The organism is Streptomyces sp. NPDC097129, from assembly GCF_055668065.1.
Map to the genome: position 1 here is coordinate 54,864 of NZ_JBVOQE010000016.1, position 47,832 is coordinate 102,695.

At 68.2% G+C, this 47,832-nt stretch carries 49 protein-coding genes and 6 pseudogenes (1 of these 55 cut by a window edge); 25 read left to right on the forward strand and 30 right to left on the reverse strand.

What is annotated here, in order from left to right; translation table 11 throughout:
* Nucleotides 1-276: the 3' portion of a DUF6228 family protein gene (locus AC0B9F_RS33890; RefSeq protein ID WP_472009060.1), read on the forward strand. It extends 159 nt beyond the left edge of the window; the window shows 276 of its 435 coding nt (coding positions 160-435); its start codon lies off the left edge, out of view; the stop codon is at nt 274-276.
* Between the two features lie 60 nt (nt 277-336).
* Here AC0B9F_RS33890 and AC0B9F_RS33895 read toward each other — a convergent pair.
* Nucleotides 337-621, reverse strand: a pseudogene (locus AC0B9F_RS33895) (ATP-binding protein); the annotation flags it as partial.
* A 277-nt stretch (nt 622-898) separates the two neighbouring features.
* Between AC0B9F_RS33895 and AC0B9F_RS33900 the strand changes: the two are divergent.
* Entirely contained in the window at nt 899-1,510 is a 612-nt protein-coding gene (locus tag AC0B9F_RS33900; RefSeq protein ID WP_472009062.1) for a hypothetical protein, read from the forward strand.
* Between the two features lie 240 nt (nt 1,511-1,750).
* Here AC0B9F_RS33900 and AC0B9F_RS33905 read toward each other — a convergent pair whose 3' ends face one another.
* The 6 genes and pseudogenes from AC0B9F_RS33905 to AC0B9F_RS33930 all read right to left on the reverse strand — a co-directional run bounded on the left by AC0B9F_RS33905 (nt 1,751) and on the right by AC0B9F_RS33930 (nt 6,680).
* A complete protein-coding gene (locus AC0B9F_RS33905; RefSeq protein ID WP_472009063.1) occupies nt 1,751-2,371 on the reverse strand; it encodes an ATP-dependent DNA ligase in 621 nt (206 codons plus the stop codon).
* Nucleotides 2,372-2,414: 43 nt separating this feature from the next.
* Nucleotides 2,415-2,666, reverse strand: a pseudogene (locus AC0B9F_RS33910) (ATP-dependent DNA ligase); the annotation flags it as partial.
* A gap of 77 nt (nt 2,667-2,743) precedes the next feature.
* Nucleotides 2,744-4,402 carry a tetratricopeptide repeat protein gene (locus AC0B9F_RS33915; RefSeq protein WP_472009064.1) on the reverse strand — a complete coding sequence of 553 codons (1,659 nt, stop codon included), beginning with the start codon at nt 4,400-4,402 and terminating at the stop codon, nt 2,744-2,746.
* 104 nt (nt 4,403-4,506) lie between these two features.
* Nucleotides 4,507-4,980 carry a hypothetical protein gene (locus tag AC0B9F_RS33920; RefSeq protein WP_472009065.1) on the reverse strand — a complete coding sequence of 158 codons (474 nt, stop codon included), beginning with the start codon at nt 4,978-4,980 and terminating at the stop codon, nt 4,507-4,509.
* A 298-nt stretch (nt 4,981-5,278) separates the two neighbouring features.
* Complete coding sequence (locus AC0B9F_RS33925; protein ID WP_472009066.1) at nt 5,279-5,401, reverse strand: hypothetical protein; 123 nt, start codon at nt 5,399-5,401, stop codon at nt 5,279-5,281.
* Nucleotides 5,402-5,633: 232 nt separating this feature from the next.
* The gene (locus AC0B9F_RS33930) at nt 5,634-6,680 is read right to left on the reverse strand and encodes a hypothetical protein (protein WP_472009067.1); all 1,047 of its coding nucleotides are present in this window, start codon (nt 6,678-6,680) and stop codon (nt 5,634-5,636) included.
* Nucleotides 6,681-7,100: 420 nt separating this feature from the next.
* On the opposite strand from AC0B9F_RS33930, the gene AC0B9F_RS33935 reads away from it, so the two are divergent.
* A complete protein-coding gene (locus AC0B9F_RS33935) occupies nt 7,101-7,760 on the forward strand; it encodes a hypothetical protein (protein ID WP_472009069.1) in 660 nt (219 codons plus the stop codon).
* A gap of 69 nt (nt 7,761-7,829) precedes the next feature.
* Here AC0B9F_RS33935 and AC0B9F_RS33940 read toward each other — a convergent pair whose 3' ends face one another.
* A complete protein-coding gene (locus AC0B9F_RS33940; RefSeq protein WP_472009071.1) occupies nt 7,830-8,024 on the reverse strand; it encodes a hypothetical protein in 195 nt (64 codons plus the stop codon).
* A gap of 4 nt (nt 8,025-8,028) precedes the next feature.
* Nucleotides 8,029-8,493, reverse strand: coding sequence for a hypothetical protein (locus tag AC0B9F_RS33945; RefSeq protein WP_472009073.1), 465 nt, complete (start codon nt 8,491-8,493; stop codon nt 8,029-8,031).
* Nucleotides 8,494-8,590: 97 nt separating this feature from the next.
* On the opposite strand from AC0B9F_RS33945, the pseudogene AC0B9F_RS33950 reads away from it, so the two are divergent.
* A pseudogene (locus tag AC0B9F_RS33950) lies at nt 8,591-9,109 on the forward strand (DUF6233 domain-containing protein).
* Between the two features lie 55 nt (nt 9,110-9,164).
* Here the strand turns inward: AC0B9F_RS33950 and AC0B9F_RS33955 are convergent.
* Nucleotides 9,165-9,461 carry a hypothetical protein gene (locus AC0B9F_RS33955; protein WP_472009075.1) on the reverse strand — a complete coding sequence of 99 codons (297 nt, stop codon included), beginning with the start codon at nt 9,459-9,461 and terminating at the stop codon, nt 9,165-9,167.
* Between the two features lie 104 nt (nt 9,462-9,565).
* Complete coding sequence (locus AC0B9F_RS33960; RefSeq protein WP_472009077.1) at nt 9,566-11,059, reverse strand: replication-relaxation family protein; 1,494 nt, start codon at nt 11,057-11,059, stop codon at nt 9,566-9,568.
* A 296-nt stretch (nt 11,060-11,355) separates the two neighbouring features.
* On the opposite strand from AC0B9F_RS33960, the gene AC0B9F_RS33965 reads away from it, so the two are divergent.
* On the forward strand, nt 11,356-12,273 hold the full coding sequence (locus tag AC0B9F_RS33965) for a hypothetical protein (RefSeq protein WP_472009079.1): 918 nt from the start codon (nt 11,356-11,358) through the stop codon (nt 12,271-12,273).
* Complete coding sequence (locus AC0B9F_RS33970; protein ID WP_472009080.1) at nt 12,185-13,699, forward strand: FAD-binding oxidoreductase; 1,515 nt, start codon at nt 12,185-12,187, stop codon at nt 13,697-13,699. Before AC0B9F_RS33965 ends, AC0B9F_RS33970 begins: the two co-directional genes overlap by 89 nt.
* Before the next feature lie 98 nt (nt 13,700-13,797).
* Here the strand turns inward: AC0B9F_RS33970 and AC0B9F_RS33975 are convergent, their stop codons facing one another.
* The 4 genes and pseudogenes from AC0B9F_RS33975 to AC0B9F_RS33990 all read right to left on the reverse strand — a co-directional run.
* Nucleotides 13,798-14,052 (reverse strand): hypothetical protein, encoded by a 255-nt coding sequence (locus tag AC0B9F_RS33975; protein WP_472009082.1) that lies wholly within the window; start codon nt 14,050-14,052, stop codon nt 13,798-13,800.
* Between the two features lie 31 nt (nt 14,053-14,083).
* Nucleotides 14,084-14,371: pseudogene (locus AC0B9F_RS33980) on the reverse strand (transposase); the annotation flags it as partial.
* Nucleotides 14,372-14,461: 90 nt separating this feature from the next.
* The gene (locus AC0B9F_RS33985; protein ID WP_472009083.1) at nt 14,462-14,671 is read right to left on the reverse strand and encodes a hypothetical protein; all 210 of its coding nucleotides are present in this window, start codon (nt 14,669-14,671) and stop codon (nt 14,462-14,464) included.
* Nucleotides 14,672-15,339: 668 nt separating this feature from the next.
* Nucleotides 15,340-15,567, reverse strand: a pseudogene (locus tag AC0B9F_RS33990) (transposase); the annotation flags it as partial.
* A 749-nt stretch (nt 15,568-16,316) separates the two neighbouring features.
* On the opposite strand from AC0B9F_RS33990, the gene AC0B9F_RS33995 reads away from it, so the two are divergent.
* The 4 genes from AC0B9F_RS33995 (at nt 16,317) to AC0B9F_RS34010 (ending at nt 17,525) form a co-directional block, all read left to right on the forward strand.
* Complete coding sequence (locus tag AC0B9F_RS33995) at nt 16,317-16,586, forward strand: hypothetical protein (RefSeq protein ID WP_472009084.1); 270 nt, start codon at nt 16,317-16,319, stop codon at nt 16,584-16,586.
* 69 nt (nt 16,587-16,655) lie between these two features.
* Nucleotides 16,656-16,946, forward strand: coding sequence for a hypothetical protein (locus tag AC0B9F_RS34000; protein ID WP_472009086.1), 291 nt, complete (start codon nt 16,656-16,658; stop codon nt 16,944-16,946).
* 73 nt (nt 16,947-17,019) lie between these two features.
* On the forward strand, nt 17,020-17,253 hold the full coding sequence (locus AC0B9F_RS34005) for a hypothetical protein (RefSeq protein WP_472009087.1): 234 nt from the start codon (nt 17,020-17,022) through the stop codon (nt 17,251-17,253).
* A complete protein-coding gene (locus AC0B9F_RS34010; protein WP_472009089.1) occupies nt 17,253-17,525 on the forward strand; it encodes a hypothetical protein in 273 nt (90 codons plus the stop codon). Before AC0B9F_RS34005 ends, AC0B9F_RS34010 begins: the two co-directional genes overlap by 1 nt.
* A 158-nt stretch (nt 17,526-17,683) precedes the next feature.
* Here the strand turns inward: AC0B9F_RS34010 and AC0B9F_RS34015 are convergent, their stop codons facing one another.
* The 10 genes from AC0B9F_RS34015 to AC0B9F_RS34060 form a co-directional block, all read right to left on the reverse strand.
* Nucleotides 17,684-18,106 (reverse strand): hypothetical protein, encoded by a 423-nt coding sequence (locus AC0B9F_RS34015; RefSeq protein WP_472009090.1) that lies wholly within the window; start codon nt 18,104-18,106, stop codon nt 17,684-17,686.
* 84 nt (nt 18,107-18,190) lie between these two features.
* A complete protein-coding gene (locus AC0B9F_RS34020) occupies nt 18,191-18,940 on the reverse strand; it encodes a transposase (protein WP_472009092.1) in 750 nt (249 codons plus the stop codon).
* 114 nt (nt 18,941-19,054) lie between these two features.
* The gene (locus AC0B9F_RS34025; RefSeq protein ID WP_472009093.1) at nt 19,055-19,669 is read right to left on the reverse strand and encodes a hypothetical protein; all 615 of its coding nucleotides are present in this window, start codon (nt 19,667-19,669) and stop codon (nt 19,055-19,057) included.
* Nucleotides 19,670-19,821: 152 nt separating this feature from the next.
* Complete coding sequence (locus tag AC0B9F_RS34030; protein WP_472009094.1) at nt 19,822-20,214, reverse strand: hypothetical protein; 393 nt, start codon at nt 20,212-20,214, stop codon at nt 19,822-19,824.
* 93 nt (nt 20,215-20,307) lie between these two features.
* The gene (locus AC0B9F_RS34035) at nt 20,308-20,784 is read right to left on the reverse strand and encodes an ATP-binding protein (RefSeq protein ID WP_472009095.1); all 477 of its coding nucleotides are present in this window, start codon (nt 20,782-20,784) and stop codon (nt 20,308-20,310) included.
* A gap of 346 nt (nt 20,785-21,130) precedes the next feature.
* Entirely contained in the window at nt 21,131-22,138 is a 1,008-nt protein-coding gene (locus tag AC0B9F_RS34040; protein WP_472009097.1) for a LysR family transcriptional regulator, read from the reverse strand.
* Nucleotides 22,139-22,260: 122 nt separating this feature from the next.
* Nucleotides 22,261-22,935, reverse strand: coding sequence for a type 1 glutamine amidotransferase domain-containing protein (locus tag AC0B9F_RS34045; RefSeq protein WP_472009099.1), 675 nt, complete (start codon nt 22,933-22,935; stop codon nt 22,261-22,263).
* A gap of 23 nt (nt 22,936-22,958) precedes the next feature.
* Nucleotides 22,959-23,690, reverse strand: coding sequence for an HAD family hydrolase (locus AC0B9F_RS34050; RefSeq protein WP_472009100.1), 732 nt, complete (start codon nt 23,688-23,690; stop codon nt 22,959-22,961).
* Nucleotides 23,691-23,826: 136 nt separating this feature from the next.
* Nucleotides 23,827-24,384: a type 1 glutamine amidotransferase domain-containing protein gene (locus AC0B9F_RS34055; protein ID WP_472009102.1), complete on the reverse strand. Its 558-nt coding sequence runs from the start codon at nt 24,382-24,384 to the stop codon at nt 23,827-23,829.
* 53 nt (nt 24,385-24,437) lie between these two features.
* Complete coding sequence (locus AC0B9F_RS34060) at nt 24,438-25,220, reverse strand: cupin domain-containing protein (protein WP_472009104.1); 783 nt, start codon at nt 25,218-25,220, stop codon at nt 24,438-24,440.
* A gap of 240 nt (nt 25,221-25,460) precedes the next feature.
* Here AC0B9F_RS34060 and AC0B9F_RS34065 point away from each other — a divergent pair, with 240 nt between their 5' ends.
* The 7 genes from AC0B9F_RS34065 (at nt 25,461) to AC0B9F_RS34095 (ending at nt 32,086) form a co-directional block, all read left to right on the forward strand.
* A complete protein-coding gene (locus AC0B9F_RS34065; RefSeq protein WP_472009105.1) occupies nt 25,461-26,267 on the forward strand; it encodes a DJ-1/PfpI family protein in 807 nt (268 codons plus the stop codon).
* 20 nt (nt 26,268-26,287) lie between these two features.
* Nucleotides 26,288-27,433 (forward strand): ferritin-like domain-containing protein, encoded by a 1,146-nt coding sequence (locus AC0B9F_RS34070; protein ID WP_472009107.1) that lies wholly within the window; start codon nt 26,288-26,290, stop codon nt 27,431-27,433.
* Nucleotides 27,434-27,543: 110 nt separating this feature from the next.
* Nucleotides 27,544-28,746 (forward strand): MFS transporter, encoded by a 1,203-nt coding sequence (locus AC0B9F_RS34075; RefSeq protein WP_472009109.1) that lies wholly within the window; start codon nt 27,544-27,546, stop codon nt 28,744-28,746.
* A complete protein-coding gene (locus AC0B9F_RS34080; protein ID WP_472009111.1) occupies nt 28,743-29,213 on the forward strand; it encodes a VOC family protein in 471 nt (156 codons plus the stop codon). Before AC0B9F_RS34075 ends, AC0B9F_RS34080 begins: the two co-directional genes overlap by 4 nt.
* Nucleotides 29,195-29,893 carry an SDR family oxidoreductase gene (locus tag AC0B9F_RS34085; protein WP_472009112.1) on the forward strand — a complete coding sequence of 233 codons (699 nt, stop codon included), beginning with the start codon at nt 29,195-29,197 and terminating at the stop codon, nt 29,891-29,893. Before AC0B9F_RS34080 ends, AC0B9F_RS34085 begins: the two co-directional genes overlap by 19 nt.
* 186 nt (nt 29,894-30,079) lie before the next feature.
* Nucleotides 30,080-31,264: an IS701 family transposase gene (locus tag AC0B9F_RS34090; RefSeq protein WP_472009160.1), complete on the forward strand. Its 1,185-nt coding sequence runs from the start codon at nt 30,080-30,082 to the stop codon at nt 31,262-31,264.
* Between the two features lie 519 nt (nt 31,265-31,783).
* On the forward strand, nt 31,784-32,086 hold the full coding sequence (locus tag AC0B9F_RS34095) for a hypothetical protein (RefSeq protein ID WP_472009114.1): 303 nt from the start codon (nt 31,784-31,786) through the stop codon (nt 32,084-32,086).
* Nucleotides 32,087-32,141: 55 nt separating this feature from the next.
* Here AC0B9F_RS34095 and AC0B9F_RS34100 read toward each other — a convergent pair whose 3' ends face one another.
* Nucleotides 32,142-33,989, reverse strand: a complete 1,848-nt coding sequence (locus AC0B9F_RS34100; RefSeq protein WP_472009116.1) for a hypothetical protein — start codon at nt 33,987-33,989, stop codon at nt 32,142-32,144.
* Nucleotides 33,990-34,731: 742 nt separating this feature from the next.
* Here AC0B9F_RS34100 and AC0B9F_RS34105 point away from each other — a divergent pair.
* Nucleotides 34,732-35,067, forward strand: a complete 336-nt coding sequence (locus AC0B9F_RS34105) for an ankyrin repeat domain-containing protein (RefSeq protein ID WP_472009162.1) — start codon at nt 34,732-34,734, stop codon at nt 35,065-35,067.
* Here AC0B9F_RS34105 and AC0B9F_RS34110 read toward each other — a convergent pair.
* The 3 genes and pseudogenes from AC0B9F_RS34110 to AC0B9F_RS34120 form a co-directional block, all read right to left on the reverse strand.
* Nucleotides 35,039-35,281: pseudogene (locus tag AC0B9F_RS34110) on the reverse strand (transposase); the annotation flags it as partial. The gene AC0B9F_RS34105 and the pseudogene AC0B9F_RS34110 sit on opposite strands and share 29 nt — an antisense overlap.
* 342 nt (nt 35,282-35,623) lie before the next feature.
* On the reverse strand, nt 35,624-36,013 hold the full coding sequence (locus tag AC0B9F_RS34115) for a hypothetical protein (RefSeq protein WP_472009118.1): 390 nt from the start codon (nt 36,011-36,013) through the stop codon (nt 35,624-35,626).
* 71 nt (nt 36,014-36,084) lie between these two features.
* Complete coding sequence (locus AC0B9F_RS34120) at nt 36,085-39,459, reverse strand: ALF repeat-containing protein (protein WP_472009120.1); 3,375 nt, start codon at nt 39,457-39,459, stop codon at nt 36,085-36,087.
* 315 nt (nt 39,460-39,774) lie between these two features.
* Here AC0B9F_RS34120 and AC0B9F_RS34125 point away from each other — a divergent pair, with 315 nt between their 5' ends.
* The 7 genes from AC0B9F_RS34125 to AC0B9F_RS34155 all read left to right on the forward strand — a co-directional run bounded on the left by AC0B9F_RS34125 (nt 39,775) and on the right by AC0B9F_RS34155 (nt 46,402).
* Nucleotides 39,775-40,284, forward strand: a complete 510-nt coding sequence (locus tag AC0B9F_RS34125; protein ID WP_472009122.1) for a discoidin/SUN/FTP domain-containing protein — start codon at nt 39,775-39,777, stop codon at nt 40,282-40,284.
* 58 nt (nt 40,285-40,342) lie between these two features.
* Nucleotides 40,343-42,001 (forward strand): S1 family peptidase, encoded by a 1,659-nt coding sequence (locus AC0B9F_RS34130; protein ID WP_472009124.1) that lies wholly within the window; start codon nt 40,343-40,345, stop codon nt 41,999-42,001.
* Nucleotides 42,002-42,303: 302 nt separating this feature from the next.
* Nucleotides 42,304-43,548, forward strand: a complete 1,245-nt coding sequence (locus AC0B9F_RS34135) for an acyltransferase family protein (RefSeq protein WP_472009125.1) — start codon at nt 42,304-42,306, stop codon at nt 43,546-43,548.
* Nucleotides 43,549-43,654: 106 nt separating this feature from the next.
* Nucleotides 43,655-44,557, forward strand: a complete 903-nt coding sequence (locus AC0B9F_RS34140; RefSeq protein WP_472009127.1) for an RHS repeat-associated core domain-containing protein — start codon at nt 43,655-43,657, stop codon at nt 44,555-44,557.
* Nucleotides 44,554-44,892, forward strand: a complete 339-nt coding sequence (locus AC0B9F_RS34145; protein WP_472009128.1) for a hypothetical protein — start codon at nt 44,554-44,556, stop codon at nt 44,890-44,892. Before AC0B9F_RS34140 ends, AC0B9F_RS34145 begins: the two co-directional genes overlap by 4 nt.
* A 582-nt stretch (nt 44,893-45,474) precedes the next feature.
* Nucleotides 45,475-45,933, forward strand: coding sequence for a DoxX family protein (locus tag AC0B9F_RS34150; protein ID WP_472009130.1), 459 nt, complete (start codon nt 45,475-45,477; stop codon nt 45,931-45,933).
* Nucleotides 45,934-46,246: 313 nt separating this feature from the next.
* The gene (locus tag AC0B9F_RS34155; RefSeq protein ID WP_472009132.1) at nt 46,247-46,402 is read left to right on the forward strand and encodes a DUF6131 family protein; all 156 of its coding nucleotides are present in this window, start codon (nt 46,247-46,249) and stop codon (nt 46,400-46,402) included.
* An 825-nt stretch (nt 46,403-47,227) separates the two neighbouring features.
* Here AC0B9F_RS34155 and AC0B9F_RS34160 read toward each other — a convergent pair.
* On the reverse strand, nt 47,228-47,832 hold a 605-nt coding region (locus AC0B9F_RS34160), incomplete at its 5' end, for a tectonin domain-containing protein (protein WP_472009134.1).

Below are 47,832 nucleotides of genomic sequence, written 5' to 3' on the forward strand. Positions count from 1 at the left end.
GAGAACGTGACCGTCACCGTCTGGGACGACATGAGCGAGTTCTTCGACGGCCTCGCGCGCGATTTCCGTGGTTGGGAGGAGGAGCGGGTTTGGATCAACAACCACCTGGTCGTGACGGCGACCTTCGGCTCGGGTGGTCATGTGTATCTGAGCTGGACGCTTCGGTCCGGCTTCTTTCCCGGTGACTGGAAGTGCACGGTGACGACCGTGATCGAAGCCGGTGAAGGCATGACGGCTGCAGCCGCGGACCTGCGGGAATTCCTGGGCCAGGGGTAGGTCTCCCACGATCGCTCCCTCACAGGCACTCCCGCGTCAGGTTCAGCCGACTGCTTGCTGTCAGGCACGGGCTCGGGTGGTGGCGAGACGGTAGGAGTCGGTGCCGGTTTCGATGATGTTGCCGCCGAAGGTGAGGCGGTCAACGATAGCCGCGCAGAGGCGGGGGTCGGTGAAGGTCTTGGTCCAGCCGCTGAAGGACTCGTTGGAGGCGATGGCGACGCTGTTCTTCTCCTCGCGTACGGTCAGGACCTGGAGGAGGAGTTCGGCGCCGCGACGGTCGAGTTCCATGTAGCCGAGTTCGTCGATGCAGAGTAAGTGGACGCGGCCGTAGCGGGCGATGGTCTCCCCGGCGTGAGGTCCCACTGCGGCACCGCACCCGCGAACAGGGCCACGGCCGACGCGAGATCCGCCGGCTCAAGGTCCGCTGCCGTGAGTGATGCGGAAATGCTGGCCTCCCGTCTGCTGTGGGGCTTAACCTGCGGCCATGTGGGGGCAGGGATCTTCATGGAACAAGAACAAGGCGTCTTTCGCAGTGCAACGTTGTCGGCTCGACCGGCATGTGCGTCGTTCGCGGCGAAAGTTGCCGCCCTCCCCGGTGGAGCCATGGTTTGCCCGTCGCCGCATGCGGCTGGGGCTGGGGATCGTGGGTGCGGCGTGGGCGACGGTCGTCCTCGCGGATGCGGGGCTGATCCGAACCCATGTGTTGAAGGAGACGGACACCGGGATCGCCACCGGGGCCGGATTCGTCGCCGGAGTGCTGGCATACGTGATCTGGTTCGGGGACGCGGGCACGCCGCACGTCTGCACCGTTGAGGGGAGACGGCTCGTGTCTGCCCGCACGCTCACCGGCATCCGCACGATTGAGCTGGACGCTCTGGCCAGTGTCCGCCGGTTCGCTGCAATGGGCCGATACGGCGGCACAATCGATGAGTTGCGCCTGCGGGACCGGCACGGGCTGCGCTTGACGATCGGCCGTGACACGCGGGCGGAGGACTCCATACGCCGCGTCGTCGTGAGGGCGGATGCCCAACCGTCCGGCGCACCGGTCAAGGTGACCAGGCATGCCCGTAGCCGCCTGGGCTTGGAGCCGCGCTCCCCCGTTCCCCGCTTCGTGCACTTGTTCTTCGGCGTGTGGGTCATGCTTGTGGCGCTCCTGCTGCCCGCACTGGGCAGCTACACCGTCGCCTGTTTCTTGGCCGGAACCAGCGCGTGGGTTTCGACATCACGTCATTGACCGCAACCGACACCGAATACCACCCGCCTCGACCCGGGCACTAGCCCACGAGCTCCATCTCAGCACGTGAGTGCGCCCCACGACGGGGCAGGGCGGACGCTACTCCTGGTCTGCCGACAGGCCAGTTCGGCTACTGCGCGCGCTGCCAGGGGCTCACGGTGCGCTACGGGTCTCCACGCTCAGGTCATCTGCCCGGCCTGCCGCGCCGCTGGGCAGGACGCAGGCGCGCAGCCTGGATGATCACCAGGCGGCCGGTAGCGCGCCTTCACCGAACGCGGGCACGTCCCCGGCGGTCACGTCCAGGCGCAGCCGGGCGTACCGGACGGGGTGCCGCCACGCGCCGCGTTCCTGGGCGGTGTCGACCGCGATCTCAGCGACCAGATCCGGCTCGACCAGGGTCACGTCGAGCGGCGTTCTCGACCCCCATGACGACGTGAAGCGGACGCCCCGCCATGGGTGTCCCGGCGCGGCCGGCACCAGCTGCTCGGCGAGCCCGCGCGCCGCGTCCGGGCGTAGCGATGTGCTGCGCCCGACCGGATGGAGTTGGCCGGTGTCGTCGTATCGGCCCAGGATGAGGGTCTGGGGGCGTTCCGGGCGACCTGTGATGGCGCCGATGACCGCTTCGGTGGTGTCGCGGCGGCGGACCTTGCAGAGGGCGCGGGCGCCGCGCAGATAGTGCTGCTCGGTGCCCCGGATGATGAGGCCTTCCACGCCGGGGACCTGGGTGAAGGACGTGAGCCATTCCTGAGCCGTGACCGGGTCGTCCGTCTCGGGGCACAGCACCCAGGGGGCGCGTAGATCGTGGCCGGTGAAGAGCTGTTCCAGGCGGGCGCGGCGCTCGGCGTACCTGGAGGACGTCAAAGACGATCAGATGGGCGGGCAGTTCCTCCGCGAGCCGTGGGGCGCTGCGGTGGCCGGCGGCCGCACGCCGCTGCAACGCCTCGAACGACATCCGGTCCCCCGCCCACACGACCAGCTCACCATCGAGGACCAGGCCGGCGGGGAGATCCGCGGCCGCGCGCACCAGCTCGGGGAAACGGCCCTGGATCAGGCTGCCCCGGCGGGACTGGAGCTGGACGGGTGCGGTGAAGAGCAGGGCGCGGTAGCCGTCGTTCTCCAGACTTTGATGTGTCTCATGAGACAGGGCGCTGGGTATCGCTGACTCGCCTTACAGAAGATCCACATTCGTTCACAGCGAAGGCCACCTACGTAACACGGCTCCGGACCTGCGATCTACAGCCCGAATCGCCGCCACCTTTCCGCGCGTTCGGCGTCTCCGGCACGCTCATATGCCCGCGCCAGCCGTCTCAGGGCGTCTCTACCTCCGATCTCGGTGGCCCGTTGGGCGAGTCTTTCTGCACCGTCGACATCCCCAACCTGCTCGCGCCGCCGTGCCAGCCGCACCAGAGCGTTGATATTTCCCGCGTCAGCGGCCCGTTGGGCGAGTCGTTCTGCACCGTCGAGGTCACCGGCCTCTCCGCGCAGCCAGGCCAGCTCCACCAGGGGTCCGGTGTCTCCACTGTCGGCGGCCAGTCGGGCGAGAGCTTCCGCGCCATCGAGGTCTCCAGTCCGCTGTCGCAAATGCGCCAGCTGCGCCAGGGCGCCCGTGTCTCCAGCGTCGATCAGCCGCTGGAGCAGTTGTTCCGCGCCATCGAGGTCCCCGACCCGCGCCCGCCGCCACGCAAGCTCTGCCATGGCTCTCACGCCGCCGGCGTCGGCAGCTCGCTGGTACAAGTCTGCCGCGATGCTGTAAAGGCCCCGGTGATCGGCCGCTTCTGCCAGGGCTTCCACGTCTGCTGTGCCAGCTGCGTGGTCCCGTGCTGCAGTCCAGAAGGAGGCCGGCGGGGAGGCAAAGCGGCGGACGGTGCGTGCGTGGTGGTCGAGGTAGTCGCTCAGACGGTAGATGTCTGGGAGGGCACCCATGCCATCAGGGTTGGCGATCGGCTCCAGGGCTGCGACGACGCCCATGACCCTTTCACACGCATAGTCGAAAGCGTGGGCGAACCAGGTGTCAGGGTCCGCGGCGGCACGTTGTTGTTCGGTCAGGTAGCCAGGGGCGGCGGCCTTGAGGAGTGCAGCTGGCAGGGGTGAGCTGTGGCCGAAGCGGCGGGCGTCCATAGCGGCGGTGATGACAGCGTGGCCGTAGGGGCTGTGGCTGGTGGCCTGGTTGTAATGATCAACCAATTGCGGGCCCGCCGCAAGGGTCTGAGTGATCCTTCCGCCGGCGCTGGTGCTCACGGCCGTGGCCAGCGATCGGTCGTGACGGACGAGCAAACTTTGCAGGGCGGTGCTGTTGAAAGATGCCGGAACGTCGACCAGTTTCACCTGCTTAAGTAGGGCTCGGGCGTTCGGGTACGTGTCGTTGCCATGCTTTGGGGTGGTGGTCAGCGTGCGGTGATATTCGGGCCACAGCGTGCCCAGGATGACAAACGGCCCGGGGTGCTCCAGTCGATTGCGCAATGCGGCGGCGGCCTCCTCTGCGTCGGTCCCAATGAGGAAGGTCTGGGCTTCGTCGAGCCACAGGACGGTGCGTGAGGTGAGGCCGTCGTCGGCATCGAGCAGAGCTATGAGCCTTCTGGAACTCTTCGGGAAGATCAGCTGCCAGTCGGTCAGGCAGGTGCGGATGGCTTCGAAGCATGCACGGGTCTTGCCCGTGCATGACTCGCCGCGTACAAGTACTAGCGTTGTCTGGTCGGCGGAAGCTGCCTTCAGCAGTTGGTCGCGCAGTTGCCGGTCGTGGTCGCGTTCGATGTAGTCCGGGAGGATGAAGGCGCGCTCGCCAGCCGGTCGGGGCGTGCCATTGATGGCGGGGTGGACGCCGAGCTGTTGCGCCCTCCACGAGGCGACAGGCCGTGGACGATCGATCCGGGCAACGCCCTGATATCCGGACATGTTCTGATGGAGCTGCCCGATGCTGTAGGCGACGACCCCGCCACGTGTCGCCTGGGCGAAGGCGGATGAGGCCGGGCTCGAAGCGGTGGTGGCACCGGGCCCGCTCAGCCCTGAGGCGAGCCCGGCTGCGGAGGGTTTCCCAAAGTCACGCTGCCCATGTTCCAGGCGGCCGCGGAGGCATTGTCAGCACGGATGTCTACGTTCCCGCCGACGGCTTGCCCGCTCTGGCTGGCCGATACCCCGCCTTGGGGAATGCACTGGCTAAGCAGAGCACTCAGTTGCTGAGCGGCTTGAGCCTGCTCGGTGTCGTCGAGGCTTTCCAAGACCGTCTCGATACGGACCTGCCACGCCGCCTCCTGACGGATGCGCACCCGCTCCAGCTCCGCTGGCATAGCCGTGTTCAGCTCGCCTGCGGTCTCGTCGAGGCGCTCGAGCTCGGCGTTCTCGCGCTGCAGGTTTCCTCGGCCGAGCCAACGGCCTAGCTGCTGGCGGAGCCCCGCCCATGCGTCAGTGCTTGCGGCCTGCACCACCGTGGTGCCCCCCACCGCGGCCAACGCGGTCATCGCCTCCGGCAGCATCCTTGCCCCCTTTCTTCTCAGGCCCGTCCTGTGGCACGCGCCGTACTAGGGCTTGCCCACATCACTTCACCAGACACGTGCGCCGCTGTTTGCGGTTCCGGCGCGGATTGTCCTCAGCCGGCGCGCGGAGCGGGTCACGGCGCAACGGCCCCCAGGCCAAGGCAACTGTCCATGTCGAGAGCGCACCTGCCACCCGGCATGCGCCACCATCTTCGCAGGATGCACCTGGTATGGGGGGTGTGTGATGCAGGAGAGGGTGTGTCTGGAGACACCGGGGTATCAACTCGCTGAGACAACTTCAAGTGTCTGGAGCACCGTCGAACTTCGGCTGGAACACCAGCCGGCCGGGCAGCGCGCCGGGCGCAGGCACCGTGTCACGGGCCTGCGCCAGCATCGGCTCCACCGGCGGCCGCAGCACCATACGTCCGGTCTACGGCCCGGCCGCAGCCGCCGCGACCGGGCACGGCCGTCACACGCCCGCCGACGACGACTACGTAGGCGAGTAACCACCGAGCCGCAGCCGGCCACCGCGTGACGGCGGGGGGCCGCGGCCTGACGGCGGGGGGCCGCGGCGTCGTTGGACGGTGCGACCCCCGAGCCGGGCCCGGGGGACGTCGTCATGGCCCCCGGAGCCCGTGGTGGTGCTGTAGCGGCTACTGCATCAGCGCGGCGAGGGCTTGCTCAGCCATCTGGATGCCCTGCGTGGCCGCCATGGTGATGGCGCCCGCGAGGAGCTTGTCCTTGAGCTGGGTGGCGAACTGGCGCAGGTGGCCCGGCTCGGGGTTGGCGGAGGTCGCCTCGTCATGGAGGTCCTGGGCGACACGCTCCAGTTCCACGCGGTCCTCGTCGGACAGGCCCAGGATGGGACTGACCTGGCCGACGTACCCGGCGAGCTGGACGAACAGCGTCGGGTCGACGCCGTCGGTGTTGTTCTGCGTGAAGTTCTGCTGCTCGCCGATGATGACACCCTTAGCGTTCGGCACATAGGTGTTGTACGTGGTGCCGGGGCGGGGCTGGTTGACGTGGTCCTGCACGCTTCCTCCTGCCAGAGCGCAGTGGGTGCCCTGGGGTGTGATGGCGACCGTGGCCGGGTCGGTGTCGATGTGTTCGATGAGGTTGTGCTCTGCGAGGTAGGCGAGCGCCTGGTGCAGATCGGCCCCGCTGATCTCGGTTCCGGCGAAGTAGGAGCCAGGTGTCGCGAGGAACACGGCGGGGTTGACGGGTGTCTGGTCGCTGCCGGTGTCGAAGAGCCACCGCAGCAAGGCGTCCATCGTGTGACGGATCCGGGCGGCGCGGTCCTTCTGCAGGTCCTTCAGTTCACGCACGGCGACGCGGCCGGCATCGGTGAGACGGACATGGGTCTGGGGCCCCATGACGCGGAGGATCTGCACCAGGTCGTGCTGGTCGAGCTGGAGAGCCAGGATGGCCGGGTCCTCGTCTTCCAGTTGGAGTTCTCCGGGGAAGGCTGCGACGTCGATGTACCGGCCCGGGTTCTGCTTCTCGCGGTCGTCCAGCCACAGCAGCAGCCGGGCCAGGTAGCCGGTCACCTCACCGAACACCGCGCCGGAGGTGGCTTCGATCTGTGCGGAGACGCGAGGAGGGTTCCGTCGTTGAGCCCGCTCCAGGCTCTTGTTGGTCTCCCTGACAAGGTCATTTGCCCACTTGTCGATCTCGCGCTTGTTGATGCCGCTGCGGGCCACGTTGCCCTCCTGTCTCAGGTACCTCAATCAAGGGTACGGACCAGGTCTGACAACGGGCCTTCCGTTGAGCGGGACGCCGAGGGGGTGCCCACCTCACGGGTGGGCACCCCCTCATCGGCGGCCGGAGGCGCTGCCCGGGGTCAGCTCTCGTGGTCGTCCGGGTCGGTGAGCCAGTCGACGACGTCGGCGTCGGTCATCCAGACCGCCTGAGCGTCGCCCTGCTGGACGACGTGGACGCGGCCCTGCAGGGACCGGCGCTACTTGGGGGCGGGGCCGGCTATCGGGGCCAGGCGCTTCCGGTGTTAGAGGCCGTGGCAGGACGCTAAAACGATCTGCCTGTGGATAAATCCAGGCGATCCTCATCTCTAACGCGTGAAACTTTAGTTGTCGCGTATCGATTGCGTGATGTATGGTTGCCGCATGACTGAGATGTGGGATCTCGACAGTGAGGCCGTCGAGGAGCGGGTTGCCTTCGCGGCGCAGCTCCGTGACCTGGTGTGGCGCGAGACGAAGAAGCGGGTGGGCCTGGGTGAGCAGGAGGGCCCTCACAGCCCGAACGCGCTCGCCCCCACCTCCGCGGCGGCGCAGGCGGTCCACCTGATGTACCTGGAGGTCGCGGCGCAGGTCGGCGACGTCGCGCAGCGCCTGGCCGCCGAGGCCGCCGCACGCGCTGGCCGCGCCGGGGCCAGCTACGCGGACCTGGGTCTGACCACAGGGATCTCCCGGCAGGCGGCGCGCAAGCGGTGGCCAGACGCCGTCGGCACCCAGTGGACCCTGTACACCCTCATGGGCAAGAGCCGTCCGCACGGTATGAGCACCCAGGTGTTCCGCAGCAGCGGCAAGGCGATTGAGGCCGGCCGCACCGCCGTGGACGAAGGTGCGCTCAACGGCGGGGCCGTGGGCGCCGTCGTCATCAATTCCGCTCGCGAGAGCGTTTGGGCCTGCTACTTCAACGACGGCACGTTGGCCCCGGAGGAGATCGCCATGCCCGAGGACCTGCAGACCGTGCCCGCCCCCGGCAGCCCCGAACACGGGGACTGGCTGCACAGGTGGGAGCAGTTCATCACCGGCAACTTCTGACCACCCGTAGGCCAGCCGGGCTCGGACCTTCCGTGGAAGGTCCGAGCCCGGCTGGCCTACGGAGCTCTCTCAGCGGGTCTCGATTTTGTCCTGCGGTCGCACCACCCTGGTCTCCACGGGCTGGGTGTCGTTCCTCTTGTCGGTCCCGATCAGCTCGGGGTCGGTGTAGACATCGACGATGTCCTGCTGAGGTGCCGGGGCCGGGGCAGGAGAGGCCGGCACGGGAGCGGGCTGGCCGGTCCCCTGGTTCTGTCCGTTGCTCATGAGCTCAAGTGTGCAGCAGGGCGACAGTCGACAGGCCAAGGCCGACGATCAGCAACCAGAGGCTCACCGACCAGCACCTGGCCTTTTTCTGGTGGCGCCGCTGGTTTTCTTCGAAGAGCGACGCCCGAGACGAGGCCAGCCGGATCAAGGCCAGTTCCTTCGGCAAGCGGACGTACCTGACGACCAGAGGACGCGGCTCCAGGTCCTTGTACTCAGCCACCCGGAACGTATGCACCGCTGCCAGCAAAGAGACCGCGTACGCGGCGAAGGCGCAATACGCCAGGACGTCGTGGTGCTTGTGCGTCGCCAGGAACTGAGCGGCGGTGGCCGCGAACCCGATGAGGAACACGGCCTTGGTGTCGATCTTCGCCAGCGAGTCCGACTGGCGCGTCAGACGGGCGGCCACCTCGTTGTTGAGGAGTTCCAGCGTGTCTTTCTGCGCCTCAAGTTCAGCCGGTGTCATCGTCATGCCGAGAGCCTATGAGCCCGGGTGGTGACGGGGCCGCAGTAACCACTCCGCTTACCGTGAGGCCGTGACCACGCCCTCCGACGACGCAGCCCAGCCGGTGCCGGTGCGGGTCGCGCTGCCCGCCGATCCGGTGCTCGGTCATCCGGAACAGGAGGTCGTCGCGCGGCTGTGGAGGCGGCGGCAGACCGAGACGGGCTGGCTGTACCTGGTGGGGCTGCCGTCGTACCGGGACCGCGAGGACGGCGGGGTGGAGGCGGCGGAGTACCGGGTGTGGGTCCGCGCGCCCGACCATGTGCGGCCGGTCGACGGCGTCGACTACGACCAGGTCGCCACCGAGTGGCTGGAGCCGTCGCCGAAGTCGGCGGTCCGTGAGGTCTCGGGGAGCGCCGGCCTTCGGGGTGGGTGCTGGCAAAGTTTGCGCGAGGGGCGGGGCCCGGCCCGCGGGGTGCTGCACGCGCCGGACTGCGAAGAGGCTCCGCAGGGCGCACCGCTGCTCGATGTGGAGCACGCGTTGAACGTCGCGGAGAACCCGGGGACGCGGCTGTGCACGCTGTGCGGGTGCGCTCAGGAGCTGACTCCGATACTGAGCGGGTTCGACCACATCACCGACTCCTGACCTGCCGTGGTCGGGTCTGTGGTCGGGGCGACCTGTGCCGTGGTCGGGCCTGTGGTCAGGGTGTGTCGCCGGAGTAGTAGAAGCGGCAGCTCACACCTGGGCCGGGCGTGCGGGGTTCGCCGGGGCCCGGGTCGTACAGAACGCGGCCGCCGGGCCACCGGGAGAGCTCGGTGGTCAGGGCGACACCGTCGTCGACTTCCTCGGTCCGCCACCCGTGGATGTCCAGCAGCAAACCGTCCAGCGGCCCGCCGACCAGTTCGGCGTAGGTCCGGTTCGGGAGCGGGCCGGGGTTGGGGTCGTCGTGCTCCGCGCCGTAGACACGGCCGTTCAGCAGCTGCTCGTCACCGTTCATCCGATCAGCTTTCCAGCCGCCACCGACAACCGGGGGCCCGGGGACGACGTCCGGCCCGGCCTCGGTGGCCGGGCCCGTCGCGGGCACGTCCGGGGTGGCCGCAGCTATCGGCGACGGCCGATGCCGAACCGGCTGCGGGGCTTCACGGCCGGCGCTTCGGCGGCCGCGCGTTCGGCTTCCTCCGCCTGGCGGCGCGCGACACGTTCAGCCTCCGCGCGGCCGGCGGCCTCCGTCGCGCACGGCCCACACAGGTCGTCCCACTTCCCCGGCCACGAGGACCGCTTCACCAGCTGCCAGCGTTCATCAGTGAACCTCTCCCCGCATCGGGTGCACACCGGCCGCTGCGCCTCCCGCTCCGCGGCCTCACGCTCCGCCTTGCGGCGCTTGGCTTCCTTCCACTGCACGGCGTACAGGCGGTCACCGTCCGGGTTATCCAGGGCCTCGCCCAGCGTCTGCCACTCCTCCCTGCCGAGCCGCCGCCACACCTTCCCGGCCGCCCCGGCCGGGTCGGCGGTGATCCGCTCCAGCTCGGTGACGACCACGGGCACCGCCTGGTGGTAGTCGACGGCCGTGATGCCCGCACCCCGGCCCGGATACGGCTCCCCGGCGAAGTAGCGGCGGGTGACCTGCTCCAGCCGCAGCATCCGGCTCTCACGCTGCGCCGCGGTCTTTCCCGTGAACACGAATGCCACCGGCGCGTAGCCCTCGCGGCCGGTCGCCGGATAGATCCGCGACCACAGCCGGAAGTCGTGCACCGCCGCGCCCCGGGCCGCCTTCGCCTTGATCGCGTCGGCCTTCGGTGCCAGGAGCTCGAACCACTCGGTGTAGCGGCGCAGCTTGTCCACCAGTTCATCGACGGGCTCGTTGACGCGGTCGACCTCTAGGAGCATCGCGGGCACTCCGGCGTCCGGGGCGCGCATCGTCAGGTCGGCGTACTGGGTGTAGCCGTAGGGCAGCTTGTGGGCGATCTCGGTCTGCCACGACAGCGGCGTGCCGTACCCGGCCCCGGTGAGCACGGCCGCGGTCGAGGTGACGGCGGCGGCGTGTTCGTCGTAGCCGTCGGACTCCACCGGCCAGCCTTCGTCGTCGAACTCGAGCTTGCGCAGCGCGGAGATCCGTACCGACTTCGGCAGCAGCAGCTTGGCCTCCTTGTGGCCCTTCTCGGTGAGCACCCACAGCTGGTGTCCCGACTCCAGTCGCGTCTCCACCCGGGCCAGGCCCGACTCCTTCAACGCGTTCAGGGTGTCCCTGGTGATCCGGTCATGCCGGTCCGTGGGGCGCAGCATCCGCCAGAGCTGATCGGCGGTTGCCCTCTGGAAGACTCCCAGAGCCCTCAGCACTTCCTTCCTTCGCACTCCGGTCGGCTTCCAGACCTGTGTCGACCTAGGAGGGTTGTCGAACGCGTCGAACGCGTCTCGGGACCTTGACTTCCCGGGCTGACCTGCGGAGACGCGACGGGCGGGCCAAGCGGCCGTGGAGGGGGCGATGGAGGGGCCCGTGGAGGGGGCCTGAGGGACCTGGTCGACGTCCTCGGAAGGCCGGCGGTTGCGGGCGGCGCGGGCCGCGCGGGCGAGGTCGGGCGTGGGTTCGGTGGGCACGGTGTCCTCGGTTTCTCCGGCCTGCAGCCGGGTCGGCGGTCGTCCGGCCCGCGCGCGGATCTACGCACGGGCCCGGGCCACCGTGTGAAGCCACCCCTTGACCGCGGTCTGACGGCCACCACCGTTAGGCATCCGATTCCTCCTTGACCGCCCCTTGCAGTCCGAGTTTGTCCGTGACCGAAGTCATGTCCGCACCGTGTCCCAGAGCGCGACCCAAAGGTCCCTCAGCTCGCAGGACACCTTCCCCGGACAGCGCAACGCTTCGTGACCTCCCCCCGGCACCAGGTTCACGGGACGTGGAGAAGACCCTGCGGGAAGCCATCGCGGTGTGCATTCGACTCAACCGAGCCCAGGACGCCTACGGCGTGACGGCTGGCAACAAGGAGGTGGGACTGGAGGAGTTGATCGCCGCAGACGACGCCTTCCGCGCCTTCGCCGATGGGCTGCGCGGCGAAGTCGACATGGACTTGGCGCAGGCCGCGGCCATGGAGGTGACAACGGGGAGGAAGCACCCGTACATCCAGCGGGATGAGAAGGGAAACCCCATCGCGCTCGTCCCGCCACGAAGGATGACGGATGAACAGGTCGCACAGGCGCGAGAACTCCTCGCCGACCCCAAGCAGACGATCGCCGGCGCCGCGAAGGCTCTCGGTGTCACCCGCGCCGTCCTCTACAGCGAGGTGCCCGAGGCCAACGGCCGTTACGGGCCCCTCGCGGTCCTGGACGGTGACGGCTGCGCCTACGGCATCGATGGCATCATGCTCGACTGCCCCGCGACCACGGTGGTGGAGCTGGTGGAGTGGACACTTCGCAAGTCCGGCCTCGGAGCACCGAAGCTCAACCGCCACGGCAAAGACTCCCGGGCCCGCGACCATCTGATCCGTAGCTCTAGGGGCCGTCGTGCCGCGCGATGGCCGTGGATGGCCGTCGTTCCCTGTGTTCCCCGCTCGGTCGGGCATGCCGGGGGCAGGGTCCAGTCTTCGCTGGGACTGGGTGCCGTGAGGTCGACCCATATCCACGGCTTGGGATCGTTGCTTGGCTCGACGGCCAGCGTGTCCGGGCTTCCCGCCGGAACTCCTTTGGCTAGTTTGACACTGCCTCAAACTACTGAAAGGGGACAAATCAGTGGACGAGCCATCTCGCCGTCACCTGCTCAAGGTGACCGCTGCCGGAGCAGCCGGAGCCGTCACTCTTCCGGCTCTCACGGGCTGTGACACGGACGCGCTCTCCAGCGCGAGCAGTACGAGCAGTACGAGCAGCGGCTCCACGGGCAGGAAAAGCCCGCCGGCGAAGCTGACCGGCCGCGTCGTCCGTCCCGGCGACTCCGGGTACCAGAAGGCAAGCCTCGGCTGGGACGAGCTCTTCACCCACTACCCGCTGGTCATCGTCTACGCCCAGGACACCCAGGACGTGGTCAATGCCCTCACCTGGGCGCGGCAGAACGATGTCGCGCTGCGGGTGCGGAGCGGCGGTCACAGCCTCGAGGGCTGGTCGAACGTGGACAACGGCATCGTCATCGACGTCAGCGAGCTGAAGTCGGTCCACATCGACACCGCCTCCCGCACCGCGACGGTCGGTGCGGGGCTCACCCAGTTGGAGGCGGTGAGCGCGCTCGGCAAGCACAACCTGGGGGTGACCACCGGCACGGAGGGCACGGTGGGCCTGTCCGGCGCGACGCTCGGCGGCGGTTTCGGCTTCCTCACCCGTTACCTCGGCATGGCCTGCGACAGCCTGATGGGAGCCGAGGTGGTCGTCACGTCGGGTGCCGACGGCGCCAAGGCGATCAAGGTCGACGAGAACAACAACGCGGACCTGCTCTGGGCGCTGCGCGGGGCGGGAAACGGCAACTTCGGGATCGTCACGTCACTCACCTACAAGGCCGCTCCCCTGACGAAGGTCGCCTATCTGCAGGCGACCTGGAAAGGCCTCGGTGATCTGCAGGGGATCTTCGACGCGTGGCAGCGCTCGGCCCCGAGCGCGGACAGCCGTCTCGGCACCCAGGTGGAGATCCACCGGTCCCAGATCCTGCTGTTCGGGGTGGTCGCCAACGGCTCGGAGGCGGACGCGAAGAAGCTGCTGGCGCCGGTCCTGTCGGTCGGCAACCCCGACGTCTCGGTGAAGACCGGGGGCTGGGGCGACATCTACGCGGGATTCCAGGTTCCGACCAAGGACGAGCCCGCGAACTGGAAGTTCTTCTCCCAGTTCACCACCAAGCCTTTCCCGAAGGAGGCGATCGACGTGATCGCCTCGTACATGGGGCGGGCTCCCTCGGACCAGAGCAACTTCTTCACCCAGGCCTTCGGCGGAGCGGTCAGGACGAGCGAGCCCCGCGGCGGCGCGGCGTTCGCGCACCGCGACGCGCTCTTCTACTCGGAACCCGGTGCCGGCTGGGGCACTCGTGGGAATCCGTCGAGCGACGCCGGCACCACTGCGAAGGCCCAGGCCTGGATCGCGGAGTTCAGCCAGGCACTGCGGCCTTATGTGAACGGCGCCTACGTCAACGTGCCGAACGTCGGGATGGCGAACTGGGAGGCCGCCTACTGGGGATCCAACGTCGGCCGGCTGCGGGAGATCAAGGCGAAGTACGACCCCACCAACCTCTTCCAGTACGAGCAGAGCATCCCGCCCGCATCAAGCTGACGGGCGGTTCCGTCGCAGGGGGCCGGGCACGCACCGCTTCGGCCGCCGGGGTCGGATGGGGCCGGCTCGCGGGATCCGGCCCGGTCCGAACGGCGGACTCAGCCGCGCAATCCCCGCGTCAGCAGGTCCACGAGCACCTCGAACTCCGTCCCGGCTTCAGGCTGTTCCCACGTCCGCGCGGAGTCGGGATCGTGGAAGCGGCCGGTGGCCTGGAAGACGGCGCGGGCGGTGGCCGCCGGGTCGTCCGCCGTGAAGATGCCGGCGTCGACGCCCGCCCGCACGATCCGGGTGAGCTGGGAGAGCAGCTCGGCGATGTGCGCACCGACCGCCTCACCGCTCTCGCCGGCCAGCACCCGGTACGTGGCGAAGAGCTCGGGGTCGCCGCCGGACCCCGCTCAGGCCGCGTTCGCGCAGGTGACGCAGGAACTCGGTCCAAAACGCCTCAGTTTCGCTGTCGCCGACCATCACGCCGAGGACCTCCGGGCCGCCGTCCTCAGTGATGCCGGTGGCGATCACCACCGCCCGGGAGGCGGTCTGGTGGTTGACCCGGGCCTTGCAGTAGGTGGCGTTGAGGTAGATGTAGGGGGAGCGAGTGTGGTCCAGCGGCCTCGTACGGAAGGCTGTCAGCTGCTCGTCCAGGGCGGCGCAGATCCGCGAGACCTCGCTCTTGGAGGCCCTACACGCACTGAGATGCGCTCTGAGTTGCGGCATCGTACTGGTGTGCGTGTAGGCCCTGGGATCTTGGGGCGCTCCCCCAGCGAACTACGTGGCGGCCGGGGCGGGTTCGGTGAGGCGGTCCAGCCGGGTGTAGAGGGCCCGGACGAGGCGGGCGCGGTTCTGGGCGCAGCGGCCGGTGCCTTCCAGCGGGGCGGACAGGCGTCCGTCGGCTTCACGCAGGACGACTTCGGCGAGGGCTCCGCGGCCGTCGCTCTTGGGCAGTGCGGCGACGTGGCGGCGGACGTCGGCGGCCACCGCGCGGGCGTGCCCGGTGAGTTGGAGGGCGATCTGTCGTAGTCGCGTGGTTCGAGTCTGGGTCCTTCCACGCGAGGCTGCCGCGGGAAACTCACCGCGGACAAGCTCGCCGCGTTGGCCGGCCTCGGGCTGGAGTGGGCAGAGGAAGCAGCATGATGACCGCATGCGAGGAAGTACAGCGTGGTGCAGGCAGCCGTACGGCGGCACGCCCGCAACCGTGCCTTCGCGGAAGCGGAACAGGACCTCGCCACCACCAGGCTCCCGCTGTGGGCGGCATCCTCGGACGCGAGACGGCACCTATGTGCTCACCGCCGAGCGCGCCCGAGCACACCGCCCCGACATCACCACAAGTGCTCCGGCGACATCACCGCGGCAGGCCCTTAACCGATGCGGGCCGGATTCAGGGAGAAGACGTACGAAGCCACGTCAATCTGCTCCTGCACCAGCTGATTGAAGTCACCCTCTTGACCTCGACCTGGCCGCTCTTTCCGGGCTCCGGGACAGCCCACAGCTCCCTTTCAGCGCCCTCTGAAGGTGAGATGGGGTCGGAGGGCGAGACGATGAAGAAGGTGAAGTCCATTGAGCCGTACCGATACAGCTCCCACCCCGGGCCCCAGCGGCCGCCGTCGTCGAGGACCAGTCCTCCCTCAAGCTTCTTAGACCGTGTCCTATGTGGTGAGGCGGACGAGTCGCTTGTAGCAGCAGAGGGCTGCGGCGAGGCCCAGAAACGCCAGGTAGTTGCGGGGATGGCGTTCGTAGCGGTGGTTGAGTCTGCGGTAGCCGGTCAGCCAGGGCATGGTCCGTTCAATGACCCACCGCCGGCGCCCTAACCGTTCGCTGGACTCCACTCCCTTGCGGGCGATACGGACACCGATGTGCTTGGCCCATAGCCATTCCGGCGGGCGCGGCAAGCTCGACGGGCTTGCCTTCGCCCGGTTCTCGCTGATCTTCTTGCCGTCGGTCAGGCGCGTCAGGTAGTTCGTCGTGCCGTACCTTCCCGGGAGCGGCCGGCCCGATCGGGCGCGCACTTCTCCCCCGCGGCAGTTCGGGCAACTCCTGGCGCGAGCCCGCTCACGGACGGCCGGCGGCACCGCTCGCCTCACCACTACCTCCCGAAGAGCCCCCAGGGACACGTTTGGCTGGCGGGCACGGTAGGGCAACGTGGGCGATGCGCCCAGGTCACCGGGGGTTCGGCCGACGGGTACCACTCAGCCTTCTTCCCGGGCACATCGCGAAGCGGCGAGCTTGGCGACGATCGCGAAGCGGCGAGCTTGGCGACGATCGCGAAGCGGTGCAGGCCGCCGCCCTTGGACGGGTCGGCGTTCGTGAAGAATGCGGTCACCTCCTCCAGCGCGGCGGTGGTGTCGGCGTCGAATCCCTTGCTGTCGCGGCCCAGGCGACGGGCGGTGCCGCCAGCATCCCCTCGGCGGCGAGGATGCAACTTCGCTGGCTATCACACTCCAGTCCAAAAATGCCCGTTCTGTCCGTTTCTCAAGGGTCGGAGGCTGCTGAGGCCCCCTCCATGGCCGCAAATCCGGGGTCGAGCGTGAGACTGCCGATCATGCCGAACAGACGCGATCCGCACGGAACGTAACCGCCGCGATCGGTCCCGAGCGAGCCGGCGGGTCAGGGAACAAACCCCGGGGTGACCACCGACAGCGCCACCGCCGCGCTCTACGCTCAGGCCCTGCAGAGCACCGCCGCCGACCCGAGCCGCTGTACCGTGCCGTGGGGCGTGTGCCCCAAGCACGGCGGCACACTCCAGTCCAGCGGCGGCCGGGCCTGGTGCATGAACCTCGCCTGCCTCAATGCCTGGTCGTACGACCGGCTGGAAGCGGCCTACACCGAGCCGGCCACCCACACGTCCAGGCCGACAACGGCGACCGCTACGTGGTCTGCGACGGCCACGCCCTGACGGCCCGCGCCCAGATCACCGACGGCCAGGTTCTCCCCGGCCTGCCCGCCTGAGAACCCGGCAGGAGCGATGACGAAGCACCCTTACCAGGTCGTGGCACGGTGCACCGACCCGTCACACCCGGGCGCCACCACCCTGATCTACACCACCTACGCCACCTCGATCGAAGAGGCGGCGGCGAAGGTGCAGGCGCTGCGCCTGGACAAGATGACTCCGGGGCTCTACCGCATCACGCAGGTGACCGAGCGCGACCCGGAGTGCACCTGTGCTACCCCCGGAGTGGGAGGGCGGTGCGCCGGCGAACGCTGGTGTCTCAAGGTGGAGGGAGCCGCCGCGACCGCCCGTCCCGGGCCTGAGTGAGCGGAGCGGTCCCATGGCCGCCGTGCGGCCGATATCGTGGTGGCACACGCCCGTTCGCGCCCTGGAGGCCACGATGAGCGACCAGCCGGCCCCCGCCGACCATGCCCGGCAGCAGCTGGAGCCCGATGCCGCCGACGGGCTGCGCGCGTACGCAGCCCGGACCCGCGAGAGCGCCGACCAGCTCGCCGCCGTCCTCGAAGACATCGCCGCCAACGGCCTGCCATCGGTGGAGGACTGCACGCCGTGGGAGGAGCTGCGCGAGGCCCACCTCGCCCGGCTCGCTGCCCAGCGCCCGGCCGTCGCCTGATGCCCGCACCGCACGGCCTGCGCCGCGCCCGGGTCGCGTTCTCCGACTCCGCCGCCAAGCAGCTGGACGCCATCACCAGCGAAGCCGAGCTGCACGCCCTGGACCGCGCCCTGGTCGTCATCTCCGTCGACCCCGAGGCCGGCGAGCCGCTCCCCGGCGACAGCAGCGGGCCGCGGCTGCGCCAGTACGTCGACGACGTCGAGCGCGTCCGGCTCGTGTACTGGGTGACGGCCTTGAAGACGGTGGTCGTCGTCGCCTTCATCGAGGTGTAGCAGCCGCCCACTGCTCCTGGTGCTGCTCGTGCTCCTCGGCGTGCTGCCCGGATGCTGCATCGTGGCTCCGGATGCAGCGCAGCATTCGCACGGTCCAATCGGCACATGGGTGCTGCTCGTGCAGCAAGGCCGACCCCACCATGCAGCAGTCCCGTCGCCTATTCGGCTGCTCCCGCTGCCGCCGGCGCCACGCCGCCCAGGCGTGAGCACGCCTGCATCGCGCAGTCGAAGTACACGTCGACGTCCGCGCGGTCCTCGCGGCGGGTGACTTCGTACGCACCCTTCATCGCCTCGAAGGCGGCCACCACGGGCAGGGTGACGTTCTCGTACGCCTCGGCCGCCGTGTCCAGGTAGTGGGCGAAGCCGAGGTTGTAGCTGCGGTCGCGCTCCGCCTCGGCCACGCGCCGGTGGGCCTCTCGTGCGGCCTCGAACCACCGCAGCCCGTCGTCCACGCCCAACGCGTCCACGACGATCGCGAAGAACGGGGCCACCCGCTCCGCAGCTGCGGGCCAGTCGTCGGTGAGCGAGCCGAAGCGGTTGCCCAGCTCCTGGGTGAAGTGGAGGCCGAAGTCGTACGTCACGCTCCACTCGTAGCTGGGGAACGCTCGTACGAGGTCAGGCCGGGTACAGGGTGAACTGGACATCCTGACTGACAATGAGCTCTTTCAGCGTTGCCTCTCCAGAGTGAGGACGGCTTTGGCGATGACGGCCATGAGGTTGGGGCTGCAACGCGCTCGGCGGAAGATCCGCCAGGACTTCAGTCGGGCAACTCCGCGTTCGACGGGCGCCCGGGCCGCAGACAGGGCCCGGTTGACGGTCCGCTCGGTGGGGGTGAGTTCGCCGTTGGGCGGGCGGCGCTTGGCGGTGGTGACCCAGTCTCCGGCTCCGATGTAGGCCATGTCGGCGAGGATCGGGACGCCCTGACGCTCACAGATGCGGATGATCTTGTGGGTGCGGGCGGCCGTCAGGTCGTGAGTCCGGCCCGTCAGCGCCGGCGATAGCCACAGGATCTCCCCGGCCGGACCTGTGACGACTTGCACGTTCACTCCGTGCCGTTTGTATTTGGAGGAGTAGTCGGCCTGCCCGTCGCCGACCCGGTCCCACTCGGCGAGGGTGCCGTCCAGGAGCGCGTAGTCGGGGTCCGTCTCACGCAGCACCTTCAGCAGGCCCGGCGCCTTGTCCGCCAGGTGCCGGACGACTGTCGTGACGTAGGCGTGGGCGGTGCCGACCGATATGCCGAAGCCCGCGGCGAGCTGCGTGAGGGTGTCGTGCCGCCGGAGGTAGACCAGGGCGACGAGAGCACGCTGGTGTGGCGGGAGCTTGCAGCGACGGTCACCCTCACGGGTGACGATGAGCATGGTTACCCACTCGACCAGAGCGTGAGGCAGGTCGAGTGCGGCAGGATATGGGACCAACGAGGCTCCCGCGCTGCTGAGTTGAGACGTCGAACACCTCTCTCAACGGAACGGGAGCCTCGTGTGTTGCGGGTGCCGGCCTCGTCACCCATCCGGTGGCCGCTCTGAAAAGGCTCACTGCTCCGGGTTGTGCAGGTCCAGTACGCCACCAAGTCGTCTCAGTGACGACTTTTCTCGGCGCGCTGTGTGGACGCGCATGCGTTCACCGGGCAGCAGAACGAGGAGCATCAAGGGACCTGTCACCTCTCGGCTGATGAGTGCCGGAGTAGGAGAGGTAGGTGAAAAGCACTCGATCTCGATGAGCTCAGCGTCGCTACTTACCAGCAATTCACAAACCTTGACCAGCTCGCCGTCATCAGCGTTCGGGGCGCGTCCGGTGTAGATCAGGGACTCGGATTCGGCGACCACGGACATAGGCGCCCCGGCGAGTGTCTCTTCAACAGCGGGCAGATATGCCATCTCCCACCCGACGATGCCGCCGCTGAGGTGGTCGGGTCGGTCCCAGACGCCGTCCTCGCTGCGCAGGGAGTAGTACAGCTCTTCAGCCACGAGACCGTCATGCCTGCGGTGCAGGAGGAGAACGAAGCCGATCCGTCCGCTGATCCAAACGTCGGCGACAACTGGAAAGCCAAAAGAGATAATGGCCGGCTGCTTGGCCGCTACGCCGGCGATGGCCGTGCGCCCCTGCTGAAGGGCATATCTGGCGATGTCGGCCCTGGCCTGTGTCATGTGAGTGCGCTTCCTCGTGCCTTCGGCTTTCGCCGTGCCGCTCGGGTCGGTGCCGGTGTGGCGCGCCGTACAGGCGCGCCACACCGATACTGCCAGGTTGAGTTGCCGGGTGGCTGGCCCACTTGGTGGGGGCCAGCCGCCCTTGAATTTCGTCAGCTGGCAGCCATGCAGGAGTAGGACATGTCGGCCACAAATCCGTTCCAGCCGGAGACGAAGACCGCCCCATATGTCCAGATGCGGGTGCCCGGTTTCACCTGGATGTTGTAGTGGACGGCCCACCCGATTTCGACGACACCGCCGACACGGTCTGCACACGGCGCGTAGAGCAGGAGCACGGCTGGTCCGGTCAGCAGCCCTGACAGGCCGACCGCCGATCCGCGGCGGGTGCCCACCACGACCGCGGCCCCCACGACCAGCGGCAGGACGAACAGCCCGACGGACAGCACGGCCGCGAGACAGAAGGCGAAGGCACCGCCAACGACGGCCCACACCGTGAACCACAGCCATACGGAATGGCCACCGGCACCGCGTTGTGCATCGGTCATGACGCGCTTCCCATCAGCTGGTGTGGCGGCAGTTCTAAGGTCCCCGCAGCGGCTGCGGGACGGCCTCTGCCCCCGTCAGCGGGCCGCTCAACATCAGCACACGTGATCACTGCCCTCGTCCCCGACCGGATCGTCGGCCAGGACCACGGCCGCCACGATCCGCTTGCCCACCGGCTCCCGGTGCATCTCGAAACTGCGGCAGACCGCCATCACGATCTCCAGGCCGTGCTGGCCGACCCGGCCCGGGTCGGCGACCTGGGCCACAGGCAGGGACGGCTCGCTGTCCCACACCGTCACCTCCACCGCACCCTCACGGACCTCCAGAGTCAGAAGGCACGGCCCGGGAGCGTATTTGCGGGCGTTGGTCACCAGCTCACTCACCACCAACTGCACCATGCCCATGGCGCGGTCGGACACGAACACCCCGTGCACCGCCTGCACGTCCCCCAGGAACGAGCGGGCCAAGTGCCGGGCCTCAGCGATGTCCTCCCTGCCCTCGAAGGCCGCGGACACCGTGATCACGCGATCCGTGCGTGACTCACGACCGCCATCTCGGACAGGCATTCCCATGCCGGCCGCCTCACTTCCGAAGCGTCGACCAGTGCTCGGCCTCGTTTACCCCGAACACACCCGCCCTCACATACATGAAATGACTTTCCGCTATTTGTCAGGAGACAACTATTCGCCGAAACGCGACCAGCGGCAGGGCGAGGGCAGGCTGAACCACAACGCACGTGGCGTGGGCTGCGGCGACTTCCTGGTCAACGCGATGAGCGGGGTGGAGATGTACCGGCACCAGGACACATGGCGGTACAACATCTGTGTTGCCACCAGGCCATGACGGGCTGCCCTACCAGTACGGGAACCGGAGGCCGGCTTCCCTTCGGAACCGCGAGTCCGGTCCGGACGGCGTGAGTTAGCGCGGCGCCTTCCGTGCCCATACGGCGGACTGGCCTGGTGAGGCGGGCATGGCGGTCCACTTCGGCGCTTCAGTGACCAGGTGAGCGTGGAGTTGGGCGAGTCGTGCATCAGTGAGTGTTCCTGAGCGGACAGCCAGGTGGAAGGTGTTGATCGGTGGGATTTCCGGTTCCAGCAGCATCACGAGGGTGCCGTCGGCTAGCTCCTGCATACACAGGTAGGTAGGGACGACGGAGATGCCGGCTCCCGATGCCACAGCGGAGACGACGCCACGCAAATCGGGCATGACTACGGCCGCAGGGCCGGGTGGCGGACTGTTGAAGACGCTCTCCCAGTAGCGGCGGACGATCGGCAGGCTCTCGGCATAGGCGATGAGTTTCAGTTTTTCCAGTGCACGGGGCCCGTCGACGGCGAGGCGTCCGAGCGGGAGGCTGTCCGCGACTGCTGGTGAGGCGACGAGTGCGAACTCCTCGTCGGTCAGTGGGGTACCGGCCAGGCCGCGGCTGCGTGGCTGGATGATGGAGATCGCCATGTCGAGATGCCCGGCTTTGAGGTTATCCAGAAGGCAGGACGATTCTCCCAGCGTGATGCGCAGGTCCAGTCCGTCGGCGATGAGGCGCCCGAGAGAGGGCATGATGCGTGCGGCGAAGAGCTCTGCCGGCCCACCCAGCCGTATGGGCCGGTTGGAAGGGCTGGTGTCGAAGTGCCGGTTGATTGCGGTCTTCAACCCGGCGATGGGGCCTTCTATGTCGTGTGCCAGCGCTTCGGCTTCAGGCGTGGGCACGGCCCCTTGTGGTGTGCGGTCGAAGAGAGCCTTGCCGAGTTCTCCTTCGAGGCTGCGGATCTGCTGCGTCACGGCGGGCTGAGTGATGCCCAGGTGCGCGGCGGCCTTGGTGAAGGATCCTTTGTGGTAGACGGTTATGAAGGTGTGCAACCATCCCATTTGCATATCGACCGGCCCCCCGTAGCCGGCAGGGGATGTGACGCACGCGGCAGTGTGGTCCATACCATCCCCGTTTACCGCTGACAGTACATGGTCACTCTGTGTGTCGGCGGGCTCCCGTGCGGTTGCCGCAGTGACGTACTGGCGGTTGCCCGCCGACACCGATTTTATTCGCTACCCGCAGATCAGTCTGTGGCCGCCGAGAATTGGCTGACAGTCAGTTCTGCGACCTTGGCCGCAGAGGCCGGGTTCTGACCGGTGACCAGGCGTCCGTCGGCCACGGCGTGTTCGGCGAAGTTCCCAGTCTTCGTGATCTTCGCACCCTTCTCGATGAGAGCGGTTTCCAACGCAAACGGGACGACGTCGCTGAGGCCGACGGCCGCCTCCTCTTCATTGGTGAAGGTGGACACCTGCTTGCCGTCGACCAGGGGACGTCCATCCGGAAGGGTGATGGGCAGGAGCCCCGCAGGGCCGTGGCAGACGGCGGCGATGACACCGCCTCGCTGGTGGATGCCGGCGGCGAGCCGGGCGAGGTCGGTGGCGTGGGGGAAGTCCCACATGGTGCCGTGGCCGCCGGCGTAATAGATGGCGTCATAGTCCTCGGCCTTCAGGACCTGGGCCGTGGGGGTGGTGGCGAGGGCGTCGGCATACTTGGCGAGGAAGGCGGCAGAGATGGTGTCGCCTTCCTTCAGCCCGTCCTTGGGTGCCGCTCCGCCCTCGACGGAGACGAACGCGATGTCCCATCCGGCCTGTTCGAAAACCTGGGCGGGATGGGCGACTTCGGGGACGTAGAAGCCGGTCTTGCGGCCGGTGTCGCCGAGCCGGTCGTTGGACGTAAGAGCGAAGAGTACCTTCGGCATGGTTCTCGTGATCCTTTCGTGGGTCAGGCCGTGAGAGTGGCCAGTTCGGGGAGGTAGATGCGGCGCTGGCGGCGCTGAATGGCCCGGTCGATGTGGTCCGGGGTGTGGTAGCCCCACCACGCCCACAGGGACTGGGCGCCTGTGTCCCGCACGGCCAGAGCGTTGATGATGTGGTCGTCGATGAAGGTGACGGCCTCAGGGGAGATTCCGTCACTACCGGCCAGTTCCAGAACGGCGGAGCGCTTGTCGGAGCACTCGCCGATCACCTCCACCACGGTCGTCTGCAGACGGTGGTGTTCGAGGATCTCCCAGACCGAGCCGGCGTCCTTGGCGGTGATGATGGAGGTGCCGCGTCCCCGGTGGCGTTCCAGCAGATCGCGGATGCCCGGGTAGAGGGTGTGCATCGCCCGCCACTCCGGGCTTTGTGCGGCGCGCAGGGCGGCGCGGACGGCGGTGGCTCCCTGGTTGAGTGAGGCGAGTTGCCTGGGGGGAATGCGGGCGAGGATGGCCTCGTAGTCGCCGACGCCGGTGATGGACTCGGCCTGGGGGTCGCGGGCGACCATGAAGTCTTGCAGCAGCCGGGCGTACTTGCGCACGGTGCGGAAGCGTGCGAGGAATCCACGGGGCAGGGCGGCGGCCAGCTCCGTGAGGGGTTTGAGCGCGATCTGCCCAGGGTCCTGGTCGGCGTAGTAGGTGACGATGGCGCATTCGGTGAAGGCGTCGGCGATGACGCCGTCGAAGTCGAGTATCAGCACGGGGCTCCCCCGGAGGGATGGGCGTGAGGTGGCGGACGGGGCGCCGGGAATGCGGCCGGGGGAACGTGCCTCCCGGCGCCCCGCGTTCAGCGGACGGCAGCGCACCCCGGCTTGCCGGCGTTGCCGGGGGACGGGGTCAGGCGGCTGCCGCCCTGGTCTTAGCGGTCTTCTCGGCGACGGTGTCGAACACCTTGCGCATGAAACGACCGACGTAGGCGTAGTAGGAGCAGGTGATGATGTGGCCGTCCACGATCACGTCGGAGTCGACGACGTTCGCGCCGGCGTTGATGACGTCGTCGCGCAGGCCGATGTAGGCGCAGGCGGTGCGGCCCTTGAGCACTCCGGCGGAGACCATGATCCACGGACCGTGGCAGAGACCGGCGACAACCTTCTCCTCGCGGTCCATGGCCCGGACGAAGTCCATGACGTCGGCGTCCTGTCGGACCCGGTCGGGGGCCTCGTGGCCGCCGGTGAGGATGACGGCGTCGTAGTGGGAGGCGTCGAGCTGGTCGAAGGAGACGAGGGGCTTGGCGGTCTTGTCCATCGGCAGCGGGATGCCGTACTTGCCGGTGACGTCCGCGCCGTTCTTGGTGGCGACGTCGACGTGCCAGCCCTCTTCCAGGAGCCGGTAGTAGGTGTAGACGACGTCGTGGTCCTGGAAGCCGGGTCCGGTGATGATCGCGGCACTGGGCATGGGTGTGACTCCGTTCTGGGTGGGATACGAGCGACTCGGTCCGGGGAAGGTGCTCAGGCGAGGGCGAGGGAGAGGTAGTACTGGTCGAGCGCCGGGCGGCGGCTGTCGCCCTGAGCCGGCGCGATGATGTCCACCTCGCCGGTGACGACACCGGTCAGGCCGAGCGGGATGTGGAAGAGGTCCTGCTGCTGGCGGCGGTAGAAGACGTCCATGCCCGCACGGATACCGAAGGCGAACTCGCCGCCGGGCGACTTCTCCCGCAACCGGGCCTGCGGCAGGTACGACACGGGCTGGGCCGGCAGATGCGGGGCCTCGGCGTGCTCGGTCTCGTAGGCGGTGTTCTCCCGCGCGTAGTTGTCACGCAGCCGGATCAGATCGAACTTGTTGCGCGGGGCTTCGACCTCCACCAGCCACAGCGGGCCGGGGCCGAGACTGCGGGTGGCGTGGAACGCGCCACCGCCGATGCGAAGGATGGTGCCGGCGCCGACGGGGTACTGCTCGGTGAGCGTGTCCGTGACCCCCTGGCCGGCGAGGCACAGCAAGTAGGTGAGCTTGCGGGGGTGTACGTGCATGGAGGTGGACTGACCCTGTTCGATCTTCAGGTTCCACACATCGATGAAGTCGTCCACGTAAATGCGGAACTCCATCCCCCAGGGCTTAGGGATGATCTCGTTGAGGTGGTCGTCGCCGTCCAGGCGCTCGTTGCCGATCCGCGAACCCTTGCGGACGACTTCGTTTAGCGCGGAGAAGTCCCGCGGTCCCGGGTCGATCCGGACAACGTGGTGGTGCTGCCGGTCCTGGGCAGTGGTTATCCGGCTTTGCGTCAGCTCAGACATGGGTCCCCCTTCGGTGGCCTCGGTGTCCCCGGCCGACAACGAACCTAGGGAGATGCGAGAAGAGATCCAAATAAGGAACCGAACGGTCAGGGATAACCGAACGGGGGCTCCGCAAAACGGTGATGGCCCCCTGGCCCTGTCCTTATTTGAAGCCGGGCACCGGCCGGTGTGAGTGTCTGAACGGCAGCCGTCCGCGAGCGGACGCTTCTGGCCGTTTTACTCAAGCGAAGGGTGACACACGTGAGCACTCCTACTCCTGTCCGTGGACGCCGGCCCGAACCGCAGCAGGTTCCGGGCACGATCACCACGCAGATCAACTCCATCGGCGTCCTCGGCTACGAGTCGGTCTCCGAGCAGGACTGCCTGACACCGACCGAGATCTTCAAAGGCACCGCGATGGTGCTGAACGGATCCATCGCGCCCTGGCAGCGAGAGGCCGCCCCACGCGACCTGGACGTTCGGCTGGTCTCCCTGGAGCCGGGCGTGATCAAGATGCAGATGGGCACCAATGTCGTCGCAGACGGTGTGCTCACCGAGGACGACCTGTTCGACATCCTCTACATCCCGGGCGGTGTCGGCTCCGGCGCGGTCCTCTCCGACGAACGGGTACTCAAGGCGATCCGCAGGCACCACGAAGCAGGGAAGATCATCGCCGCGAACTGCTCGGGCGTCGGCGCCGTCGTCCGCGCCGGCATCGTCAACGACGAGACCCTCACCTCCGTGGCCGCGATCGCCCGCGGCATGCGTGAGGAAGGCTTCAACGTCCCGGAGAACCGGCGCATGTGGGTGTCGAACCCCTCTTCCCGGATCTGGACGTTCACCGGCTCCTACGGCATCAATGGCGGCACCGTCGCCCTGGTCGCCCACTACTTCGGCCGGGAAGTCGGCACCATCGTGGCAATGATGTTCGACACCTACGGCGGCATCGGCGACGCGATCTTCGAGGAACAGGGACCCGAGTTCTACCACCACCCCGAGCTGGAGAACTCCTTCCAGGACCTGTTCCAGCCGATGCTGTTCCCGGCCACGGCCGACGACAGCCTCTGAGATCCGGCAGGAGGCCACCCATGACCGGCCAGGTCACCCCCGTCACGCTGCGGGATCTCGACTGGATACGCGGGGCGCTGCAGACAGCCGTGGCCCTGGAGCATTCGACGATGCCGCTGTACTGCGCAGCCATGTACTCGCTGGAGGTGCAGAACTACCCGTCGTACAACACCATCCGCAGCGTGCTGATGGAGGAGATGGTCCATATGGCCATCGCCGCCAACATGGTCGCCGCCCTCGGTGGCAGCCCGCGTATCCGCACGCTCGCGCCGAAGTACGCCACACGGGGCCTGCCCGGGGCGGTGGCGCCCGACCTGCCGGTCGTCCTGGCCCAGCTATCGCCGCGCTCGCTGGAGAACTTCATGCGCCTGGAAGCCCCGGCGTTCATGCTCAACTCCCGGCAGCGCAGCACCGCCTACCCGACCATCGGTGCCTTCTACGATGCCGTCCGCGAGGCCGTCGACGCACACAAGGACTCCGTACGGCGCACGGTTGAACGCGGAGGCCCGGCCAACCAGGTAGGCGGAAACCTGGGCTATCTCACCTTCGCCCCGCAGGAGGGCGTCGACCCGGTGGAGAAGTTCCACCACGCCCTGGACATCATCACCGAACAGGGCGAAGGCGAGGGTGACGGAACCGTCGAAGCCGGCGCAGACTTCCAGAAGGAGGGCTCGCACTACGCCCGCTTCGCCGAACTGCGCTACGGCCGCCGCTACCTGGCCCCGGACAACGGGGCGCCGATCTCACGGGAGAACGAACCGGAGTTCTTCCGGGGCGAAGAGATCGTCTGGCCTGTCGTCATCAACACCCTCGCCGTCCCCTCCGACGGATACGCCAAACTCCTCGCCGCCGATCCCGACGCGGCCGACGTCCGTAAGGAACTCGAGGGGTTCGACGACGCCTACACCCTGATGATGGACGCCCTGGACCGGGCATGGAACGGCCCCGTCGAGACCTGGTGGCCCTCGCTCGGCGCCGCAGTGACGCAGATGGATCAGATGCGCGTGCGGTCCTGTTTCAACATCATGCGGCACCAGGTGCCCGAAACCGCCGTCCAGGCACTCGACCGTCTCTACCTCGACGAGTTCAAGACCCTTGCCCGGTACACCGATCTGAATCAGCCAGTTTTCTACGGGCCGCGCTTCGTCAACACCAACGGCGCGTGACACCCACTACGGTCGTTCGCCGGAACCCGTGCATCCGCAAACGCCGGGTTCCGGCACGGCCTCGCCCAGCGGGGCCCGAGCCAACATCATCAAGGGGGAAAGCCACAGCTGTGACATCACACGAAAGCAACCGTCTTCCGCTCGCAGCCCTGCTCGCACTCGCGACCGCAGGGTTTCTCACCATGCTCACCGAAACGGTGCCGGCCGGCCTGCTGCCGCACCTCAGCGATGGCCTGAGCATCTCCGAAGCGCAGGCCGGGCAACTCCTCACGGTCTACGCCGCGGGTTCCGTCGTCGCGGCCATACCCCTGACCACGCTCACCCGCGGACTGCCCCGGCGACCGGTTCTCGTCTCCACCGTCGCCGCCGTCGCCCTGGTCAACGTCCTCACCGCGGTCTCGTCCAGTTACGCGCTGACCATGACGGCCCGTGCCCTGGCCGGCATGGCCGCAGGAGTCCAGTGGGCGATGATCGCCGGCTATGCCATGCGCCTGGTCGACGAGCCCCTCAAAGGCCGGGCTCTGGCCGTGTCGATGGCCGGTGTGCCCACGGCTCTCGCCTTCGGTGTGCCAGTCGGGACGTGGGCCGGCGACATCATCGGATGGCGCTGGACCTTCGCCGTCATCGGCGCCCTCGCCCTGATCGTCGCCGTGTGGATCCAGGCCACCGTCACCCCGTTCCCAGGAGAGCCAGCCACCAGCCGCCTCCCCGTGCGGCAGGTGTTCCTCCTGCCGGGTCTGGCCGCCATCCTCGCTACCGCGCTGCTGTTCGAGGTCGGCCACATGAACCTCTACACCTACATCGCCCCCTACCTGAAGCGGGCGGGTCTCGGCGGACACGTCGACGTCGTCCTGCTCACCTTCGGTATCGCGGCGATGGCCGGCCTCTTCACCGCCGGAGCATTCATCGACAAGAATCTGCGCGCCGTGGTCGTCGGCACCCTCGGCCTGTTCACCGCCTGCATGGCCGTCTTCGCCATCGCCGGCACCACCGCCTGGCTCGTCGTGGTCACCACCGCGGCCTGGGGGTTCGCCCTGGGCCTCGCCCCCACCATGTTCCAGGCAGCCTCCGCCAAGGCGGCAGGCTCGGCGGCCGAAGTGGCCCAGGCGATGATCGTGACCGTTCTCAACGCCGGAATGTCCCTCGGCTCTGTCACCGGCGGCCTCAGCCTCGACCTGGCCGGCGTCAAGACGCTGCCGTGGGTCTCCCTCACCGTGTTCGCCATCGCCCTGGTCCTTGCCGTCACCGCGCGCCGCAACGCGTTCCCCGCCCCCCGCCCCACGCGGGCCGAGCCAGTGCGGGAGAACGTGTGAGCGCCCTGTACCACGTCTGCTTCACCGTGCCGGACCTGGGAGCAGCCATGCACGACCTCACCACGGCAGCAGGGGTCACCTGGCACGCACCGGTGGCGGCGAGCATCGGCGAGTGGGACTACCGGATCGTCTTCACCCAAGGTGGCGCCCCGTTCATCGAACTCATCGAGGCACCCCCCGGCGGGCCCTGGGGAGACACCAGCACGCCCGGTTTCCACCACATCGGCTTCTGGACCTCCAGCATCCGGTCCGGAACCGAGCGGCTGACCGCCAGCGGCATGCCCCAGGAGTTCTCCGGCTGCCCCTACGGCCGGCCGTTCGCCTACCACCGCGTACCCGGGATCGGCGCCGGCGTCGAGCTGGTCGACGCCACCCGCCAGCCCTCATTCATCGACACCTGGAACCCCGGCGGACCCCCGATGCCCGCCATCAACGAGGAGGCTCACCCGTGGAACCCGTCACCCTGATCACCGGCGGCTCGACCGGCATCGGCGCCGCCACCGCCCGGGCGCTGCTCAAACAGGGCCACCGCGTCGTCATCACCGCTCGCGACGCCGACCGGCTCGCCGCCTTCTCCGCTTCCGCCGGAGCCGGCGACCGGCTTTTCACCATCCCCGGCGACACCAGCGACGACGCGCACGTCACCTCCGTCGTCCGGCAGACCGTCCAGTCCTGGGGCCGCCTGGACAACGTGATCGCCAACGCCGGCTTCTCCCTCCCCGGCACCCTGGCAGACCACACCCCCGAAGCCATGCGCGCCATGGTCCTCACCAACGTCCTCGGCCCCGCCCTACTCGTCCGGGAGACACTCCCCCACCTGAAGGAATCCCAGGGCCGCATCGTCATCGTCGGCTCCGTCGCCGGCGTCAAGAACACCCCCGGCAACCTCTACTCGGTCACCAAGTGGGCCGCCCACGCTCTTGCCGAGAACACCCGCCTGCTGGTCACCCAGGACCGGGTCGGCGTCACCCTGGTCGCCCCCGGAATGGTCGACACCCCCTTCTGGGACAACCGCGGCGGTCTCCCCGAACAAGCCCCGACCATGACTGCCGAACAGATCGCCGATGCGATCCTGTTCGCTCTCAACCAGCCCACGGGCATGGACATCAACCACATCACCATGCGCCCGGTCGGCCAGGTCAACTAACCACATGAACGACATCACCACGGCCGCGGCGGCCGGTGAACTGCCGCCGCGGCCCCAACTGCCGAATCCACACCCAGGCCCTGCGGCAGTGTGCGGGTAGACCTCCGTCTCCAGGCAAGCGGTCCAGGGCTAGTACTGCAACGGTGCTTGTCGTGACTGATGGCCAGGTCGGTCGTTGGTGGGGTTGTGGGTGGGGACCTTGCTGATGTCAGGTTGTGGGCGCGTGAACTGGACGCCGTGCATGAGCGGTTCGTGCACCGTTTCAGCAGGTCGGAGCCGCGGGAATCGGCACTTGCCTATATGCGGGGCCTGATTGCTCCGCTGCAGCGGAAGAACGGCTGGACCCTGGCCGAGGAAGCCGGTCATACGGGTCCGGACCGCATCCATCGGATGCTGAACCGGATCGAGTGGGACGCCGATGAGGTGCTCGACGACGTCCGCCAGTATGTGATCGACCACCTCGGTGACCCGAACGCCGTCCTGGTCGTGGACGACACGGGTTTTTTGAAGAAGGGGACGCGGTCGGCCGGGGTGCAGCGGCAGTACTCCGGCACGGCCGGGCGGACGGAGAACTGCCAGGTGGGCGTCTTCCTCGCCTATGCCACCGATCGTGGGCGGACACTGATCGACCGGCGTCTGTATCTGCCCACCTCCTGGACCGATGACCGCGAAAGGTGCCGCCGGGCCGGTATCGACGACGAGGTCGGCTTCGAGACCAAGGTGGCCATGGCCAAGGCGATGGTCCGCCGCGCCATCGTGGACAAGATCCCGTTTCGGTGGGTGACCGCGGATGCCGCCTACGGCTTCTCCAAGGGCTGGCGGTCGGAGCTGGAGCGGGCGGACGTCTTCCACGTCATGGCCACCACTCGGCATGACACCGTGGTCACCCGCTGGGCGATCGACCATCCCGTCCACGACCTGTTCAACGGCCTTGCCCGGCAGAAATGGAAGCGCCGTTCCTGCGGCACTGGCGCCCATGGCCTGCGGATCTACGACTGGGCCCGCGTCGAGGTGCGGCCCTGGCACCGGCCCGACCGCCGCCACTGGGTGATCGCCCGCCGCAGCGTCGCCCGCCCTCAGGAGATCTCCTACTACATCGCTTACTGCCCCGCCGAGACCACGTTGGATGACCTGATCCGCATCGCGGGCAGCCGATGGGCCATCGAGGAGTGCTTCCAGAGTGCGAAGCAGGAATGCGGCCTGGACGACTACCAGGTCCGCCGTTATCCCGGATGGCACCGCCACATGACCCTGGCCATGGCCGCGCATGCCTGCCTGACCGTCCTGCGAGCCCGGGAACTGGATGCCGGGAAAGCAGAAACGGATCCTCCCAGCTCATCCACCTCAGCCTCGCCGAGATACGACGGCTGATTACCCGCCTCACCGACCGCCGGCCCACACCCGTCGAGCACATCCTGCACTGGTCGACCTGGCGCCGACGGCGGCAACACCAGGCCCGCACCAGCCACTACAAACGCCGCGGACACAGCCCCTGACCTGGCCATCAGTCATGGCAAGCACCGTTGCAGTACTAGTCCGCGTCATGCAGGCCGTCGGTCCGCTCACGCGGACCCCGGCGGCACGGCCGGCTCAGGCTGCTCCAAGAGACACGGCCTAGCCCGAGCGGCTTGGCCGACCGTCGAAAACCCGGGTCCGGTGGTAACCCGCAGCGGCCGTGTTGCTCTTTGGGAGGAAGAAGGGCACGACACGCGCCCCGCGGCGTTGTGTTCAGACCGATGCCGTGTGCGGAGCTCGACACTCTTCTCATGGGTTCCATGGTTGATTCGTCCCGGCAGTACCTGCTTGCGGCTCTGGAAGAACGCGCAACGATCGATGTGCGGGAAGTCCTGGCGCAGTCCCTTGGGCGGCCGCCCACGACGGGAGAAGTGAGTGCTGCACGCAAGGCCGGCGCGCCGGATCGCCGAGGACGGGGATGCGGTGCTGATGACGCTGTATCCGGGGCAGGCCAACGGCGGCCGGCGAGGGCGTCGCGCGGTCCTGCATCTGACAGTGGATCACCGAGTCATCAAGGAACTGCCATGCCGGGTGGACTTCGCCACGGAGAAGTGGGACGCGGTCATCGACGAGGGCATGAGACTCACGCAGAAGGAGATCGAGAGTGATCCGGTGCTCTCCTCCCTGCTGCCGGGCTGGAAGGCAACGCCACGGGCTGAGGCACGAGCGCAAAACTGAGCGTGCCAGGATCCGTGAGGCTGCTTCCGCCCGGCCGTTCCACACAGGGCAGGTCTCAGCTGTCGCGGCGGGGCGCGTGGTCGAAGAACCGGTTGTCGGTGTCGATACGGATTTCCCGTACGCCCGGGTAGGGGCGGGGGAGCGGGTCGTTGGTGGCGGCGATGACCTGGCAGGCGTAGCCGTCGGGTGAGGCGTCGTCGGCGATGTCGATCAGGGTGTCGATCAGACGCAGGCCGGTGGCGTGGTCCAGTCCCTGTGCTCCGAGGCCGGCCAGGGGGGAGTCGATGATCAGCAGCGGGGGCACGCGGACGGCCGGGTCGATGCGGCCGAGGTCGCGCAGGGCCAGGAGCAGCGCGACGTTGGTGGCCACCTTCGGGCTGCCGGCGACCGAGCTCTCGGCGAAGGTCTTGTCGGCGGCGTGGCGCTCCTTGACGCGGGTGGTGAAGTCGCTGGGGTCGATGAAGGCGGTCTCGACCTCGGGGTTGATCTGCTGCAGCCGGGCGAGGAAGAACTCCGACCAGCGTGCGGTGACTTCTTTGCGGCGCACGTCGTGGGCGGTGACCGCGGCGTCCCGGGCGGCCTGCGCCGCTTCCATCTGCTCCTTGGCCGTCTGGATGGCCTTCTCCTGGGCGCTGATGTAGTCGGCTGAATCCAGGCGTTCCTTGAGCTGGGCGACGTCGCGGCTCAGGCCGTGGGCCTCTTTCTCGGCCTGCTGCGCTGCCTTGCGGGCGGGCTGGAGATGGCCTTCGTCGTAGGCGTCGCGGGCGGCAAGAGCCTCAGCGGCTGCGGTGTCGGCCTTTGCTGCCTCTGCAGCAGCTGCGTGGGCGGCTTCCTCCAGGGTGCGCAGCCTGAGCCGGAGCCGCTCCACCTTCGCACGGGCCGCGGCGATCTGCTGCTCACGCTGGTCTGCCGCGCCCTCGTGCGGCCGCCCGCATTGCCGGCACAGGCCCGGCTCCCGCTCCGGGAGCGGCTGTCCGCAGCACGTGCAGTCCTGCGATCGGGGCTTGAGCAGTTCGGCGAGCTGGCCCTCGGCGCGCGCGTGGTCGGCGGTGGCGCCGTTCAGCCGGCCGTGGGCGGCGACGACCTGCTTGGCGGTCCTTCTGCGTTCGGCATCGGCCGCCTTGTGCAGGGCCACGAGTCGGCCGCCTTCTCCGATCGCGGTCTTCAGTGCCGCGTCGGCCTGCTGCCACCGCTGCGTTGCCACACGGTGTTCACGCTGCTTCTGCTCGTACAGGGCGCGGACACTGGCCGGGTCGGCCAGCGCCCCGCTGTCCCGCAGCTTCTTGAACGCTGCCAGCGCGGAGCGGGCCGCCCGGTATCGCGACGTTGTCTCGGAGGCGTTCTTCTCCAGGCCGGCCAAGTCCTCGTTCCACAACCCGAGGAGCACTTCCAGGGCCAGGATCCGCGCCTCGTCCTTCCCGCCGCCGAGGAATTGCGAGGCGATCGTGTTCTGCCGCAGCGCCATGACGGTGCCGTAGAAGTCGTCCAGCCCGACACGGGTTGCCCCGCGCACGGCGGCGGGCAGGCCGAGCAGGTCCTGGACGAAGGCACCGGCTGTCGTCTCGCCGGGTTTCGTGCTCGTCACCGGCAGCAGGTGCTCGATCTCGTCCTCATCGTCGAGGTTCTTCAAAGACACCCGGGCCCGCGGGTTGGATCCACTGCGGGTGGCCTGCCAGCGGGTGCCCGCGATGCGGAAGACCAGCCGGACGTACGCGCAGCTGCGGACCTCCGGCATGACCGTTGCCGTCAGCAGGCCCAACGGGTAGAGCAGCGCCTCGAGCGCGGTGGACTTGCCAGCCTTGGAGTGACCGACCAGGAAGGTCACCAGGCCCCTGAAATGACGGGCGTACCAGACGTCGCCGCGCTGGAACTCAAGCCGCTCGATCACAAACGACGGGCCCACAGGGCCTCCTTCGCATCCGGTGTGTTGATCCACACCGGAAACGACCATCGGCCGTATGGGTGACGGGCTCAGCAGCGGTCCGGACCACCCACGAGCGGCACAGGCTGCCCGGGCCCGGCTGGGTGGACCTCCAGGCCGCCGTCGGCATTGAGCACCGCACGACGGCCTGGATAAGCACGCCTAGCCGTGGCCAGGTCCCGCTCGTCGAAGTCGCCGACGAAGATGAGCACGCCGTGGAGGAGCTCCACCTTCTGCGTGGCAGTGGGCCACCGGCACAGCAACGCCTCAGTCGTTATGGGCCCCGCTGACGGCGGCAGGACCGGCCCAGGCATACGCGGCATCCTCTCAATCGGCCAGCGAACGCGCCGCCACGCTGTCCCGCAGTCGGCGCAGCCTGTATGCGCGCGCTCAACGTAGCTGCACCCACTGATGCATCATGGTCGGCAGATTCCCCGGTTCAGACTCTGGCTCACGCTAAGCGACCGGGGTCAGACTTCTGAGGGCCTTCACCAGCCGGTGGAGGCCCTCAGCTTTTGTTCGTTGCAGACACACACGTCAAGCGCGGTCCTGCGCAGTCGCCCATTTCGGTGATCTCCAGACTGTCGCCCGGCGTCAGAGTGGAGATCGTCAGCAGACTCGCGATCGTGACCGCCCGCGACGCTTCTAACAGACCATCTCAATTGGCGATCAGAGGCTGGGAAAGGTGCTGGCCGGGCTGGTTCAGCAACGGTTGAATGCCGCCGTGGAGAACATCTGGACACCGGCCCACCAGGCGGTGGAGGACGAGGACGCGGGGGCTCTGGCGCAGTTGCTGGCCAAGGGCGTCGACCCCGATGAGGTATGCGGCAGCATGACGCTCCTGACGCACGCCATTGACGCGGAAGGCGATGGCGCCTTGCAGAGCGGCTGTCCGCTGACCGTGCATACCACCGCAGTACTCCTGGCCTTCGGCGCTGACCCACAGCTCCCGGGGTCCGACGGGCGAACGCCCATGGACCTTGCCGTTCACTACGGCCATGACCTGGCAGTCACGCTGTTGGAGCGCCACATCAGCGGGTCAGGCGGCGCAGGCAGATGAGGGTACTGGCGATGCTCGTGAAGGCGAGGAAGTGTTCCGCCTTGCGTTCGTATCGGCGATGAAGGCGGCGGCAGCCGGCCAGCCAGGAGACGGTCCGTTCAACGACCCAACGGTGGCGGCCCAACCGCTAGGAACTGTCCGTTCCTTTGCGGGCGATCCGGTGCCGGATGCCCCGTCCCGATAACCATCGGCGCAAGTGGGCGTAGTCGTAACCCTAAGGCGGTGAAGAAGCAGGAGCTGCGCAAGCAGCGGCTCCGTTGGTGGCCTTCGACGACATCTCATCCGTGTCGTTCCTCGGTGCAAGTTCCTGTGCCTTGGGATCCGGGTGGAAGTCGGAGGGGTGCCGGCCGCCCTTGGGCAGGTACCGCGGCCGCCGCTGCTCCGGTAGCCACTCGGCTCGCGTCAGCGCCCTTCCTGAACCTCGTCGTGTTGAAGCCGCGGTAGATGCTGATCGTGTCCGTGTCGGCGAGCTGCTTGCCGAAGTACGCCGGGATCTCAGCGGTCCTGCCCTGAGCATCGGTGGGTCCGGCAGGGATCTGCCTACGTTGGGCTGCTGTTATGTGGCAAGGAAGAACGCAAGCAACATCATGGTGATCACGGCAAACCCCGTGAAAGCCCGGTATTTCCGAGGGTATACATATTCCGCCCTTTTTGTCCCATTTCGCCACTCTTCGCCGTACTGCAGCAAAAGCTTCCTGTAGGGGAGAAACCCGATCGCCAGACCGGTCCATGTAAACGAGTACAGCACCAGCATCTGACGGGCGTTCCAGTGCTGCGCCTCGGCCTGGCCGACGGCGACCATTCCGGCGCAGCACGCGACGGAGGCGCCGAGGAACACCAGTGTCAGCGCGCGTGCCTTCATCCATCTGTGCACGGCGAAGCAGAGCAGGAAGGTGGAGAAGGCCGCCATGATGAGCAGGTAGGCCCAGGAGAGTCGGGCAAGCATGGTTGGTCCCATCGGTAGTCAGGGGCCGACGGGCAGCCCGTCGGCCCCTGAAATACTGTCGGCTCAGCTGCTCAGAATAGTTCCCCGAGCAGGCCGGTAACGGGCGATATGAGATCGTGCCCGAACTGTGTGATCTTGGTGGCTACCTTCGTGCCGCCGAGGGCCCCGATCCACTTCGACTGACCGAAGGTGAGAACGCCCAGCGCGGCGCTCGCCACGGAACTCCTGAACTCGGGGCTGTCCAGTCCCCAGCCGATCCCGGTGAAGAGCACGTTCAGGCCCGCGAAGGCCAGCGAGGCGCCGGCGAAGAAGGCCGCGGCTCCTTCTATGAACGGTACGGCAGGTGGGAAGATCACACCGGCGCCGAGCCCCGCTACGCCGAGGACAGCGGCGGCGAAGCCCGTGCCGATGCTCAGCCAGTTGGTGGCGTTGGCAAGCCACCTGGCGTCCTCCTTCCACCATGGAAGGTCGCCCTGGACGGTGTCGTTGTCGGCACTGTCCGCCGGATTCGCTCCCTTCTCCTTGGCCGCGCGTGCGTCGGCAGCGGCTTGCCGGGCCGCTGCCGCCAGTTCGGCCTGGCGCTTGGCGGAAGCGATCTGGTGGGCTTGGCTGGCGGCGGCAGAAGCGGCCTTCGCGTCCCGGCCGGCCTGGATGGCGGATGCGCGTGCGGCAGTGGCCGAGGCCTGGGCGTAGTTCGCGGAGGCGGCGGCGCGACGCGCGGCGTTCACCGCGCGGTTGGCGGAGTAGTTCGCCGAACGGGCGGCCAGGCGCGCGGTGGAAGCCGCCTGCTTGGCCTGGTCCGCTGCCGCCTGTGCCTTCTTCGCCGACTGCTCGGCGGCGTCGGCGTTGGCGCTCGCCTGAGTCGCGTAGGACGCGGCCTGGCCTGCCGCCTGCTTCGCCTTGTCCGCCCACTGCACCGCTTCGGACGCGGCGTTGCGCGCCTTGGCAGCTGCTTCCTGTGCGCGAGCGGCGGCTTCCTGAGCCTTTTGGGCGATCTTCGCGGCGGCGGCTATGGCGCCTTGGATGGCTGCGATGTGCGCGGCCGAGTCGTTGTCGAGTTGCGCTGTCTTGTACTGCACCGATACCACGAAGTTGCGGCGCATCCAGGCCGGCCCCTCCAGAGCCGCCTGGGCGTGGGCCTTGGTGTAGGGGCCCGCGGTGGCGAGGATCGTCGCCGTGGCGACCGCGTCGTCCTCCTGCTGAGCCTGCTCGCCGGTGGTGCTGAGGAACTGATAAAGCGCCTCGGGCGTCCCGGCGTCGAGCGCTGCGGTCGCCGCCTTCTTGACCGCGACGCCTGGGTTGTTGTTCAGGAAGCGGGCGACGGCGACGCGATTGTCGTCTGCCGCGGCCGAGATGACGCCGGTGCGGAGGAACTTTGTCGCGGCATCCGGATCGTCCCCCTCCAGTACCGTTGCCGCCGCGTCCGCGACGTTCGGTGTCGTGACCTGAGCCAGATAAAGAGCGGTTTCGCGATCGTCCTGCCGTTGGGCCAGCAGCCGGTCGGTGTCGATCCAGGCCAGCACGTCGGCCGCGGAACCCGACAGGGCGAAGCGCGCCGCCTCACGCGACCATGTGCCGTGGGAGTCCATCACGGCGATGGCCGCCTTACGGCCGAGTGTCACGGCAAGACTCTCGTCCCCCGCTGCCAGCGCCGACTCGGCCTTGGCGATGAGGTCGTTTGTGGCCTGCGCGGCTTGCTCCGCCTGCGCCCGCTTCTGCGCGAGGTCCGCCTTCTCCCGCTGTTCGATCTGGGCCAGCAGGCGCGCCTCCTCCATGGCCTGCGCGAGGTCTTGGTCCAGACGCTGCCACTCGGCCTCGCGGGCCTGCTTCTCCACGGCGACGGCCTGGGCGACGGCGTCGGTGGCGGTGTTCGCCGCCTTGGTGGCCTCGTTGGCGAAGTCGGTGGACTTCTTCGCGTACTCGACGGCCTGTCCCGCGTACTGGGCGGCCCACTCGGCAGCGTCGGCTGCCTTGTCGGCGTGAGCCGCGGCGCTGTTGGCGGCGTCTCGCGCGGTGCGAGCTGCGGCTGCCGCCGTGTTCGCCAACGCCTGCGCCGTTCCTGCGGCGTTGGTGGCGATCTGGGCGTTGGCGGTGGCGATCTGAGCCTGCCGGGAGGCCTCCGCCGCCTCGGCCTGCGCCGCCCCTGCAGCGCTGGCCGCCGCTGCCGAGGCACTCGCGGCAGCGGCGGCGTTGCGTGCGGCACTTGCGGCGGCCGCACCGGCGCCTGCGGCTTGGGCCGACGCGGTGGCCGCGGAGTCTGCGGCCGCCGCGGCGGTGCGGGCCTTGGCAGCGGCGTTGCGGGCCGCGACGGCGGCACTCTTGGCGGCGGCTGCCTGGGAGGCGTCCTTCGAGGCGGCGATGGCCGCGCTGTAGGCGCTGGCCGCGGCGGAGCCCGCGCTTGCCGCGGCCTGACTCGCCGCCGTCGCCGCGTAGGCGGCACGGCGGGATGCCTGGATCGCCGCATGGGAGGCACGGATGGCCACGCGGGCGGAGTCCGCGGCTCCCTGCGCGGCTTGCGACGCCTTGCGCGCTGCTGCACCCGATTTGGCGACGTCGTCCTTGGCCGCCTGCGCCTCGGCCGCGGCCTTGTCAGCCGCCTCCTTGGCCTTGGCGGCGGCCTCGACCGCGCGAGCAGCGGCCTCCTCGGCCTGCTTCGTCTTCGCGTCCGCCTTCTTGCCTTCGCGCTGGACGAGGGCGACCAGTTCCTCGATTTTCATGGCTTCCTGATCGCGGGCGCGGGCGATGTGCTGACCCGTCTCCAGGAACCACTCGATGTCTGTCTCGGTGCCCGACAGCGCACGTGACGCATACTTCTGCACCTCGGGACCGCCCTGCGCCAGCAGCTTGGAGACCTCGACGCGCATGTCTTCGAGGCGAGCTGTGTACTGGCCGTCGGTGAGGAACTGCTCCAGGGCGCTCTGCGTGTCCGCGCTGAGGGCCGCGTTGCCCTCGCGACGCACCGCCTTGTCGCCGGTGGCCATCACCGTGGCGGTAGCCACCCGAAGGTCTTCCATAAGGGCAGTCTTGAAACCGCCCTTGAGGTAGTCGGCGATGGTCGCGTCGCCGCCTTCCAGCGCTGCGACGGCTTCGCGCCGACTGCCCTTCCCGGCACCTGCCAGGGAGGCGGCGATGGCGACACGGTTGTCCTCCGCCGTGGCCCTGGGCAGTTCCACGGCGAGGAAGTTCTGGACATCGGCATCAGAGCCGATCAGCACGCGTTCCGCCGCGGCGCGAGTGGCTTTGCCACCCGTCAACCAAGCCTGTACGGCCCGGGCGCGGTCGGTGTCCGGCAGGCTGAAGGGGTCGCCGTCATCGCCGTCGGGTGGCGGCGCTGTTGCGGCCATGGCCAGTGACGGAGTGAGCACGAGGCTCGAGGTGGCCGCCAGCGCTGTGGTGGCCGCGACGGCGCCGAGGACGCGCCGTCTGCTCCAGTAGGTGGTCTCCAAAGCGTTCCTTCAGGGTGAATGGCGGGCAGCGGTGGCACGCCGACAGCGCGCCGCCGCGCAAGTGAGCTGAGTTGGCGTCATGGGTGTACGCGGACAGTCGTGTTGCGTCCTGCGGTTGACGCGCCGTCTGAAGATACGCATGTGAAGAGCCTGTTGGCTACATGTATGTTCTGTGTACGGAACGGGGGCTGCAGGCAAGATCATTTCGCGCCACTTTGCGGGAGAATCAGGCTGATTTGCCCATGGCTCTGGCAGTGAACAAGTGTTTGAATCCTCTGGCTCCGTGCACGCATCATCTCCACGCAAGGAACCTGCATGTCAGTCATACGGCGGGTCATCGCCACAGCTGCGGCTGCAGTTGGCGCTGCCGCAATCGTCACCACTGCCTTCTCAGGCGCCGGACACTCCGCGGCACACGAATCGGTCTCCGTCGCCGATGCCCAGCCCGGCTACGCCATCGAGACCTTCGACTATCCGAACGCGGCTCAGATCGCGGCCGAGAAGGGCATCACACTCAAGCGAGGCGACGGCCACATCACTCTGGTGGACTGCTCATCCGGCACCGGCCTGATGGAGGTCTGGTCCCGGGACCACGACAAATTCTGCTTCCGCGCCACCGGTTCCTCCGGCTGGCTCAGCTTGGAGCTGCCCTCCGTCTACGTGGTCAAGGGCGCCGCTGACCACAGCGCGGACGTCAAGCTGACGGTCCCCGACAGCGATCCGCAGGAGGTCGAGGTTCCCAAGAACACGTGGACCTCGGTCGGTGAGTCCATCGATCCGCAGGAACGCGAGTTCGTCCTGGTGGAGATCCGCACCAGCGCGTAGCCAGCGCACTTCCTCCAGGGCAAGAACTCGTCAACAGACTTATGTGCAAGGACTACTGATGTTTCGCAGAACACCCGGCCGTTCGGCCGGCCTCGCTGCCGTGACCGCCGCAGCGGTCTCGGTACCCCTGATGCTGTCGACCGCTGCTCCCGCGTCCGCCCTCGCCGGCTCGCCCGTCTCCGCGAACACCTACGCGTTCACCGCGAAGCTCGCCATCGGGGACACCTTCCGATCCTGCACGGGCACCCTTATCAACGCACAGTGGGTGCTGACCGCAAGCAGCTGCTTCGCGGAGAACCCCGCCGCGAGCGTAACGGTTCCCGCTGGCGCCCCGAAGTGGAAGACCACCGCCATCATCGGGCGCACCGACCTGGGCACCACCGCGGGGCAGGTGCGAGAGGTCGTCGAACTGGTGCCGCGCGCAGACCGGGACCTCGTGCTCGCCAAGCTGGCCGCTCCCGTCACCGGTGTGCTTCCCCTGCGTCTTGGCAGCACTACCCCCACACAGGGCGAGCAGGTCCAGGGCACCGGTTACGGGCGTACCAAGGACACGTGGGTGCCCGACACCCTGCACACCGGCACCTTCACGGTGAACCAGGTGGGCGACACCCAACTCGCCATCGACGGGACGCCCGTGTGCCAGGGCGACACTGGTGCACCCGTCTTCCGCGACAAGGGCGGTCAGCTGGAACTCGCCGCGGTAGCGAGCACCTCCTGGCAGGGCGGCTGCCTCGGGTCCAGCGAAACACGCACCGGCGCCGTCGCCACGCGTGTCGACGACCTCGGCACCTGGGTGAAGCAGTCCACCGCCTCCACGCTGACGCCGTGGCGCATGCAGATGGTCACCACGACCACGGACAAGACGCTGCTCCACACGATCCGGGACAGCAACTGGGACTGGTCCGCGTTCGGCAACGTCGAGCAGGCCGCCGGCGACATCGGCGACGTCGAGCTCGCTGCCGACTCCGCGATATCCGGCACCAACCACGTCCTGGCCCTCGGCAAGGACGGCGTCGTCTACCAGGCCACCCGCAACAGCAACGGCACCTGGGTCGCCTTCCGCCCCCTCACCTCCGAACTGGGCACCCTCGCCGGCATCAGGAAGATCTCTGTCACCTCCGTGGGCAGTGAGCTCCAGCTCGCCGCGATCACGGACACCCGGGTCTACCACGCCACCCGGGACAGCTCGGGCAAGTGGAGCAAGTGGGGCGACCTGACCGCCTCCCTCGGCGCCCTGACCAGTCCGACCCAGGTCACCATCGCGCGGGTCGGCGACTCCGCCCACGTCGGCGTCGTGCTGGCCGACGGCCGGGCCTTCCACACCATCCGCAACGCCGACCGCACCTGGGACAAGTGGGGCGAGATCACCAAGGTGCCCGGCGCGCCCGCCAAGGTCAGCAACATGGCCTTCGCCGGCACCGGCAACGACCTTCAGGCCGTGCTGACCGAACCCACCGGCGGTATCAAGCACGTCGCGCGACTCTCCAGCGGCACCTGGAGCGCCTTCGGTGACCTCGGCGCATCCGTCCTCGGCACCGGCCCCGTGACCAGCGTGGCCGCCACTGCCGTCGACGGTGAGTTCCACACCGCGATCATCCGTAACGGTGTGATCAAGTACACGATGCGCCACGTCAACGGCACGTGGGAGCCCGCCGACACGCCTCCCGCCGCCCCGGCGAACCCCGCGGCCCTCGCCATCACCGGCACCTGGAACTGACTCACAGTCGCACAGGGGGACGCGTAGCGGACTGATCCGTGCGGCCTGCTCAAGGCCCTCCAGGTCGTGGATGCGGAGTGCCACACCATGATCGAAGCCGTATGGGCCTGCCTGGGCAGGCCCATACGGCTCACTGCCCGAGACCGGTGAGCGCGAGACACCCACCAGAGGACCCTGCGGATAAAACCAGGCCTGTTCCAAGACGTACATGCCGGACCCGGTGCCGGACGGTCCAAGCGGACAAGATATCGTCGGCCTGTTTTGACCTGTGACCGTATAATCACAAGAAAATCGGGGATTTTATGCACCGCGCGCTCGCGCCTCGGTGGTCGCATGGTACTGTCGCGGAGCTCCTGACCGGCCGCAACAACAGCCTTGGCCTGCTGCGCCTCTCCCTTGCCTTGGCAGTGGTCGTCTCGCACTCCCGGGTCCTGGGCTACGGCGGCAAGGAGTACCTCCACTACTTCAGCGGAGGCCAGACCGACCTCGGCAAACTCGCCGTCTACGGCTTCTTCGTCCTGTCCGGAATCCTGGTCACCCGCAGCGGGACCCGGCTCACGGTGGGCCGGTTCCTGTGGCACCGGGCGCTACGCATCCTCCCCGGTTTCTGGGTGTGCCTCGCCCTCACCGCCTTCGTTCTGGCGCCGCTGCTGTACTGGCACCTGCACTCAACGCTCGCCGGCTTCAACGGACCCCGCGGCCCCCTCCACTACCTGCAAGTCAACTGGGGTGTGGCGACGCAGCAGCCGGACATATCTCGCGTCATGGCCGACGGACAGGCGGTGGGACGCATCCACGCTGGGTCCTTCAACGGGGCGCTGTGGAGCCTGCGCTATGAGGTGATGTGCTATGTCGGCGTCGCCGTCCTCGCTGTCACTGGCATCCTCGCCCGCGCCCGCCGAGCTGTCCTGGTCGTCACACTTGTGCTCGGGTGGCTGGTCATACGCCACGCCACCAGAAGCCCCTTCTGGGCCGGCCAGTACGATTCCCACTACCTGCACGACATGCATGTGCCCTTCATGGGACAGATCGGCGTGTCGTTCATGATCTACCTGGGCTTCGCCTTCGGTCTCGGCGCGCTCATCGAGGTCGCCCGCCACCGAATACCCGTCAGTGACCCCCTGGGCATCGCATCCCTGCTGGTCCTGGTCGGCAGCCTGCACTACGGCTACCTCTTCACCGTCGGCATACCGGCCTTCGCCTACCTGCTCGTCTGGCTCGCCGTCCGCCTCCCGGCACCCTTCCGCCGTATCGGTGCCCGCAACGACTACTCCTACGGCATCTACATCTACGGTTTCCCCGTCCAACAGGCCCTCGCCTTGTTCGGGTACACGCGCTGGGGCATTGCCGCCTACCTCGCCCTCACCCTTGTCCTCACCGCCCTGCTCGCAGCCGCCTCCTGGCACCTCGTCGAGCGCCCTGCCCTGCGATGGAAGGACATCGGTAAGGGGCGCCGCGGAGGGCCCAGGCCCACCGCCGCCTCGCAGCCCGTCCACAGGCACGTACCGAAGCAGCGCACCGCCGACGCGGCGACGGCGTCCCGGTGAACAACTCCGTTCGATCAGCCAAACGTTCAGGAGCAGCGAGTCAGAGGTCGCCCCTGAAATGGCGGGCGTACCAGACGTCGCCGCGAAACGATCACCGGCTGTATGGGTGACGGGCTCAGCAGCGGTCCGGACCACCCACGAGCGGCACAGGCTGCCCGGGCCCGGCTGGGTGGACCTCCAGGCCGCCGTCGGCATTGAGCACCGCACGACGGCCTGGATAAGCACGCCTAGCCGTGGCCAGGTCCCGCTCGTCGAAGTCGCCGACGAAGACGGCCTGGACGGCAGCCTTACTGCCATCACGACCCAGACGGGCGGCGTCGTCCTTCAGCTCGCCAACCTGCACGGCGACATCACCCTGCAACTGCCCGCCGACACCACGCTCGCGCCCACCGTTCTCGACTACGACGAGTTCGGCCACCCCCGCACCGGTCAGCCTTCAGCCCGCTATGCATGGCTCGGCGGCGCGGAGCGCGCGGACGACACTCCGTCCGGTCTGCTTCTGATGGGCGTGCGCCTCTACAATCCGGACACGGGCCGGTTCCTGTCCCTGGACCCCGTGCCCGGCGGCAGTGCCAACGCCTATGAGTACTGCAACGGCGACCCGGTCAACTGCTACGACCTGGACGGCCGCTTCGCGGCGGTCGCGGCGCTCGGCTTCTTCGCAGTCGCCGACTGGTGGAACCCGCTGGGCTGGATCGTGGCCGGCCTCATGGCCCTGGGCATCACCATCTACGCGGTCTACAAGGGATCGCAGTGGATCGTCCATCATCACGGGCACACCGAAAAGGCAACCCCCGCCAACTCCGCCTACTGGAAGAAGCTGCGGGCCTACAAGGGCAAAACAAAGACAAACGGCAAGACGGGCAAGTCGCGCCGATACTACGAGTGGGACTACACCCACGGTGACATCGAGGTCTACGACTCCAAGGGCAACCACCTCGGCAGCGCCGACCCCGAAGGCGGACACATCTATAAGCCGAAGGTGAAGGGACGAAAGATCAAGGTATGACATTCATCGACGACGTCCTGCAGGGACGGGCCACCATCGATGACTTCGACTCCTACAACGACACGTGGCAGGACTCGGAGGAAGACCTCGGAGAGTTCCACGACTTCCTAGGACTGCTCTGGCCGGAGTACGCGCTGTGGGCGACGGACCACGAGCGGGTCGACGGCGACGACGTACTCGCCTATGTGATCGCGGCTCGGCGGCACAACGTCGGTCTGCTCGACCATCTGCGGTCCGTGAAGGAAGAAGACGCCACAGCCGCCGAGGTGTACCGCCTCGCCGGCTGGTGGGCCAAGGAGTGGGAAGCGGTCTCCCAGCACTACACGGAGAGCTGATCCGCACCACTGGGGCCGGGACGGGCTATGCAGCCCGTCCCGGCCCCTCGCCAAAACCTCAGCTCCGACTGCGGCACGCGTCGGCGTCACGTCGCGACGGGCGAGCACGTCGAAGCGGACCCCCTCCCGCATCCGCCCTCCCGCAGGCCGCACGCGCCGGTCGCCGCGAAGGTCTGGATCGTCCGATGCCTGGCGAGACACCTGGGCGCGCCGAGGGCCAGGACGTTGGCATCTGGCAGGAGGGCGGCGAACTGATCCAGGGCGCGATCGATGCACTCACACTCGCCTGGTTGCTCGGCACGCTCGCGACCGGAGGACCACGTCGGGTTGCAGACCCGGCCGCCGCTTCGCCCATATCAGGCTGCACCATGCGGCCTGCCGATGGCAGTCACGAGCCGTCTGAGGACATGCTCGGGCGGCGTCGTCACGGCCTGTACAGCGCGTCGCCGCGAAGACTCAGAGGAAATTCAGAGCGTCCGGAAACTGGTGCCGGCCCAAGCGTCGCGCTACATGTCGAATGTCATGCACATGGCTTGAAGTCTGATCCGTCGCCAGGCTTTCAGAACACGAGGAGTAACCCCCATGCACTTCTCTAAAGCCCTGAAGTTACCCACCGCACGCCCCGTGGTGCAGGCGGTTTTCCGCCTGGTGACCGGATTCCTCTTCGCCTGCCACGGTGCGGCGTCCTTGTTCGGCGTCCTGGGCGGCGCCCACGGCGGCGGCACGGTGCAGCCCCTGCAGTGGCCCGGGTGGTGGGCGGCGGTCATCGAACTGCTCGGTGGCGCCCTGGTGGCACTGGGGCTGTTCACGCGTGGGGCGGCGGTCGTCTGCTCCGGGTCCATGGCCTACGCCTACTTCAGCGTTCATCAGGCGCACGCGCTCTTCCCGATCGACAACGGGGGTGAGCCGGCCGTCATGTTCTGCTGGACGTTCCTGTTGATCGCATGCATCGGCCCCGGCGCCTACGCGATCGACGAAATCCTGAGGAAAGACGCGACCACCGCACCCGAGGACACCCTGACGGCAGCGCCCACGACGTAGCCCTGCTGCCGGCAGGACGGTCCGCTGCGACACGAGAGCCCCTCCGTGCTCCAGAGGGGCTTTCACAGCTGTCGAGCGGCGAAACAACCGTGGGGCAGGAGGCGCCGGCCGTCACCCGGCTGACCCGGCACAGCGAGCCCGCAATGCGTGACCGCGGCTTTCGGTGCAGGGCAAGGCGCAGCAAACTCCCCCACAGGCATGATTACCCGATTATCCGGGTATCACCCGAATGGAATCTGCACGGCAGACATCGGCGACCCTGCCAGGCCGGGTCATCAGCAGGCGTCACCGACCGCTGAGAAGGGAGACCACCGTGATTGCCCTAGGCGTCATCCTCCTCGTCGTCGGGTTCGTCCTGCACATCGGCATCTTGTGGACGATCGGGATCATTCTCCTCGCGATCGGACTCATCCTCTTCGTCCTCGGCTCCATCGGACACGCCGTCGGGGGCCGACGCCACTACTGGTAGGCGCAGCGTCTGGCTGAGGCGCTGGGGGCAGGGTCGGCGCTCGGGCTCCAGGTCCTGCAGCGTGATGTGGGTTGGTGCCGCTGACTGGGGTAGTCGGCGGGTGCAGGTCCATGCCCCGGCCGCTGCCGCGAGGGCTGCCCGACAGCGGCCGGCGGGCCACCACCCGCTGCGCGGGGCGGTGGCAGTGGCCCCTCGGCGCCCTGCCCCGCATCCTCGGCACCTGCATGGAACGCGGCTTCGAGGTGGGTCGGCTGTGTGACCACGGACGGCTTTCGCGCGGCGCCCGTCACTCGGGAACGCTCCCCGGCCGACGATGCCGCCCTCTCGCCTTGCACGGCCCACAATCCCGCGCCGCGGAGCATCAGTGACGGACGGGACAGTACGGCTCGGATGTGGCTGGCCCACGCCACACGCCGCGCATGCCCAACGGCAGGTGCATGGGGCAGCCTCCAAGACGATGACCGCTGGGGCTAGCCCGGCCTCCCCTTCACTGGGGAGGAAGCCGACACCAGCATCACTCTCAGGCATGAGTGGTTGTCGACCTGAGCGCGGATGTGTTGGTCGGCGTGCCTCTGGAACAGTGCGTTCTTCGTCGCTTCGTTCCGAGAGGCCCGTTCATGTCCAAGATTGACGTGGCGCCGAGACGGGAAACCAGCGCCGTAAACCAGCCCGCCCGCTCGTTGGAGTGCAACTCTTCTTGCCTCCGTGACGGTATCGGTAGGCGTCGAGCAGGCTGGCGAAGTCGGCGGACGCAAGGAGGTGCGCCAGGCGGGGGCTGCCGACGGCCCCCGCCTGGCGCACTGTGCTGCGGTGCGTGCTGGCCGGTCAGCCTGGCAGGTCGCCGGTGTAGCGGTAGATGTTGCCGGCCGAGTTGACGCCCCACACCGTGCCGTCCGCGCCCGCACCGATGTCGGTCAGCGCCCCGGGAACCTGCTGCCAGGGGCTGGCGTCGTTGTTGGTGTAGGTGTAGATGTTGCCGCCTGCGTTGGCACCCCATACCGAGGTGCGGGAGCCGGCGGCGATCGCCTTGAGTCCGCCGGGGATGTGCTTCCAGTGGTTGGTTTCCTGGTCGCCGGTGTAGCGGTAGATGTTGCCGCCCGAGTTGACGCCCCACACCGTGCCGTCCGCGCCCGCACCGATGTCGGTCAGCGCCCCGGGAACCTGCTGCCAGGGACTGGCGTCGTTGTTGGTGTAGCGGTAGATGTTGCCGCCCGCGTTGACACCCCACACGTTGGTCCGCGAACCCACCGCGATCCGCACCAGCCCGCCGGGGATCTGCTTCCAGTGGTTGGTTTCCTGGTCGCCGGTGTAGCGGTAGACGTTGCCGCCCGAATTGACGCCCCACACCGTGCCGTCCGCGCCCGCACCGATGTCGGTCAGCGCCCCGGGAACCTGCTGCCAGGGACTGGCGTCGTTGTTGGTGTAGCGGT

Excerpts from the sequence above, each read along its gene's own strand:
- AC0B9F_RS33900 (WP_472009062.1), top strand. The coding sequence starts at position 899 with ATGCGGCTGGGGCTGGGGATCGTGGGTGCGGCGTGGGCGACGGTCGTC.
- AC0B9F_RS33915 (WP_472009064.1), bottom strand. The coding sequence starts at position 4,402 with ATGTCCGGATATCAGGGCGTTGCCCGGATCGATCGTCCACGGCCTGTC.
- AC0B9F_RS33920 (WP_472009065.1), bottom strand. The coding sequence starts at position 4,980 with ATGCTGCCGGAGGCGATGACCGCGTTGGCCGCGGTGGGGGGCACCACG.
- AC0B9F_RS33925 (WP_472009066.1), bottom strand. The coding sequence starts at position 5,401 with ATGGTGCTGCGGCCGCCGGTGGAGCCGATGCTGGCGCAGGCCCGTGAC.
- AC0B9F_RS33935 (WP_472009069.1), top strand. The coding sequence starts at position 7,101 with ATGACTGAGATGTGGGATCTCGACAGTGAGGCCGTCGAGGAGCGGGTT.
- AC0B9F_RS33940 (WP_472009071.1), bottom strand. The coding sequence starts at position 8,024 with ATGAGCAACGGACAGAACCAGGGGACCGGCCAGCCCGCTCCCGTGCCG.
- AC0B9F_RS33945 (WP_472009073.1), bottom strand. The coding sequence starts at position 8,493 with ATGACGATGACACCGGCTGAACTTGAGGCGCAGAAAGACACGCTGGAA.
- AC0B9F_RS33955 (WP_472009075.1), bottom strand. The coding sequence starts at position 9,461 with ATGAACGGTGACGAGCAGCTGCTGAACGGCCGTGTCTACGGCGCGGAG.
- AC0B9F_RS34000 (WP_472009086.1), top strand. The coding sequence starts at position 16,656 with ATGACGAAGCACCCTTACCAGGTCGTGGCACGGTGCACCGACCCGTCA.
- AC0B9F_RS34005 (WP_472009087.1), top strand. The coding sequence starts at position 17,020 with ATGAGCGACCAGCCGGCCCCCGCCGACCATGCCCGGCAGCAGCTGGAG.
- AC0B9F_RS34010 (WP_472009089.1), top strand. The coding sequence starts at position 17,253 with ATGCCCGCACCGCACGGCCTGCGCCGCGCCCGGGTCGCGTTCTCCGAC.
- AC0B9F_RS34025 (WP_472009093.1), bottom strand. The coding sequence starts at position 19,669 with ATGACACAGGCCAGGGCCGACATCGCCAGATATGCCCTTCAGCAGGGG.
- AC0B9F_RS34030 (WP_472009094.1), bottom strand. The coding sequence starts at position 20,214 with ATGACCGATGCACAACGCGGTGCCGGTGGCCATTCCGTATGGCTGTGG.
- AC0B9F_RS34035 (WP_472009095.1), bottom strand. The coding sequence starts at position 20,784 with ATGGGAATGCCTGTCCGAGATGGCGGTCGTGAGTCACGCACGGATCGC.
- AC0B9F_RS34040 (WP_472009097.1), bottom strand. The coding sequence starts at position 22,138 with ATGGACCACACTGCCGCGTGCGTCACATCCCCTGCCGGCTACGGGGGG.
- AC0B9F_RS34045 (WP_472009099.1), bottom strand. The coding sequence starts at position 22,935 with ATGCCGAAGGTACTCTTCGCTCTTACGTCCAACGACCGGCTCGGCGAC.
- AC0B9F_RS34055 (WP_472009102.1), bottom strand. The coding sequence starts at position 24,384 with ATGCCCAGTGCCGCGATCATCACCGGACCCGGCTTCCAGGACCACGAC.
- AC0B9F_RS34060 (WP_472009104.1), bottom strand. The coding sequence starts at position 25,220 with ATGTCTGAGCTGACGCAAAGCCGGATAACCACTGCCCAGGACCGGCAG.
- AC0B9F_RS34070 (WP_472009107.1), top strand. The coding sequence starts at position 26,288 with ATGACCGGCCAGGTCACCCCCGTCACGCTGCGGGATCTCGACTGGATA.
- AC0B9F_RS34115 (WP_472009118.1), bottom strand. The coding sequence starts at position 36,013 with ATGCTTGCCCGACTCTCCTGGGCCTACCTGCTCATCATGGCGGCCTTC.
- AC0B9F_RS34125 (WP_472009122.1), top strand. The coding sequence starts at position 39,775 with ATGTCAGTCATACGGCGGGTCATCGCCACAGCTGCGGCTGCAGTTGGC.
- AC0B9F_RS34130 (WP_472009124.1), top strand. The coding sequence starts at position 40,343 with ATGTTTCGCAGAACACCCGGCCGTTCGGCCGGCCTCGCTGCCGTGACC.
- AC0B9F_RS34135 (WP_472009125.1), top strand. The coding sequence starts at position 42,304 with ATGCACCGCGCGCTCGCGCCTCGGTGGTCGCATGGTACTGTCGCGGAG.
- AC0B9F_RS34145 (WP_472009128.1), top strand. The coding sequence starts at position 44,554 with ATGACATTCATCGACGACGTCCTGCAGGGACGGGCCACCATCGATGAC.
- AC0B9F_RS34150 (WP_472009130.1), top strand. The coding sequence starts at position 45,475 with ATGCACTTCTCTAAAGCCCTGAAGTTACCCACCGCACGCCCCGTGGTG.